Annotated in this window: 61 protein-coding genes (2 of these 61 only partly in view); 30 read left to right on the top strand and 31 right to left on the bottom strand. The window is 68.2% G+C overall.

The annotated features are described in order from the left end of the window. The 3 genes from LC039_RS15375 to LC039_RS15365 all read left to right on the top strand — a co-directional run. A protein-coding gene (locus LC039_RS15375) for a GlsB/YeaQ/YmgE family stress response membrane protein (protein ID WP_226625971.1) crosses the window boundary here: on the top strand, positions 1–228 show its 3' portion. 15 nt of this gene lie to the left of the window's left edge; only the last 228 of its 243 coding nucleotides appear in the window; its start codon lies beyond the left edge, outside the window; the stop codon is at positions 226–228. Positions 229–232: 4 nt separating this feature from the next. After that, on the top strand, positions 233–1,264 hold the full coding sequence (locus LC039_RS15370) for a sodium:calcium antiporter (RefSeq protein WP_226625969.1): 1,032 nt from the start codon (positions 233–235) through the stop codon (positions 1,262–1,264). Positions 1,265–1,332: 68 nt separating this feature from the next. Then, positions 1,333–1,677, top strand: a complete 345-nt coding sequence (locus LC039_RS15365; protein WP_226625966.1) for a hypothetical protein — start codon at positions 1,333–1,335, stop codon at positions 1,675–1,677. 6 nt (positions 1,678–1,683) lie between these two features. Here the strand turns inward: LC039_RS15365 and ade are convergent, their stop codons facing one another. Continuing rightward, positions 1,684–3,381 carry an adenine deaminase gene (ade, locus tag LC039_RS15360; RefSeq protein WP_226625964.1) on the bottom strand — a complete coding sequence of 566 codons (1,698 nt, stop codon included), beginning with the start codon at positions 3,379–3,381 and terminating at the stop codon, positions 1,684–1,686. A gap of 164 nt (positions 3,382–3,545) precedes the next feature. Between ade and choX the strand changes: the two genes are divergently transcribed. Together choX and LC039_RS15350 are read left to right on the top strand one after the other, a co-directional pair. Then, positions 3,546–4,475 (top strand): choline ABC transporter substrate-binding protein, encoded by a 930-nt coding sequence (gene choX, locus LC039_RS15355; RefSeq protein WP_226625961.1) that lies wholly within the window; start codon positions 3,546–3,548, stop codon positions 4,473–4,475. Between the two features lie 155 nt (positions 4,476–4,630). After that, positions 4,631–6,760, top strand: a complete 2,130-nt coding sequence (locus tag LC039_RS15350; protein WP_319003722.1) for a methyl-accepting chemotaxis protein — start codon at positions 4,631–4,633, stop codon at positions 6,758–6,760. A gap of 323 nt (positions 6,761–7,083) precedes the next feature. On the opposite strand, the gene LC039_RS15345 is transcribed toward LC039_RS15350, so the two are convergent. Then, positions 7,084–7,692 carry an enoyl-CoA hydratase/isomerase family protein gene (locus tag LC039_RS15345; protein WP_226625959.1) on the bottom strand — a complete coding sequence of 203 codons (609 nt, stop codon included), beginning with the start codon at positions 7,690–7,692 and terminating at the stop codon, positions 7,084–7,086. Then, positions 7,689–8,438: an SDR family oxidoreductase gene (locus LC039_RS15340; RefSeq protein WP_226625958.1), complete on the bottom strand. Its 750-nt coding sequence runs from the start codon at positions 8,436–8,438 to the stop codon at positions 7,689–7,691. Before LC039_RS15340 ends, LC039_RS15345 begins: the two co-directional genes overlap by 4 nt. A 133-nt stretch (positions 8,439–8,571) precedes the next feature. Between LC039_RS15340 and LC039_RS15335 the strand changes: the two genes are divergently transcribed. Next, complete coding sequence (locus LC039_RS15335) at positions 8,572–10,113, top strand: DUF2125 domain-containing protein (RefSeq protein WP_226625956.1); 1,542 nt, start codon at positions 8,572–8,574, stop codon at positions 10,111–10,113. 103 nt (positions 10,114–10,216) lie between these two features. Here the strand turns inward: LC039_RS15335 and LC039_RS15330 are convergent, their stop codons facing one another. Continuing rightward, entirely contained in the window at positions 10,217–11,434 is a 1,218-nt protein-coding gene (locus LC039_RS15330; RefSeq protein WP_226625954.1) for a UbiH/UbiF/VisC/COQ6 family ubiquinone biosynthesis hydroxylase, read from the bottom strand. A gap of 120 nt (positions 11,435–11,554) precedes the next feature. Here LC039_RS15330 and LC039_RS15325 point away from each other — a divergent pair, with 120 nt between their 5' ends. After that, on the top strand, positions 11,555–12,883 hold the full coding sequence (locus tag LC039_RS15325; RefSeq protein ID WP_226625953.1) for an amidase: 1,329 nt from the start codon (positions 11,555–11,557) through the stop codon (positions 12,881–12,883). A gap of 63 nt (positions 12,884–12,946) precedes the next feature. Here LC039_RS15325 and LC039_RS15320 read toward each other — a convergent pair whose 3' ends face one another. Next, the gene (locus tag LC039_RS15320) at positions 12,947–14,122 is read right to left on the bottom strand and encodes a lytic murein transglycosylase (RefSeq protein ID WP_226625951.1); all 1,176 of its coding nucleotides are present in this window, start codon (positions 14,120–14,122) and stop codon (positions 12,947–12,949) included. 244 nt (positions 14,123–14,366) lie between these two features. Between LC039_RS15320 and LC039_RS15315 the strand changes: the two genes are divergently transcribed. Beyond that, a complete protein-coding gene (locus LC039_RS15315) occupies positions 14,367–14,735 on the top strand; it encodes a response regulator (protein ID WP_226625949.1) in 369 nt (122 codons plus the stop codon). Positions 14,736–14,741: 6 nt separating this feature from the next. Here LC039_RS15315 and LC039_RS15310 read toward each other — a convergent pair whose 3' ends face one another. From LC039_RS15310 to def (LC039_RS15285), 6 genes are all read right to left on the bottom strand, one after another. Beyond that, a complete protein-coding gene (locus tag LC039_RS15310; protein ID WP_226625946.1) occupies positions 14,742–15,734 on the bottom strand; it encodes a glutathione S-transferase family protein in 993 nt (330 codons plus the stop codon). Between the two features lie 124 nt (positions 15,735–15,858). Then, positions 15,859–16,095, bottom strand: a complete 237-nt coding sequence (locus tag LC039_RS15305) for a GlsB/YeaQ/YmgE family stress response membrane protein (protein WP_092427781.1) — start codon at positions 16,093–16,095, stop codon at positions 15,859–15,861. A gap of 14 nt (positions 16,096–16,109) precedes the next feature. Beyond that, entirely contained in the window at positions 16,110–17,024 is a 915-nt protein-coding gene (gene fmt / locus LC039_RS15300) for a methionyl-tRNA formyltransferase (protein ID WP_226625943.1), read from the bottom strand. Between the two features lie 131 nt (positions 17,025–17,155). Then, on the bottom strand, positions 17,156–17,650 hold the full coding sequence (def, locus tag LC039_RS15295; RefSeq protein ID WP_226625941.1) for a peptide deformylase: 495 nt from the start codon (positions 17,648–17,650) through the stop codon (positions 17,156–17,158). A gap of 2 nt (positions 17,651–17,652) precedes the next feature. Beyond that, the gene (def, locus tag LC039_RS15290; protein ID WP_226625940.1) at positions 17,653–18,159 is read right to left on the bottom strand and encodes a peptide deformylase; all 507 of its coding nucleotides are present in this window, start codon (positions 18,157–18,159) and stop codon (positions 17,653–17,655) included. Beyond that, positions 18,156–18,677 carry a peptide deformylase gene (gene def / locus LC039_RS15285; protein WP_226625938.1) on the bottom strand — a complete coding sequence of 174 codons (522 nt, stop codon included), beginning with the start codon at positions 18,675–18,677 and terminating at the stop codon, positions 18,156–18,158. The genes def (LC039_RS15290) and def (LC039_RS15285) overlap by 4 nt, the downstream gene beginning before the upstream one ends. A 131-nt stretch (positions 18,678–18,808) precedes the next feature. On the opposite strand from def (LC039_RS15285), the gene LC039_RS15280 reads away from it, so the two are divergent. Next, complete coding sequence (locus tag LC039_RS15280; RefSeq protein ID WP_226625937.1) at positions 18,809–19,987, top strand: MalY/PatB family protein; 1,179 nt, start codon at positions 18,809–18,811, stop codon at positions 19,985–19,987. A gap of 154 nt (positions 19,988–20,141) precedes the next feature. On the opposite strand, the gene LC039_RS15275 is transcribed toward LC039_RS15280, so the two are convergent. The 7 genes from LC039_RS15275 to LC039_RS15245 form a co-directional block, all read right to left on the bottom strand. Next, positions 20,142–20,765: a trimeric intracellular cation channel family protein gene (locus LC039_RS15275; protein ID WP_226625935.1), complete on the bottom strand. Its 624-nt coding sequence runs from the start codon at positions 20,763–20,765 to the stop codon at positions 20,142–20,144. 4 nt (positions 20,766–20,769) lie between these two features. Further along, on the bottom strand, positions 20,770–21,222 hold the full coding sequence (rnhA, locus tag LC039_RS15270) for a ribonuclease HI (RefSeq protein WP_226625933.1): 453 nt from the start codon (positions 21,220–21,222) through the stop codon (positions 20,770–20,772). Between the two features lie 111 nt (positions 21,223–21,333). After that, complete coding sequence (locus LC039_RS15265; protein WP_226625932.1) at positions 21,334–21,786, bottom strand: DUF3429 domain-containing protein; 453 nt, start codon at positions 21,784–21,786, stop codon at positions 21,334–21,336. 114 nt (positions 21,787–21,900) lie between these two features. Further along, positions 21,901–22,293 carry an ACT domain-containing protein gene (locus LC039_RS15260; RefSeq protein WP_226625928.1) on the bottom strand — a complete coding sequence of 131 codons (393 nt, stop codon included), beginning with the start codon at positions 22,291–22,293 and terminating at the stop codon, positions 21,901–21,903. Beyond that, a complete protein-coding gene (gene ispH / locus LC039_RS15255) occupies positions 22,290–23,240 on the bottom strand; it encodes a 4-hydroxy-3-methylbut-2-enyl diphosphate reductase (protein ID WP_226625926.1) in 951 nt (316 codons plus the stop codon). Before ispH ends, LC039_RS15260 begins: the two co-directional genes overlap by 4 nt. A gap of 115 nt (positions 23,241–23,355) precedes the next feature. After that, positions 23,356–23,796, bottom strand: coding sequence for a YqaA family protein (locus tag LC039_RS15250; protein ID WP_226625923.1), 441 nt, complete (start codon positions 23,794–23,796; stop codon positions 23,356–23,358). A gap of 54 nt (positions 23,797–23,850) precedes the next feature. Continuing rightward, entirely contained in the window at positions 23,851–24,423 is a 573-nt protein-coding gene (locus LC039_RS15245; protein WP_092427755.1) for an NYN domain-containing protein, read from the bottom strand. Between the two features lie 113 nt (positions 24,424–24,536). On the opposite strand from LC039_RS15245, the gene folK reads away from it, so the two are divergent. From folK to LC039_RS15190, 11 genes are all read left to right on the top strand, one after another. After that, on the top strand, positions 24,537–25,124 hold the full coding sequence (folK, locus tag LC039_RS15240; protein WP_319003721.1) for a 2-amino-4-hydroxy-6-hydroxymethyldihydropteridine diphosphokinase: 588 nt from the start codon (positions 24,537–24,539) through the stop codon (positions 25,122–25,124). A gap of 98 nt (positions 25,125–25,222) precedes the next feature. Beyond that, entirely contained in the window at positions 25,223–25,576 is a 354-nt protein-coding gene (rpoZ, locus tag LC039_RS15235; protein ID WP_226625919.1) for a DNA-directed RNA polymerase subunit omega, read from the top strand. 40 nt (positions 25,577–25,616) lie between these two features. After that, the gene (locus LC039_RS15230) at positions 25,617–27,755 is read left to right on the top strand and encodes a RelA/SpoT family protein (protein WP_226625918.1); all 2,139 of its coding nucleotides are present in this window, start codon (positions 25,617–25,619) and stop codon (positions 27,753–27,755) included. A 21-nt stretch (positions 27,756–27,776) separates the two neighbouring features. Then, a complete protein-coding gene (locus tag LC039_RS15225) occupies positions 27,777–28,430 on the top strand; it encodes a DUF2062 domain-containing protein (protein ID WP_226625916.1) in 654 nt (217 codons plus the stop codon). A gap of 45 nt (positions 28,431–28,475) precedes the next feature. Continuing rightward, positions 28,476–29,228 (top strand): pyridoxine 5'-phosphate synthase, encoded by a 753-nt coding sequence (locus LC039_RS15220; protein ID WP_226625914.1) that lies wholly within the window; start codon positions 28,476–28,478, stop codon positions 29,226–29,228. Between the two features lie 25 nt (positions 29,229–29,253). Continuing rightward, positions 29,254–29,673, top strand: coding sequence for a holo-ACP synthase (acpS, locus tag LC039_RS15215; RefSeq protein WP_226625913.1), 420 nt, complete (start codon positions 29,254–29,256; stop codon positions 29,671–29,673). Between the two features lie 141 nt (positions 29,674–29,814). Further along, a complete protein-coding gene (gene lepB / locus LC039_RS15210) occupies positions 29,815–30,648 on the top strand; it encodes a signal peptidase I (protein ID WP_226625911.1) in 834 nt (277 codons plus the stop codon). Then, positions 30,645–31,331, top strand: coding sequence for a ribonuclease III (gene rnc / locus LC039_RS15205; protein WP_226625908.1), 687 nt, complete (start codon positions 30,645–30,647; stop codon positions 31,329–31,331). Before lepB ends, rnc begins: the two co-directional genes overlap by 4 nt. Beyond that, entirely contained in the window at positions 31,324–32,250 is a 927-nt protein-coding gene (locus LC039_RS15200) for a DMT family transporter (RefSeq protein WP_226625907.1), read from the top strand. Before rnc ends, LC039_RS15200 begins: the two co-directional genes overlap by 8 nt. A gap of 13 nt (positions 32,251–32,263) precedes the next feature. Further along, on the top strand, positions 32,264–33,172 hold the full coding sequence (gene era, locus LC039_RS15195) for a GTPase Era (protein ID WP_226625905.1): 909 nt from the start codon (positions 32,264–32,266) through the stop codon (positions 33,170–33,172). After that, positions 33,165–33,497 (top strand): DUF1491 family protein, encoded by a 333-nt coding sequence (locus LC039_RS15190; RefSeq protein WP_226625904.1) that lies wholly within the window; start codon positions 33,165–33,167, stop codon positions 33,495–33,497. The genes era and LC039_RS15190 overlap by 8 nt, the downstream gene beginning before the upstream one ends. On the opposite strand, the gene LC039_RS15185 is transcribed toward LC039_RS15190, so the two are convergent. Then, the gene (locus LC039_RS15185) at positions 33,442–34,089 is read right to left on the bottom strand and encodes a Pr6Pr family membrane protein (protein ID WP_226625902.1); all 648 of its coding nucleotides are present in this window, start codon (positions 34,087–34,089) and stop codon (positions 33,442–33,444) included. The two genes, LC039_RS15190 and LC039_RS15185, sit on opposite strands and share 56 nt — an antisense overlap. 280 nt (positions 34,090–34,369) lie before the next feature. Between LC039_RS15185 and recO the strand changes: the two genes are divergently transcribed. The 5 genes from recO (at position 34,370) to LC039_RS15160 (ending at position 37,383) form a co-directional block, all read left to right on the top strand. Beyond that, the gene (gene recO / locus LC039_RS15180; protein WP_226625900.1) at positions 34,370–35,098 is read left to right on the top strand and encodes a DNA repair protein RecO; all 729 of its coding nucleotides are present in this window, start codon (positions 34,370–34,372) and stop codon (positions 35,096–35,098) included. Between the two features lie 55 nt (positions 35,099–35,153). Next, positions 35,154–35,819, top strand: a complete 666-nt coding sequence (gene pgsA, locus LC039_RS15175; protein WP_226625898.1) for a CDP-diacylglycerol--glycerol-3-phosphate 3-phosphatidyltransferase — start codon at positions 35,154–35,156, stop codon at positions 35,817–35,819. Next, positions 35,819–36,064, top strand: a complete 246-nt coding sequence (moaD, locus tag LC039_RS15170) for a molybdopterin converting factor subunit 1 (protein WP_226625896.1) — start codon at positions 35,819–35,821, stop codon at positions 36,062–36,064. The genes pgsA and moaD overlap by 1 nt, the downstream gene beginning before the upstream one ends. A 4-nt stretch (positions 36,065–36,068) precedes the next feature. Further along, the gene (locus LC039_RS15165; RefSeq protein ID WP_226625893.1) at positions 36,069–36,515 is read left to right on the top strand and encodes a molybdenum cofactor biosynthesis protein MoaE; all 447 of its coding nucleotides are present in this window, start codon (positions 36,069–36,071) and stop codon (positions 36,513–36,515) included. A gap of 97 nt (positions 36,516–36,612) precedes the next feature. Continuing rightward, positions 36,613–37,383 carry a FadR/GntR family transcriptional regulator gene (locus tag LC039_RS15160; RefSeq protein WP_226625891.1) on the top strand — a complete coding sequence of 257 codons (771 nt, stop codon included), beginning with the start codon at positions 36,613–36,615 and terminating at the stop codon, positions 37,381–37,383. A 360-nt stretch (positions 37,384–37,743) separates the two neighbouring features. Here LC039_RS15160 and amt read toward each other — a convergent pair whose 3' ends face one another. Next, positions 37,744–39,081, bottom strand: coding sequence for an ammonium transporter (gene amt / locus LC039_RS15155; RefSeq protein ID WP_226625889.1), 1,338 nt, complete (start codon positions 39,079–39,081; stop codon positions 37,744–37,746). Positions 39,082–39,116: 35 nt separating this feature from the next. Next, positions 39,117–39,455, bottom strand: a complete 339-nt coding sequence (locus LC039_RS15150) for a P-II family nitrogen regulator (RefSeq protein WP_066103691.1) — start codon at positions 39,453–39,455, stop codon at positions 39,117–39,119. Between the two features lie 274 nt (positions 39,456–39,729). On the opposite strand from LC039_RS15150, the gene LC039_RS15145 reads away from it, so the two are divergent. The 3 genes from LC039_RS15145 (at position 39,730) to trpS (ending at position 44,103) form a co-directional block, all read left to right on the top strand. Continuing rightward, positions 39,730–41,976 (top strand): transglycosylase domain-containing protein, encoded by a 2,247-nt coding sequence (locus LC039_RS15145; protein WP_226625887.1) that lies wholly within the window; start codon positions 39,730–39,732, stop codon positions 41,974–41,976. A 122-nt stretch (positions 41,977–42,098) separates the two neighbouring features. Beyond that, complete coding sequence (gene pyrF, locus LC039_RS15140) at positions 42,099–42,830, top strand: orotidine-5'-phosphate decarboxylase (protein ID WP_226625886.1); 732 nt, start codon at positions 42,099–42,101, stop codon at positions 42,828–42,830. 226 nt (positions 42,831–43,056) lie between these two features. Beyond that, the gene (gene trpS / locus LC039_RS15135; protein ID WP_226625884.1) at positions 43,057–44,103 is read left to right on the top strand and encodes a tryptophan--tRNA ligase; all 1,047 of its coding nucleotides are present in this window, start codon (positions 43,057–43,059) and stop codon (positions 44,101–44,103) included. A gap of 98 nt (positions 44,104–44,201) precedes the next feature. On the opposite strand, the gene LC039_RS15130 is transcribed toward trpS, so the two are convergent. The 3 genes from LC039_RS15130 to LC039_RS15120 form a co-directional block, all read right to left on the bottom strand. After that, on the bottom strand, positions 44,202–44,714 hold the full coding sequence (locus tag LC039_RS15130) for a hypothetical protein (RefSeq protein ID WP_226625882.1): 513 nt from the start codon (positions 44,712–44,714) through the stop codon (positions 44,202–44,204). Between the two features lie 128 nt (positions 44,715–44,842). Beyond that, complete coding sequence (locus LC039_RS15125; RefSeq protein ID WP_226625881.1) at positions 44,843–45,109, bottom strand: hypothetical protein; 267 nt, start codon at positions 45,107–45,109, stop codon at positions 44,843–44,845. Next, positions 45,106–46,002, bottom strand: a complete 897-nt coding sequence (locus LC039_RS15120) for an SPFH domain-containing protein (protein WP_226625879.1) — start codon at positions 46,000–46,002, stop codon at positions 45,106–45,108. The genes LC039_RS15125 and LC039_RS15120 overlap by 4 nt, the downstream gene beginning before the upstream one ends. Before the next feature lie 298 nt (positions 46,003–46,300). On the opposite strand from LC039_RS15120, the gene LC039_RS15115 reads away from it, so the two are divergent. Further along, positions 46,301–46,609 (top strand): hypothetical protein, encoded by a 309-nt coding sequence (locus tag LC039_RS15115; protein WP_226625877.1) that lies wholly within the window; start codon positions 46,301–46,303, stop codon positions 46,607–46,609. Positions 46,610–46,635: 26 nt separating this feature from the next. Here the strand turns inward: LC039_RS15115 and LC039_RS15110 are convergent, their stop codons facing one another. Next, positions 46,636–47,034: an NUDIX domain-containing protein gene (locus LC039_RS15110; RefSeq protein WP_226625876.1), complete on the bottom strand. Its 399-nt coding sequence runs from the start codon at positions 47,032–47,034 to the stop codon at positions 46,636–46,638. 79 nt (positions 47,035–47,113) lie between these two features. On the opposite strand from LC039_RS15110, the gene LC039_RS15105 reads away from it, so the two are divergent. Further along, a complete protein-coding gene (locus LC039_RS15105; protein ID WP_226625874.1) occupies positions 47,114–48,367 on the top strand; it encodes a DNA polymerase IV in 1,254 nt (417 codons plus the stop codon). Between the two features lie 2 nt (positions 48,368–48,369). On the opposite strand, the gene LC039_RS15100 is transcribed toward LC039_RS15105, so the two are convergent. The 6 genes from LC039_RS15100 to LC039_RS15075 all read right to left on the bottom strand — a co-directional run. Next, entirely contained in the window at positions 48,370–48,699 is a 330-nt protein-coding gene (locus tag LC039_RS15100) for a DUF3775 domain-containing protein (protein WP_226625872.1), read from the bottom strand. 90 nt (positions 48,700–48,789) lie between these two features. Beyond that, positions 48,790–49,806 carry an alpha/beta hydrolase family protein gene (locus tag LC039_RS15095; RefSeq protein WP_226625870.1) on the bottom strand — a complete coding sequence of 339 codons (1,017 nt, stop codon included), beginning with the start codon at positions 49,804–49,806 and terminating at the stop codon, positions 48,790–48,792. A gap of 30 nt (positions 49,807–49,836) precedes the next feature. Then, positions 49,837–50,976: a DNA recombination protein RmuC gene (locus tag LC039_RS15090; RefSeq protein ID WP_226625869.1), complete on the bottom strand. Its 1,140-nt coding sequence runs from the start codon at positions 50,974–50,976 to the stop codon at positions 49,837–49,839. Next, complete coding sequence (gene mutL / locus LC039_RS15085; RefSeq protein ID WP_226625866.1) at positions 50,973–52,958, bottom strand: DNA mismatch repair endonuclease MutL; 1,986 nt, start codon at positions 52,956–52,958, stop codon at positions 50,973–50,975. The genes LC039_RS15090 and mutL overlap by 4 nt, the downstream gene beginning before the upstream one ends. 86 nt (positions 52,959–53,044) lie before the next feature. Beyond that, complete coding sequence (locus tag LC039_RS15080; RefSeq protein WP_226625864.1) at positions 53,045–53,521, bottom strand: aminoacyl-tRNA deacylase; 477 nt, start codon at positions 53,519–53,521, stop codon at positions 53,045–53,047. 10 nt (positions 53,522–53,531) lie between these two features. After that, positions 53,532–53,743, bottom strand: partial view of a DUF4186 domain-containing protein gene (locus LC039_RS15075; RefSeq protein ID WP_226625863.1) — the 3' portion only. It continues 151 nt past the right edge of the window; 212 of the gene's 363 nt are visible here — the last part of the coding sequence; the start codon falls outside the window, past its right edge — the gene reads right to left on this strand; its stop codon occupies positions 53,532–53,534.

The raw sequence follows: 53,743 nt of genomic DNA, 5'->3' as shown, positions 1-53,743 counted from the left end.
CTTGCTTCCATCATCGTCGGCGGGCTCGCCGGCTGGATCGCCTCGATGATCATGAAGGCCGACACCGGCATTCTGACCAACATCATCCTCGGCATCATCGGCGCTGTCGTGCTGAACCTGATCCTCTCGCTGGTCGGCATCTACGCCGCCAACACCTGGATCCCGCAGCTCATCGTCGGCATCATCGGGGCCAGCCTGCTGATCTGGGGCTACCGCAAGCTGCGCTGACCCCTTGATCTCCTCCCTCTCCCTCCCGCTGCTGCTGGCCGTCTTCGCGGTGGCCGGCGCCATCGTTGTGGCCGTCTCGGTGCGCGCGACCTCTCTGGCCGATCTCATCGCCGACCGCACGCGGATGGGCGAGGCGCTGGCCGGGGGCGTGCTGCTGGGCGGCGCGACCTCGCTTTCGGGCGTCGTGGTTTCGGTCACCGGCGCGGCGGGCGGCGATGCCAGCTTTGCCGTGTCGAACGCCGTCGGCGGCATTGCCGCGCAGACGCTTTTCCTTGCCATCGCCGACCTCCTGCACCGCCGCGCCAACCTCGAGCACGCCGCCGCCGAGCCCGCCAACCTGTTCCAGGCGGTGATGCTCATGCTGCTGCTCTCGCTGCCGCTGGCCGCCATGGCCGGCCCCGAGATCACCCTGCTCGGCATCCACCCGATCTCGCCTCTGATGCTCATCGCCTATATCGCCGGGGTGAAGCTCTCGGCCTCGGTGCGGGAGCAGCCCATGTGGGAGCCGGTGGAAACCTCCGACACCCGCCACGATGAGCCCGATGACGAAAACGACCCCCACGCGCCGGTGCTCAAGCCCGCGCTCCTCTTCGCCGCTCTGGTGGCGATAATGGGCCTCTGCGGCTGGGTGATCTCCCAGGTCGGTGGCACCTTCATCACCCGCTTCGGACTCGGATCCAGCCTCGTCGGCGCGCTGATCACCGCCACCGTCACTTCGCTGCCCGAGCTGATCACCACGCTGGTCGCCGTGCGCCGCGGCGCGCTGCAACTGGCCGTGGGCGGGATCATCGGCGGCAACACCTTCGACACCCTGTTCCTCGTCTTCTCCGACGTCGCCTACCGCGAGGGCTCGCTGTTCCACAACATGACCCAGACCGACGTCTACTGGCTGGCCACCGGCCTCATCATGACCGCCATCCTGCTCGGCGGGCTGATCCTGCGCCAGCGCGAGGGCCCGGCCCGGATCGGCATCGAGAGCGTGCTGATGATGGCGGTCTACGCCTGTGCCGTTGCGGTTGCGGTGATCGCCCCCTGACGCCGCTTGCTTGACATGTCCCTGCCGCTTGCGCATTGCGGGCGGCAGGCATCGCGGAGCGAGAGAACATGGGCAAGAAACCGTCGAAACAGCAGGTCTACACGCTTCTGGTCGAGGTCGGCCGCAAGGACGGCGACGGGCTTCCCAAGGCTGCGACCGGCGCCGGGCTGCTCTGCTACGCCTCCGGCGTGGACGAGGCCGAGGCGGTGCGCGAGACCGTGGCGATCCTCAAGCAGGCCGAGATGAACCCGCTCGACGTGACCGGTTACGGCACCGAGGACGAGCGCAAGGCGCAGGGCATGGAGATCGACGCGGGCGAGCGCGAGCTGATGGCCCGCGCGCTCGAGGAAAACTCGGTGATCGTCGCCCAGGTCACGCCGTTCTACGACGATGACGAGGACGACGAAGACTGATCCCGCTCAGCCGGGGATGATCTCGAACTTGGTGACATCCACCATGCCGCGGTCGGTGATCTTCAGCGCGGGGATCACCGGCAGCGCAAGAAAGGCAAGCTGCAGGAAGGGCTCCTCCAGCGTCACGCCCAGACTGCGCGCCGCGGCGCGCAGCTCGACCAGCCGGTCGCGCACCGCCTCGAAGGGCAGCAGGCTCATCAGCCCCGCCACCGGCAGCGCCAGCTCGGCGAGGATTTCTCCCTCCGCCGCCACCACGAACCCGCCCTCGATCTCCGCCAGACGGTTCGACGCCAGCGCCATGTCCGCGTAATCCGCGCCGACGCAGGCGATGTTGTGGTGGTCGTGGCAGACTGTCGAGGCGATCGCCCCCTTCTTCAGCCCAAACCCCCGCACGAAGCCCGTGGCGATATTGCCGTTCTTGCCGTGCCGCTCGACCACCGCGATGCGGATGAGATCACGCGCCACGTCGGGGGCCTTGTCGCCGTTCTCGATCACGACGGTCTCGTGCAGGTGGTCGGTGAGGATCTGCCCCTCGCGGATGCCGATCACGTCGGTCTCCTCGCGGTTGGCGGTGGCACGGAAGCTCTGCGCCGTGAGCCTTGGCGCATGCACGGAGTCGCGCCCGACCTCGGGGATCGTCTCGCGCGCGGCGAAGGCGGCGTCATCCACCACCACGCCGCCCGCCATCACCATCTGCGCGTGACACCCCTCAAGGCTGTCGATGGCCACGATATCCGCCCGCTTGCCCGGGGCGATCATGCCGCGATCCTTCAGCCCAAACGCCTCCGCCGCAGACAGCGACGCCGCGCGATAGGCGGCCAGCGGCGGGGTGCCCAGCGAGATCAGCGTGCGGATCATGTAGTCGAGGTGACCGTGTTCGCCGATATCCAGCGGGTTCCGGTCGTCGGTGCAAAGGCACATGTAGGGCGAGGTCCGCTCGCTCAGCAGCGGCTGCAGCGCGTGCAGGTCCTTGGACACCGACCCCTCGCGGATCAGCACCCGCATGCCCTTGCGCAGCTTCTCCAGCGCCTCCTCGGCGCTTGTCGCCTCGTGCTCGGTGCGGATGCCCGCTGCCACATAGGCATTGAGATCGCGGCCCGAGAGCAGCGGGCAATGGCCGTCGATATGCCCGCCCTCGAAGAGCTTCAGCTTCTTCATCGCCTCGGGGTCGCGGAAGATCACGCCGGGGTAGTTCATGAACTCCGCCAGCCCGATGCCTGAAGGATGGCCCATCAGCTCGGCGATGTCCTCGGCCAGCAGCTCGGCCCCGGCGGTCTCCATATGGGTCGAGGGGACGCACGACGAGAGCTGCACGCGGATGTCCATCAGCGTATGCGCGCTCGCCTCCTGGAAGTACCGGATGCCCGCCGCGCCGATCACATTGGCGATCTCATGCGGGTCGCAGATCGCCGTCGTCACCCCGCGCGGCGTCACGCAGCGGTCGAACTCGAAGGGCGTCACCAGCGAGCTCTCGATGTGCAGATGCGTGTCGATGAACCCGGGCACCAGGATCGCGCCCGCCACGTCGATCTCCTCGCGCCCCTCGTAGCTCTCGTAGACGCCGACGATGGTATCGCCGCAGATCGCCACGTCGCCCGCGATCAGCTCGCCGGTGATCAGGTCGAGGATGCGCCCGCCCTTCAGCACCAGATCCGCCGCCTCGTCGCCGCGCCCCTGCGCGATCCTCGTCTCGAGCTGTCCCATGCCTGTCTCCGTCTGCCGGCCTTGCCGTTATGTCGTGCTCTCGTGTTTGCCGCAGCCTGCCACAGCCCGCGCCCGAAAGGCGAGAGGTCTTGCGCCCGGCTCTGTTGCAAAGCCTTGGCGAAAGGCGCTTACTTGCGCCCACAAAAACAACAGGGGACCAGACCATGACCATTTCCCGCCTCGCGCTGCTCGCCGCGCTGGCCACGGCCGGCGCCACCGGAATCGCCCGGGCCGACTGCGACAGCGTCACCTTCTCCGATGTCGGCTGGACCGACATCACCGCCACCACCGCCGCGACCACCGTATTGCTGCAGGCGCTCGGCTATGACACCGACATCAAGGTGCTCTCGGTGCCGGTGACCTACACCTCGATGGACCGCGGCGACGTCGACGTTTTCTTGGGCAACTGGATGCCCACGATGGAGGGCGACATCGCCCCCTACCGCGAGAAGGGCTCGGTCGACACCCTCCGTGCCAACCTCGAAGGCGCAAAGTACACGCTGGCCACCAATGCCGCCGGCGCCGCGCTCGGCATCACCGATTTCGCCGACATCGTCGCGCACGCCGATGCGTTGGACGAGACCATCTACGGCATCGAGCCGGGCAACGACGGCAACCGGCTGATCCTCGACATGATCGAGGCCGATGCCTTCGGGCTCACCGAGTTCGACGTCAAGGAAAGCTCCGAGCAGGGCATGCTGGCGCAGGTCGACCGCGCCAGCAAGCGCGACGAGCCGATCGTCTTCCTCGGCTGGGAGCCGCACCCGATGAACGCTAACTTCGACCTGACCTACCTGTCGGGCGGCGACGACTGGTTCGGCCCGGACTTCGGCGGCGCCACGGTATACACCAACACCCGCGCCGGCTACGTCGAGGAATGTCCGAACGTCGGCAAGCTGCTCGAGAACCTCGAGTTCTCGCTGCAGATGGAAAACGAGATCATGGGCGCGATCCTCAACGACGGCACCGATCCCGATGAGGCCGCCACCGCCTGGCTGAAGGCCAACATGGGCGTTCTGGACGGCTGGCTCGAGGGCGTCACCACGCTCGATGGTGGTGACGCCAAAGAGGCGGTGACCGCGGCGCTGAACTGACGCTGTCCCCTCGCCCCGCCCCAGATCAGGCGGGGCGAGGGAATACCATTCAACTGCAATCTATTTTCCTGCCAGCAGCCCGGCTCCGTTCAGCAACCCTTCACCTCTCCCCGCCCAGAGTGTCCGCGGTTGCCCCTCTGGACGGGACTTTGTGAATGAGCCTGCGACTGATGCTCCTCGGCGCGCTCGGCCCGCTTCTTGCGCTGGTGCTCTATTTCTCGGGGCAGGAGCTTCTGCGCCTGAAACGCAACGCCGAGGCCCTCGAACAGGTCGCGAGGATCGCCACCGAGGCCGAGGTGCTTTCCGATCTCGTGCACGAATTGCAGAAGGAACGCGGCTATTCCGCGGGCTTCACCTCGTCCCGCGGCAAGAATTTCGCCGCCGAACTGATGGCGCAGCGCCAGGCCACGGATGCCGTGCTCTCCGGCTTCTTCGAGGCGGTGCCCGAAACGGAGCACGCCGCCACCGCAACCATCGCCACGGCACGCGAAAAGCTCGCGGACCTGCCGGAGCTGCGCGGAGGAATCGACCGGTTTGCCCTGACAGTGCCCGAACTGGCCGCCACCTACACAGGGCTGGTGAACCTGCTGCTCACAGCCGGACGCGAGATGCGCGATATCGCGCGCTCCCCGGCGACCGGCGCCCTGATGGAAGCGCACGAGGAAATCGGTCTGGCCAAGGAAAGCGCCGGGCTGGCCCGAGCCATGGGAGCCACCGGGCTCGGCACCGATGTCTTCCCGCCGCAGGTCCATCGCCGCTTCATGGACCTCACCGCGCGGGAAACCGCCTTCCTCGCCCGCGCCGCCGAGGTTCTTCACCGCCCCGCCCTGCTCGACGAGTTGCACGGCACGCCCGCCGCCCAGGCGCTGGTGCCCATGGTCGAAACCATCTCGTCCCTGCCCTACGGTGGCGCGCGCGGCGCGCTGACAGCGCCGGCCTGGTTCGCGGCGTCGACGGCCTGGATCGACGCGCTGCGCGAGCTGGAGACACGGCTCAGCCGGCAAACCTCGGCGCTGGCGCTCACCACGGCACAGAAGGCGCGCAGCAGCCTGTTGATCACCGGTGCGCTGACCCTGCTGGCCGCCCTCGCCATGACCGGCCTCGCGGTGCTGATCGCCGAGTTCGTCACCCGGCGGCTCGGGCGGCTCACCTCTGTGATGATGGAGTTCGTCGAGGGGCGGTTCGAGGCCTGGGTGCCCTACATCCAGTCCCGCGGCGAGATCGGCCAGATGGCGCAGTCGATCTACCGCTTCAAGCAGCTCTCGCGCGCCGCCATCGAGAAGCGCGCGCAGGACGAGGCGCAGCTCAACGCCCGCCACCAGCAGGTGGTCGACCTGGTGACCGAGGGGCTCAACGCCCTGGCGCGGGCCGACCTCACGCTGCGTTTCGACACGCCGCTCGCCGAGGAGTACGACGCGATCCGGAACGACTTCAACACCGCCTCCGCCCGGCTGGCCGAGGTGATGCGCGCGGTCGCGGGCACGGTTGGCGAAATCGAGGAACGTTCGCGCGGATTGCGTGGCTCCGCGGTCGATCTCGCCGAGCGCACCACCACGCAGGTCGAAACCATCAGCAGGACCGCCGAGACGGTCTCGGGGCTGACCGGCTCGCTGGCCGAGACCAATGGCGCCCTGAAAGACGTGAAGGATCTCGCCGATGAGGCGAAGGGCCGGGCCGACCGCTCCGGCGAGGTGGTCCGCAACGCCGTAGCCGCCATGGACCGCATCGCGGCAAGCTCGGGCCGTATCGCGCAGATCACCGCGGTCATCGAGGATATCTCCTTCCAGACCAACCTTCTGGCGCTCAACGCCGGGGTCGAGGCGGCGCGCGCCGGCCAGGCCGGCAAAGGTTTTGCAGTCGTCGCCATGGAAGTGCAGGGGCTCGCCAGCCGCTCCGCCAACGCCGCGCTCGAGATCAAGGAGCTGATCGAGGAAAGCGCGCGGGAGGTCAGCGGCGGCGTCAACCTCGTGGGCGAAACCGGCGAGGCGCTGCAGGCCATTCTCGAGCAGATCCTGCGGGTCGACGCGGTGCTTTCGAATATCAGCGCGACGGCAGAGGCGCAGAACCGCGAGCTGCAAGGGGTGGACAGCGCCATGATGCGGATGCGTGATCTCACCTCGCAGAACACCGAGGTTGCCGACGCCAGCCGCGACGCCTCGACCGAGCTGGCCGAGGGCGCCCAGCGCCTGTCCGCATTGGTCAGCGAGTTCGACCTGCGCGCCCCACGCGGCGCAGATTCGCCAAAGCCAGGTGAGGCTTCGATGGCGCAAGGGCGCGCCGCCTGAGCGTGGCGCCATGGTTCGCAATGCCAGACATCACTGGGTTTTCAAGCCTTGCCGAGTTTTCAAGCCTTGCCAAGCGCATCTGCTCCGGACTGTCCTGGCCGCAGGCGTCAGCCCGGGATACGCAGCCTCCGCGCCAGCCTATGGCAGGCCGCTGAAATAGGTTTTTGAGAACGGACTTCTCATCCTGCTCGTCGGCCCCCGACGCGATCCATTTTTGTCAGCTAAGCGAGAGAGCCCGAAAAGTGGCTCTCCTTCGCGTCGAAACGCCTTCGCCTAGAGTTATTCAGCACCCCGATAGAGGGCGCCGCCCCTCCGCCGGTGCCCTAACGGATCAGCGCCTTGATCGCGGCAGCATGCGCCGAATCCGCGGTCAGCGTGTCTTCGGCCAGCGCACGCGCGGCGGGCAGGAGCTCCTCCGGCGGCACGATTCGGTCGATCAGCCCCCAGCTCTGCGCCTCCTCCACCGGCACCTTTTGCCCGGCCATGAGGATCATCTTCGCCCGCGCCGGGCCGACCAGCGCCGCCAGCCGCCGCGGGTCCGACGGCTGCGGCAGGAAGCCAAGCTTCATCACAGGGTAGAAGACTTTGGCTCCCGGCACCGCGATGCGCAGATCGCAGGCCAGTGCCATGCCCATGGCGCCACCCGCCAGGGTGCCGTTCAATGCGCAGATGCTCAGCCCCGGCAGCGCCGCGATGGCGCCCGACAGCCGCTCCCAGAGCGGCGAGGTCGCGAGCCCCGCCCGCGCCGCCTCGAGATCGGCCCCGGCCGAGAAAACCCTGCCGGTGCCCGTGATCACCAGCACCTGCGCCTCGCGTGCCGCCTCGACGATCTCGCAGAGGCGCTGCAGCATCTCCGGAGTCAGCGAATTGGCCTTCTCGGGGCGGTCGATCACCGCCAGCCAATAGCCCCCCTCCCGCGCGAGCGAGATCATGCGACGCCGATCGCCTGGCGCACCGTCTCGTCACGCAGCGAGACCTCGTCGCCGAGGTACCCGTCGGTCTCGGGCCCGCACATCCACAGCAGCGCCTTGGCCACCCACTCCGGCGGAATGTGGTCCTCCCACTCGAGCGTGCTGACCGGGTTCACCCCCGAGGCCTTGATCGTGCGCTGCATCTGCGTCGCCACCGTGCCGGGCGAAAGCGAGATCGCGCGGATGCCGCGTTCGCGGTACTCGGCGTCGGCCATGCGGGTCAGCATCAGCGCCCCAGCCTTAGAGGCGCAATAGGCCGACCAGCCCTCGAGCGGGTGATGCGCCGCCCCCGACCCAATGGTCAGCACCGTGCCGCCGCCCGCCGCCAGCATCAGCGGCAGCGCCGCGTGCATGCCGTGGTAGACGCCCTTGAGGTTGACGTCGATCACCTGCCCCCAGGCCCCCGGATCGGCCCCGGCCAGCGGCGCGATCGGCTCGATCACCCCGGCGTTGTTCACCAGCACGTCGATCTGGCCAAAGGCCGAGATGCAGGCCTGCACCGCCTGGTCCATCTCCCAGTAGCGCGAAATGTCGCAGGGGATCGCCATGGCCTTCGGCCCGATCTCGCCGGCCAGCTCGGTCACCGCCTCGCGGCCCCGCGCCACAAGCGCCACATTCGCCCCCGCCTCGGCAAAGAGACGCGCCGTCGCGGCCCCGATCCCCCGGCTCGCGCCAGTGATCAGCGCGGTTTTTCCTGTCAGATCCATGGATTGCCCCATCGCTAGCAGATTCCCCTCTTTGGTAAACACTGGCTTACCCACGGTCCAGCCTCTTGACCCCGCCGCGCATGGAGGCGAACTCTAGGCCATTGTTTACGGCCCACGGCGGAAAGGATTGAATATGCGGTTTCTCACTGGGGGTCTTGCGGCCGGCGCGACGGCCCTGGGGCTTGCGCTGCCCACCCATGCCGATGTCACCCCCGCCCAGGTCTGGGACGATCTGTCGGATCTGCTCGAAGGCGTCGGATACGAAGTCTCGGTCACCGAAAGCGAGACCGGCGGCAACCTGATGCTTGGCGATCTGACCCTGCGCATGGCGATTCCCGAAAGCGAGGGCCAGCCGGAGGGCGATGTCACCGTGAGCCTCGCGGATATCACGCTGGAGGATCTCGGCGACGGCACGGTGGCCCTGCGCTTCCCGAGCCCGATGCCGATCGAGGTGCGGGTGTCCGAAGAGGGCAGCGATCCGGTCGAGATGACGCTGGAGCTGGCACAGGAGGCGCTCAGCCTCGTCGCCTCGGGCGATCCGGACGCGCTGAGCTACGCGTATAGCGCCGAGGCCACCAATCTCGAGCTGGTCCGCCTGCTGGCCGAGGGCGAAGAGCTCTCGCGCGACGTCTTCAGCGCCAGCCTTGCCACCGGGCCGCTCAGCGGCACCTCCGAGGTTGCCACCGCGGACGGCACCCGGCGCTACAGCCACAGCTACCAGACCGACGAGCTGCGCTACGATCTCTCGGGCAGCGATCCCGAGCAGCCGGACTCCACCGGGCAGGTCTCGGGCCGGATGACCGGCCTGTCGAGCCGCGGCGAGTCGGTGATCCCGGAAATCACGGACGAGGCCGATGCCTCGGCGATCATGAGCTCCGGCTTCGAGGGCAGTGGCACCTTCACCTTCGAGAGCGGCCAGACGAGCTTCGCCTTCACCGACGACGGCGAGACCACCACCGGCAGCAGCAGCTCGCAGGGCGGTCGGCTCGAGGGGGCGATCGACGGCACCCGGATGAGCTACGCGCTGAACCTCGACACGCTGACCTACGAGGCCGAGGGCGGCGAGCTGCCCTTCCCGGTGAGCGCCGCCATCGAGCAGGTCGGGCTGAACCTGTCGCTGCCGCTGGCGGAAGCCGACGCGCCGCAGGACATGGCCTTCGGGCTCACCCTGGGCGGGCTGACCCTGTCGGAGGCGATCTGGGGCATCTTCGACCCGGGCGCCACGCTGCCGCGCGATCCGGCGACCCTGGCCTTCGACATCACCGGCAAGGTGACACCTCTAGTGTCGGTCTTCGACCCGGCCGATCTGACGCGGCTGGAAACGGATGAGGCCGCACCGGCGGAACTGAACGCCCTGACCCTGAACAGCCTGACGATTTCCGCCGCCGGCGCCGAGATCACCGGACAGGGCGACTTCACCTTCAACCAGGACGACACCCAGAGCTTCGGCGGCATGCCGGCGCCCGAGGGCGCGGTGACCTTCAACCTAAGCGGCGCGAACGGGCTGATCGACAAGCTGATCGCCATGGGCCTGCTGAGCGAGCAGGACGCCATGGGCGCCCGGATGATGCTTGGGATGTTCACGGTGCCCGGCTCCGAGCCCGACACGCAGACCTCGACCATCGAGGTCAACGGCCAGGGGCAGGTCCTCGCCAACGGCCAGCGGATCAAGTAACGCTTCGGCAACGAGAGGGGGGCGGATGCATGCATCCGCCCCCTTTTTCTGTCCCGGGTCTTGCACGGCCCAACTCTCTTCGAAGGAGCTTGGCCACCCCGCCCTATTTCGCCATGAGGTCCGGCAACTCGCCGGTCAGCCCCGCCGCCTCGCGCACGAAGTTGCGGCGCAGGCCGGGCATGCCTTGCACCAGCGCCATTCCGAGGTCGCGGCCGGCGCGCAGGATCGGGTTGTCGTTCGAAAAGAGCCGGTTGAACAGATCCGTCGCCGCCGCCAGCGCCGCCGTGTCGAAGCGACGCCAGCTCTGGTAGCGCGCCAGCACCAGCGGCGAGGCCACGTCCTCGCCGCGCCGCTGCGCATGGCTCAGCACATGCGCCAGCGCCGCCACGTCGCGCAGCCCGGCGTTGAGCCCCTGCCCGGCGATCGGATGCATGCCATGCGCCGCATCGCCCACCAGCGCCAGCCGGTCGGCGATGAAGGCATTGGCCAGCGTCAGACCCAGCGGGTAGGTGTAGCGCGGCCCTGCCAGGGAAATCTCGCCCAGAAAATCGCCGAAGCGCGGGCGCAGCACCTGCAGGTACTCGTCATCGGGCAGCGCGTGGATGGTGCGGGCCAGCGCGTCCTTCTCGCTCCAGACGATGGAGCTGCGGCCCTTGGTCAGCGGCAGGATCGCCAGCGGCCCGCTCGGCATGAAGAACTGGTGCGCCACGCCCTCGTGCGGCAGCTCATGGGCGATGGCGCAGACCAGAGCGGTCTGCCCGTAGGTCCAGCCGGTGCGCTTGATCCCGGCGCGCGCGGCGGTGCCGCTGCTGCGCCCGTCCGCACCAACCAGCAGCCGCCCGCGCAGGGTGCCCCCATCGGCCAGCGTCACGGTCACGCCCGAGACGTCCACCGCCTGCCCGATCACCGTCGCCGAGGCGCGGTGGGTGATCCGCGGCTCGGCGGCCATGGCCTCGAGCAGCGCGCGGCGCAGGAAGCGGTCCTCGACCATATGGCCCATCGGGCCTTCCTCGATCTCCGCGGAGGCGAAATCGAGCCCGAGGAAGACCTCGGCCTCGCCGACACGCCCATCGGTGACGCGGATCGCGCTCATCGGCTGGGCGTTGGGCGCAAGCTGCTCCCAGAGCCCGAGATTGGCCAGCAGCCGCACCGAGGCGAGCGCCAGCGCATAGGCGCGGCCGTCGAATTCCGGCTCGGCCCGCAGCTCGGCAGGCAGGGCGTCGATGACGGTGGCGCTGAGCCCGGCCTTGGCCGCCGCCAGCGCGAGGGCGGGCCCGTTGAGGCCGCCGCCGATGATGAGCAGATCGCTGTCCTGTGTCATGGGGCGTACTATGGTCCTGCGGGTGGGATTGTCCATGCGCCTGCGTGCCGCTACCGTCGCGCCGATCGAAAAAAGCAAAGCCGCCCAGGATGGAAGGCGGCCTCCAAGAAGGAAAGCGGCATGACGGACTGGACAGGCAAGAGCGCGGCAGAGCTGGGGCGGGCGATCGGTGCGGGCGAGGTCGACCCGGTCGATCTGGCGCAGGCCTATCTCGACAAGATCGCGGCGCACCCGCTCAAGGATCGCATCTACGCCCGGCTCACCCCCGAGCGCGCGCTGGCCGAGGCGAAGGCCGCCAGCGAGCGCGCCAAGGCGGGCATGCGCCTCTCGCCGCTCGACGGCGTGCCGGTGAGCTGGAAGGACCTGTTCGACACCGCCGGCGTGGCGACCGAGGCGGGCTCGAAACTGCTCGAGGGCCGCGTGCCGGACGCGGACGCCAGGGTGCTGCAGACCGCCACCGCCATGGGGCTCGTCTGCCTCGGCAAGACCCACCTGTCCGAGCTGGCCTTCTCCGGTCTCGGGCTGAACCCGGTCACCGCCACCCCGCCCTCGGTCAACGATGCCGAGGCGGTCGCGGGGGGCTCCTCCTCCGGCGCCGCGGCTTCGGTCGCCTTCGGCCTCGCCGCCGCGGCTGTGGGCTCGGACACCGGCGGCTCGGTGCGCATCCCCTCGGCCTGGAACGATCTGGTGGGTCTGAAGACCACCGCGGGCCGGCTGTCGCTGGTCGGCGCGGTGCCGCTTGCGGCGCGCTTCGACACGGTGGGCCCGCTGTGCCGAACGGTCGAGGACGCGGCGCTGATGCTTGCCGCGCTCGAAGGCCGCCGCGCACCCGACCTGACCGGGGCCTCGCTCGAGGGCGTGCGCCTCGCTGCGCTGACTACCATCGTCATGGATGACCTGCGCCCCGAACCCGCGGCCGCCTACCAGTCGGCGCTGCAGCGGCTGGAAGCCGCGGGCGCCGAGATTGTGCCGCTGGAGGTGCCCGAGGTCGCCATCCCCATGGGTGATGCCGCGGTGCTCTACACCGCCGAGGCCTGGGCCACCTGGGGGGACGACATCACCGCCCGCGGCGAACTGATGTTCGGCCCGATCCGCGAGCGCTTCGAGGGCGGCAAGGCCTTCACCGCCGCCGAGTACATCCGCGCCTGGGACCGCATGATGCAGGCCCGCGCCGCCTGGGCCGAGGCCACCGCGCGCTTCGACGCGGTGCTCTGCCCCACCGCCCCCAACCTGCCGCCCAAGGTCGACCGGCTGCTCAGCGAAGATGACTACTACGTCACCGAGAACCTGCTCACCCTGCGCAACACGCGGGTCGGCAACGTCATGGGGCTCTGCGTCACCACGCTGCCCACCGGCACGCCGAGCTGCGGCATCTCGCTGATGGGCAAGCCGATGGAGGAAGACCGCCTGCTGCGCCTCTCCGCCGCCGCCGAGGCCGCGCTCGGCTGAGCCGAGACGAGCAAGGCCGGGCATCTGCTGCCCGGCCTTCAGATCACGCGCAGGGGTCTCCGCTCAGAACGCCTGCAACAGCTCCGCCGTTGGCCAGCCATCCACCGGCAGACCCAGCTCCGCCTGCACCGCCCGCACCGCGCTCCGCGTGCCGGCGCCGAGGATGCCATCCACCTCGCCCACGTCGAAGCCCCGCGCCTGCAGCTTGCGCTGGAGCTGCTGCATCTGCGGCCCGGCCAGGCCCGGCGCCGGATTGCCCGCGTCATAGACCGGCGCGCCCTCGAGCCGCGTGGCGAAATAGGCGGCGGTCAGCACGTAGGTGAAGCTCTGGTTCCACTCGAAGAAGACCCGAAAGTTCGGATAGGCGATGAAGGCCGGCCCGCCCCGGCCCTGCGGCAGGATGATCGAGGCCGGAAGCCTCCCATCGTCCAGCGCCCCGGTGCGGCCGGAAACCCCGAGCCGCTCCCATTCGGCAACGCTCATCGTCGTCTCCAACCCGCTCAGCGACCAGTCGAACTCCGCCGGCAGGGTGATCTCCTGCAACCAGGGCTCGTTCGGCCGCCAGCCGAGCGACGAGAGCATCCGCCCCCCCGACATCAGCGCGTCCGGCACCGATGTCTTGAGCATCACGTGGCCGTCACCGTCGCCATCGACGCCGTTTTCGATGATGTCCTTAGGAAGCATCTGCACCATGCCGATCTCGCCCGCCCAGGCGCCGGTGGTGGTCGCCGGGTCGAAATCGCCGTGCTCGTAGAGCTCCAGCGCCGCGATGAGTTGCGGCCGGAACAGCTCGGGGCGGCGGCAGTCGTGCGCCAGCGTCGCCAGCGCATTGGCGGTGTTGAAGTTGCCCTGGTAGCCGCCGTAGTCGGTCTCGAAGGCCCAGAAGGCCAGCAGCACCCCGCGCGAAATCCCGTACTCGCGCTCGATCCGGTCGAAGACCGCATCCCACTCCTCGGCCTTGCGGCGCCCCTTGTCGAGCCGGTCCTGCGAGATCAGCTTGCGCGAGAACTCGATGAAGGGCGCCTGGAAGATGCCCTGCGCCCGGTCCGCCTTCAGCACCTTGGGATCCTGCCGCAGCCCGGCAAAGAAACGCGCCGCCGCATCGGGGTTCGCCCCCTGCGCAACCGCGTCTTCAGAGACCCCGCGCAAGAAGGCCCGGAAGTCGCCGCCGCAGGGCGCGGTCTGCGCCTGCGCCACAACGGGCAGCAGCATCGCGGTCAGAACGGACAGGGTACGCATGAACACCTCGCAGGAAAACTGCGTCCACCCTATCAGCCCGCAGCGGGCTGGCAAGCAGAGCAAATTCCGGGCCGCTCACGCGCGTCCCTCGGTGGCGTGAACGAAAACGCGCGCCGTCAGAGCGATATTAATCATTTGTTTAGGAAGCCGCCCGACAACGGAGGAGAAGGGTAAAATCCAGCTAAAATGGATCAGGATCACAGTCAGGTGCGGACAGGGGGAGATGTCTGTCGGGAGAACATGGATGAAAGTGCTCATCGTTCAAGGTGACTCGGATCTGGCCGGCGCATGGAGTTGCCAGCTCCGGAGCAACGGCGCCGAGGTCATCGTCGCGGACAGCCAGGAGAGCGCAACCCGCCTTCTGCATGACGCGGCGGTTGACGTGATCGTGCTCGACCTGATGCTAACCGAAGGCAGCGCGCTGGCGGTGGCGGATTTTGCTTCCTACCGGCGACCGGGATGCCGCGTGGTCTTCGTCACCGACTCCCCGGTCTTCTCGGACGGCTCGATCTTCCGTCACTGCGCAAATGCCTGCGCCTTCCTGCCCACCGCGACGGCCCCGGCCGACCTCGCGGCGATGGTCGAGCACTACGGCGCGCGCTGCGCCGTCTGACCGCGCTCAGGCGGCCTTGGGCAGCGCCTCGCGTCCGTGCGGGGCCTCCAGGTCCAGTTCGGGCCCGATCGGCACAATGCGGTGCGGATTGATGGTGTCATGACTGTAGTGGTAGTGCTGCGAGATGTGGTCGAGCCGCACCGTCCCGGCAACGCCCGGCCACTGGTAGAGCTCGCGCACGTAGGCCCAGAGCGCCGGGTAGTCGACGATGCGCCGCCGGTTGCACTTGAAGTGACCGTGGTAGACCGTGTCGAAGCGGATCAGCGTGGTGAAGAGCCGCCAGTCGGCCTCGGTGATCCGCTCCCCCATCAGGTAGCGCTGTCCGGTCAGACGCTGCTCCAGCCAGTCCAGCGTGTCGAAGAGCGGCCGTACCGCCTCCTCGTAGGCCTGCTGCGAGGTCGCGAAGCCCGCCTTGTAGACGCCGTTGTTGACCGTGTCGTAGATCCGCGCGTTCACCGGCTCGATCGCCTCGCGCAGCGCCTCGGGCCAATAGTCATCGGTGTTGCCGGTGAGCCCGTCGAAGGCCGCGTTGAACATGCGGATGATCTCGGCGCTCTCGTTCGACACGATGGTCTCGCGCTGGCGGTCCCAGAGCACCGGCACGGTCACCCGGCCCGAGATCGTCGGATCGGTCTTCAGGTAGATGTCGCGCAGGAAGGGCAGGTCATGCAGCCGATCGCCGGTGGCCCCGTCGAAATCGGTGCGGAACTCCCAGCCCTCCGAGAGCATCTCGGGATGCACGACGCTCACCGGGATGAGATCCTCGAGCCCCTTCAGGGCCCGGAAGATCAGCGCGCGATGCGCCCAGGGGCAGGCATAGCTGACATAGAGATGGTAGCGGTCCGGCTCGGCCTTGAAGCCGCCCTCGCCCGAGGGGCCGGCGCTGCCGTCCGCGGTGATCCAGTTGCGGAACTTTGCGGTCGACCGGACGAACTTGCCGCCGGTCTTGTCGGTGTCATACCACGTGTCCTGCCATTCGCCGTCGACCAGTTGGCCCATGTCGCGCGCTCCCTGTGTCTGCGTTCCCAGAACAGGTAGGGGAGACGCCCCCCGGAGCAAACGGGCACCCGCGCGCAGCCCCTCCGACATGAGCGCACAGACGGGGGCCAAAGGGTCGGCGGGATCAGCGCGGGCCGAACCGCTGCAGGATCCAGATCAGCAGCATCGCCCCCAGCACCGCGCCGACCAGACCCGCCAGAGCGCCCGTCACCGCGATCAGCCCGCGCAGCACCAGCCCGCCGATCAGCGCGCCGCCCATGCCGAGCGCCACCGTCTGCACCACGCCGGTCTGCACATTCATGAAGCGCGTTGCGAAAAAGCCCGCCGCCGCGCCGATGATCAGAAGCCAGAGAATGCCCATTCCGCCTCCTTGCGCTATGCCCCGCCCAGCACCGTGCCGGCGGGAACCTTCATCCCGCGCAGGAAGGTCTCGACGTCCTGCGCCCCCTTGCCGGCGCGCTGCGCCCGCGTCACCTGCACCGCGCCCGCGCCGCAGGCGATGACGAAGCCGTCGTCAAGCGCCTCGCCCGGTGCCCCCTCGCCCGGCACCACGCGCGCGCCCAGCAGCTTGATCCGCTGGTCGCCGACCATGGTCCAGGCCCCCGGGAAGGGCGCCAGCCCCCGCACCTTGCGCGACACCTCCTCGGCGGGAAGGCTCCAGTCGAGCACCGCCTCGGCCTTGTCGATCTTCTGGGCGTAGGTGACCCCGGCCTCTGGCTGCGGTTCCGGGGCCAGAATGTCCAACCGCTCCAGCGCGGTGACGATCAGCCGCGCCCCCATCTCCGACAGCCGGTCATGCAGGGCGCCGGTGGTCTCCTCGGCGCCGATCGGCGTCGCCTCGCGCAGCAGCACCGGCCCGGTGTCGAGCCCCGCCTCCATCTGCATGATGCACACGCCGGTCTCCGGGTCGCCCGAGAGAATCGCCCGGTGGATCGGCGCGGCGCCGCGCCAGCGCGGCAGCAAGGACGCGTGGATGTTGAGACAGCCGCGCGCGGGCGCATCTAGGATCGCCTGCGGCAGGATCAGCCCGTAGGCCACCACCACGGCCACATCGGCGTTCAGAGCCGCGAACTCGGCCTGCGCTTCGGCCCCCTTGAGGCTCACCGGGTGGCGCACCTCCAGCCCCAGCGCCTCGGCGCGGGCCTGCACCGGCGAGGGACGGTCCTTCTTGCCGCGCCCGGCGGGGCGCGGCGGCTGGCTGTAGACCGCGGCGATCTCGTGCCCCGCCCCGACCAGCGCCTCGAGCACCGGCACCGAAAACTCCGGGGTTCCCATGAAGACCACGCGCATCCGCCGCCCCTTTCCTCTTTCCACAAACACTCAAGGCCGCGGCCCGCCCGAAAGCGCCCGCCCCTTCTTCTCTTTGACAAATACGCAAATCCCGCCGGCGCCGCCAGCGCGGCTTCCGGCAACGGCGGGCCTCAGCCGCGCTTCTTCGAGCGGCGGATCAGCATGTCGCGCTTCACCTTGCCGAGATGGTCGAAGTACATCTTGCCGTTCAGGTGATCGACCTGGTGCTGCACCGAGGTTGCCCAGAGCCCGACGAAGTCCTGCTCCTGCATCTCTCCCTCGGCGTTGATAAAGCGCACCGTCACGCCGCGCGGGCGCTCGATCTTCGCCCAGACGCCAGGCAGGTTCGGGCTGGCCTCGTCATGGGTGTTCATCTTCACCGAAGCGTGCAGGATCTCGGGGTTGGCCATGCGGATCGCCTTGCCGCGCTCCTCCGAGGCATCGACCACGGCAAGCCGCAGCATCACGCCGATCTGCGGCGCCGCAAGGCCGACACCGGGCATCGCCTCCATGGTGTCGATCATGTCATCCCAGATCGTGCGGATCTCGTCGGTGATGGTCTCGACCGGGCCTGCGGGCGTGCGCAGCCGCTTGTCCGGCCAGGGAATGCAGGGGCGTGCGGTCATTGTCAGGCTCCTTGCGCCAGCGCCTCGTAGTCGGCAATCAGCGCCGCGCGCGCCTCTGCCTCGAGCCGGTCGAAATGCACCAGCCCGTCGAGATGATCATATTCGTGCTGCGCGACGATCGCCTCGGCGCCCGAGAGCTCGACCTCCTGCACCTCGCCGGCGAGGTCGGTATAGGCCAGGCGGATGCGCGCGTGGCGCGCGACCTGCGCGGTGACCCCGGGGATCGAGAGGCACCCCTCGCCGCCGGTCGCCCGTTCTTCCGAGGCCCAGGTGATCTCGGGGTTGATGCAGGCGCGCGGCGTCATCTCGCCGTCCTTCCAGCCCGCATCCATCACGAAGACCCGGACCATGGCGCCGACCTGCGGCGCGGCGAGGCCGCGGCCGGGGGCGTCGTACATGGTCTCGAAGAGATCGGTGACCAGATCGGCCACCTCCGCCGCAGACCCCACCTCGGCGCAACCCTGCGACAGCCGCGGGTCGGGCCAGCGCAGGATCGGCAGCAGGCTCAAATCCTTGCCCTCTCGCGCTTCAGCTTGACCATCTTGCGGGTGATCATCTGGCGCTTGAGCGGCTTGAGGTAGTCGATGAAGAGCTTGCCGTCGAGGTGGTCGATCTCGTGCTGAACGCAGGTCGCCCAGAGCCCGTCGAACTCTTCCTTGTGCAGCTTGCCGTCGCGGTCGAGCCATTCGACCTCGACCATCTTCGGCCGCTCGACCTCGGCGTATTGCTCGGGGATCGACAGGCAGCCTTCCTCGTAGACGTTGCGCTCGTCCGAGCTGGCGATGACCTTCGGGTTGAACATCACCAGTGGGCGCGGCGTCTCGCCGTCGTCGGGACGGGCGCAGTCGAGCACGATCAGCCGCTCCAGCACGCCGATCTGCGGCGCCGCCAGCCCGATGCCCGGCGCGTCATACATAGTTTCGAGCATGTCGTCGGCCAGCACGCGCAGCTCGTCCGACAGGTCGGGCACCGGCGCGCAGAGCTTCTTCAGCCGCGGATCGGGGTGGATGAGGATGGGGCGTTTCATGCGCTTCACTTAGGCAAATGCGCGTGAGCGCGCAAGGTGTCCGCGGCTGCAGCCCTTGCGCTCGGGCGCCAAGCCGCTAGCGTCCGCAGCAGCATTCCGGCAGTTCCAGAGCAGAAAGTGACAGTGACACCATGAAAGACCTCTTCGACCAACCGATCGACCGCCGCGGCACCGGCTCGGCCAAGTGGGACCTCATGGAGAAACTGTTCGGCGTGCCGCAGGAAGACGGTCTGGCGATGTGGACCGCCGATTCCGACTACCCCACCGCGCCCTGCGTGCGCGACGCGCTGCAGGCGCAGGTCGATCTCGGGATCTTCGGCTATTTCTCGGCCATGGGCCTCTACACGAGCGCGGTGCAATGGTGGATGAAGGAACGCCATGACTGGCACATCGAGCAGGAGTGGATCGTGCCGGTGCACGGGCTGGGCAACGGCGTGGCCATGTGCCTCGACGTCTACACCGCGCCGGGCGACAACGTGGCGATCTTCTCGCCGGTCTACCACGAGTTCGCCGCGAAGATCCGCCGCGCCGGCCGCGTGGTCACCGAATGCCCGCTGAAGCGCGACGGCGACCGCTACGAGCTCGACCTCGAGGACGCGCAATCGCGGCTCACCGGCAAGGAGACCATGCTGATCTGGTGCTCGCCGCAGAACCCCTCGGGCCGGGTCTGGACCGCCGAGGAACTGCGCGCCGTCGCCGCGTTCGCCAAGCGCAACGGCCTGATGCTGCTGTCGGACGAGGTGCACCACGATCTGGTCTACCCGGGCGAGACCTTCGTGCCCATGGCGATCGCCGCCCCCGAGAGCGAGGAGCGCCTGATCACCCTGACCGCCGCGTCCAAGACCTTCAACATCGCGGGCCAGCGGGTCGGCGCGCTGACCATCAGCGATGCCGGGCTGCGCAAGCAGATGGAGGACCGGCTGACCGCGCTGGACAGCAAGCCCAATGCGCTGGGACTGATCATGACCGCCGCCGCCTACTCGCCCGAGGGCGCGGAATGGGTGGACGCGCAGATCGCCCACCTGCAGGGCAACCGCGCGATCTTCGACGAGATGGTCAACGCCATCCCCGGGCTGCGCTCGATCCCGCTGCAGGCAACCTACCTTGCCTGGGTGGATTTCTCGGGCACCGGCATGAGCTTCGACGAGGCCAACGCCCGGGTGCGCGACATCGCCAAGATCGCCGTCAGCCCCGGCCCCTCCTTCGGCACCGGCGGCGAGACCTTCATGCGGGTCAATCTCGCCGCGCCCCGCGCCATCATCGAAGAAGCCGGCACGCGGCTGCAGAAGGCCTTCGCCGACCTGCAGTGAGCCGCAACCGCCCGTTCTTCTAGGCGAAAATATCCCGGGGTGAATTGCCGCGCAGCGGCAAGAGGGGCAGCGCCCCTGCCCTCACTTCAAAAGCGAGGGGCGCTGCCCCTCGCGCTCCCCGGCGTATTTGGAAAGAGAAGAAGAGGGGCGGCCTTCAGGCCCGCGGCGGGCGCGACTTGTAGACCGGGATGCCCCAGCCGAAGGCCAGGGCCGAGGCGCGCAGGGCAAAGGTCACCCCGGCGCAGACCAGCGCGGCGGAGAAGGGCGGCAGGCCGAGCCAGCCGGCCACCAGCAGCGCGAGCGCGCCGCAGAGCGCGCAGGTGGCGTAGGGTTCGCCCTGTTTCAGCAGCAGCGGCACCTCGTTGGCGACCACATCGCGCATCAGCCCCCCGAGACAGCCGGTCATCACCCCCATCACCAGGATCACCCCCCAGGCCGCGCCCTCGGCCTGAGCGATGCTGCTGCCCGCGGCCACGGCCACCGACAGCGCCGCGGCGTCGAGCCAGAGGATCGCCTTGGCCCGGCTCTCCAGCCGGTGCGCGGTGAAGAAGACCAGCAGCGCGGCGGCGCAGGCGATGGCAAGATAGGTCGGCTGCGCAATCCAGAACACCGGGTGGCGGTCGAGCAGCAGATCGCGGGTCGTGCCGCCACCGACCGCGGTCAGGCAGGCGAGGAAGGCAAAACCCACCACGTCGAGCTGCGCCCGGCTGGCGACCAGCGCCCCGGTCAGCGCAAAGATCAGGACGGAGGCGTAGTCGAGAAGGACGAGCGGGCTCACCGCCTCAGCCCTTGAACGGGGCCATGCCCGCCCGCGCCAACTCGTCGGCGCGCTCGTTCTCCGGGTGGCCAGCGTGGCCCTTGACCCATTCCCAGGTGACGTCGTGGCGCTTCTGCGCCTCGTCGAGCCGCTGCCACAGCTCGGCGTTCTTCACCGGTTTCTTGGCGGCGGTCTTCCAGCCGTTGCGCTTCCAGCCGTGGATCCAGCCGGTGACGCCGTTCTTCACGTAGGCGCTGTCGGTGACGACGGTGATCCGCGACGGGCGCGACAGCGCCTCGAGCGCGCTGATCGCCGCCATCAGCTCCATGCGGTTGTTGGTGGTCTCCGCCTCGCCGCCGCTGAGTTCGCGCTCCTTGGCGACGGTCTCGCCCTCCATCGCGCGCATGAGAACGCCCCAGCCCCCCGGGCCGGGATTTCCGGAGCAGGCTCCGTCGGTATATGCATAAAGGTCAGCCATAAGCGCGCACGCTAAGCCATGGCGCGGAGGTGCCGTCAAGCCCGGTTCCCGCGCCGCGGGACAGCGAAGTGGCGCTCCCCCTGCCGCGGACGGCCGTCCGGCCCGCGCCCCTCACAGGAAGGCCTCGACCGACAGGCAGGCGACCACGGCGGCGGTCAGCGGCACGCGCAGCGCCAGCCACCAGCGCGGGGTCAGCCCCCAGAGCTGGAAGAAAGCGTCGAGCAGCAGCAGGCCGAGGAAGCCGAAGACGAGGTTCGTCGCCGCCGCCACCGGCCCGCCGCCGACCATGAAGAAGGCCCAGAGCGCGGGCAGCACCGACAGCAAGTATGCCGTCGCGGCCTTGGCCCCGCCGGCCTTGGTGGCAAAGCCCCAGAGCACGCCGGACATGAAGCCGAGGATCACCGTGCCGTAGGAGAGCTGCAGGTAGGGCGCGACGAAACGGCTGCCGAGATTGGCGAGCGACCAGTCGTAGAGCGCGCCGTTGAAATGGGTCGCCACCGACCACAGGAAGGGCAGCAGGCCGGCGAGCGCGAGGATCAGCGGGGCGCGGGGCACGGAGCTCATGCGCGGCTCCGCGAAGGGGTTGGGCGGGGCATGGTCTCTCCTTCGGCACGTGTTTGGGCCGCAAGGTTTCCGATCGCCTCGCCCCTGTCAACGGAGACGCGCTCGGATCGGCTGTCAGACGGGGGTGATCTGGTGCCCCTCCGCCTCCAGCAGCTCCCGCGCCGCATCGAGCCGCGCGCCGTTCACCAGAAGATAGTCGCGCAGGAAGGTCGAGATCACGAAGACGCCCAGCCCCGCCTCGGAGAGCGGCTTCACCGCCGCCAGCACAACCCCCGGCTCGTCGAGCCCCGCCAGCGTATCGACCCGGAAGGCGCGCCAGCCAAAGCTCGCCTCGGTGCCCTCGGGCACGGCGGCGGCGGGGCAAACCACCGACAGCTCGTCCGGCGCACGGGTGAGGCTGACGCAGCCCTCGTCGCCGGTCCAGTCCGGAAAGGCGACATCCGCGGGCAGCTGCACTATGGCGTGCTCCTGCGGCAGCAGGGCGAGCGAGAGCCTGGGAAGGCTCACGCGGGCACGCGCAGCACGCGCGGCACCTTGAACTCGACGTTTTCCTGCGCGGTCTCGACCTTCTCGACGGTCATCTCGAAGCGGTCTCCGAAGGCCGCCACGACCTCGTCGATCAGCACCTCGGGCGCCGAGGCGCCGGCGGTCACGCCGACCGCGCGGATGCCCTCGAGCGCGCGCCAGTCGATGTCCTCGGCGCGCTGCACCAGCTGGGCGTAGGAGCAGCCCGCCTTGCGCGCCACCTCGACCAGCCGCTTGGAGTTCGAGGAATTCGGCGCCCCCACCACCAGCAGCGCGTCGCAATCGGGAGCGATGGCCTTCACCGCCTCCTGGCGGTTGGTCGTGGCGTAGCAGATGTCTTCCTTGTGCGGGCCGACGATGGCCGGGAAGCGCGCGCGCAGCGCCGCGACGATATCCACCGTGTCATCGACCGAGAGCGTGGTCTGGGTTACGAAGGCAAGCTTGTCGGGATCGCGCACCTCGACCTCGGCGACGTCGGCGACGGTCTCGACCAGCAGCACCTCGCCCTCGGGGAGCTGGCCCATGGTGCCGATCGTCTCGGGATGGCCCTCGTGGCCGATCATGATCATCTGCAGCCCGTTCTCGTGGTGGCGGGCAGCCTCGATATGCACCTTCGACACCAGCGGACAGGTCGCATCGACGTAGACCATCTCGCGCCGCGCCGCCTCGGCGGGCACCGCCTTGGGCACGCCATGCGCCGAGAAGATCACCGGCCGATCGAGCGGGCACTCCTCCAGCTCCTCGACGAAGACCGCTCCCTTGTCGCGCAGCCCGTCGACGACGAACTTGTTGTGCACGATCTCGTGCCGCACGTAGACCGGCGCGCCCCATTTCTCGAGCGCCATCTCGACGATCTTGATTGCCCGGTCGACACCGGCGCAGAACCCGCGCGGCGCGGCGAGATAGAGGGTGAGAGGGGCTTTGGTCATGGCTTGGGTCACCGGTGCGTCTCCTGTTGTCCCAGACCTAGTGGCTCTGCGAGCGCGGGTCCAGAGGGGCGGGCGCGCTTGTCTTCAGCCCGGCGTATCCGATCCCCGTATCTCCTCAGCCCAGCGTCGCCGCGGTCAGCCAGGCGAGGATGATGTAGCGCCCGGTCTTGGCCAGCGCGACGAGCAGCACGAAGAGCCAGAGCGGCGTGCGCATGATCCCTGCGACCACGGTGAACCCGTCGCCCAGCGGCGCCCAGCTCAACAGCAGCGACCAGATGCCCCATTTCGCGTACCAGCGCTGCGCGCGGTCGAGCTGCGCCTCGGTGACGGGAAACCAACGGCGGTGGCGGAAGTGCTCGAGACCGGCGCCGAGCGCGTAGTTGACCACCGAGCCGAGCGTGTTGCCGACGCTCGCCACGACCACCAGCGCCCAGATCGGCAGGTTTGAGCCGAGTTGTAACCCGACGAAGATGAGTTCGGATTGAAACGGCAGGATTGTCGCGGCCCCGAAGGCCGCGACGAAGAGGCCGCCGTAACTGGCAGCCTCAGTCAGCATGGGCGGCGGACCTCATCCCCATAAACTCCGCCGACCTTTGGCTTCGCCAAGGGCTCAGTTCCCGTTGGCAACCTCGAAGTTGCGCTCCGCCTGCTGCTCACGCGGAGGGCGGCCGATCACTTCGCGCAGCTCGTCGAGCTCGATGAAGTTGTCGGCCTGGCGGCGCAGCTCGTCCGCGATCATCGGCGGCTGGCTGCGGATCGTCGAGACGACCGAAACGCGCACACCCTGACGCTGTAGGCTCTCGATCAGCGGCCGGAAGTCTCCATCCCCAGAGAACAGCACGATGTGATCGACGCGCGGCGCCAGTTCCATGGCATCGACAGTCAGCTCGATGTCCATGTTTCCCTTCACTTTACGGCGGCCCTGCGCGTCGGTGTATTCCTTCGCGGGCTTGGTCACCATGGTGAAGCCGTTGTAGTGCAGCCAGTCCACCAGCGGGCGGATCGGCGAGTATTCGTCGTTTTCGAGGAGTGCGGTGTAATAGAATGCGCGCACCATCTTGCCGCGACGCACGAATTCTTGTCTGAGCAGCTTGTAGTCGATGTCGAAGCCGAGGGCTTTGGCGGCTGCGTACAGGTTAGACCCGTCAATGAACAGCGCCAACCGTTCGTCCTTGTAAAACATCAAATGTCCTTTCGAGCAATCGGGGCGTCAGATCCGTGAGTGGAAAAATGGAATAATGGGACGCCCATTTCTGAGAGTAAGGCTTTCATGGAGCTTTTCAAGCAGCGCAATATATGCAGAAGGATAGTGTAAGAATGGGTTTACCTTGCGGAATACTTATCGCCCTGGGGGCCAACATGCCCTCCGAGGCAGGTACCCCCCTCCAGACCCTGCACTCCGCTCTCTCCGCGCTCGCGCGCGAGGACTACGTGGTCGAGAAGGTCAGCACCTTCTACGCAACGCCCTGTTTTCCTGCCGGATTTGGTCCGGATTACTGCAATGCCTGCGCCCTGTTGAGCGGCCCGTCGGATCCCGCCGCGATCCTCGCTGCGCTGCACCGCGTCGAAGCGCAGTTCGGACGCGAAAGAGAGCGCCGCTGGGGCAGCCGGACGCTCGACCTCGATCTGCTCGCCGTTGGCGAAATCGTGATGCCAAATGAGGCAACCCAGACGCGATGGCGGGAAATCGCTGTGGAGGAGCAGACGCAGGTGACTCCGGACGAGCTGATTCTTCCGCATCCGCGACTTCAGGACCGTGCATTCGTCCTCGTACCGCTTTGCGACATTGCCGCTAATTGGCGTCACCCAATTCTCGATCTCACCGCGCAAGAGCTCTGCGACGCGCTCCCCGAAGCGGCCCGCGCAGAGGTCGTTCCAATGTGATCCATCCGCCCCTCGACGCCGCCGCGTTTGCGCTTGTCAATCCTGAAGCATCGCGGTAGGAGTCTCATTTCTTACGGTCAACCGAAGGTGAAACGCTCATGGCCCGCGTCACGGTAGAAGACTGCGTCGACAAGGTACCCAACCGCTTCGAGCTGGTGATGCTCGCGTCCCATCGGGCGCGCGAAGTGGCTTCCGGTGCGCCGATCACCGTCGATCGCGACAACGACAAGAACCCGGTGGTCGCGCTGCGCGAAATCGCCGAGGAAACCCAGTCGGCTGACGAGCTGCGCGAGCGCCTGATCGAGTCGCACCAGAGCCAGATCGAGGTCGACGAGCCCGAAGAAGACAGCATGGCGCTTCTCATGGGTGCCGAGCAGGACAAGCCCGCCGACGACGACATGTCGGAAGAGAAACTCCTGCGCGCCCTGATGGAAGCGCAAGGAGAGAGCTGAGAGGCTCGCTTTTAGCGGGCCAGGGTAAGGATAGGCGCCCATGATCGCGGCGGAAGACCTTGTTGCACTGGTCCGCAACTACAATCCGAAGACCAACGAGGCGCTGATCCGCGAGGCCTATGATTACGGCCTGCGGATGCACGAGGGGCAGTACCGCCACTCCGGCGAGCTCTACTTCACCCATCCCGTCGCGGTTGCCGCCATCCTCACCGAGCAGCAGCTTGACGACGCGACCATCATCACCGCCCTGCTGCACGACACGATCGAGGACACCCGTGCCTCGTATCAGGATGTCGCGGACCGCTTCGGCACCGAGGTGGCGGATCTGGTCGACGGGGTCACCAAGCTGACCAACCTGCAGCTCTCTTCGTCGGAGACCAAGCAGGCCGAGAATTTTCGCAAGCTCTTCATGGCCATGTCCCGCGACCTGCGGGTGATTCTGGTGAAGCTCGCCGACCGGCTGCACAACATGCGGACGATCAAGGCGATGCGCCCCGAGAAGCAGGTGCAGAAGGCGCGCGAGACCATGGACATCTATGCGCCGCTGGCCGGCCGCATGGGTATGCAGTGGATGCGCGAGGAACTCGAGGATCTGGCGTTCCGGGTGCTCAACCCCGAGGGGCGCGCCTCGATCATCCGCCGCTTCATCAACCTGCAGAAGGAAGCCGGCGACGTGATCCACCGGATCACCGGCGACATGCGCCACGAGCTGGAAGAGGCGCAGATCGAGGCCGAGGTCTTCGGTCGCGCCAAGAAGCCCTACTCGATCTGGCGCAAGATGCAGGAAAAGGGCATGGGGTTCTCGCGCCTTTCGGACATCTACGGCTTCCGCGTCATCACCCGCAGCGAGATGGACACCTACCGCGCGCTCGGCGTGATCCACCAGCGCTGGCGCGCCGTGCCGGGCCGCTTCAAGGACTACGTCAGCCAGCCGAAATCCAACGGTTACCGCTCGATACACACCACCGTCTCGGGCCGCGACGGCAAACGCGTCGAGGTGCAGATCCGCACCCGCCAGATGCACGACGTGGCCGAGACCGGCGTTGCCGCGCATTGGTCCTATCGTGACGGCGTGCGCTCCGAGAACCCCTTTGCCGTCGACCCTGCTAAGTGGATCTCCTCGCTCACCGAGCAGTTCGACGCCGAGGAGGATCACGACGAATTCCTCGAGGCGGTGAAGCTCGAGATGTACTCGGACAAGGTGTTCTGCTTCACGCCCAAGGGCGACGTTGTGAAGCTGCCGCGCGGCGCGACACCGCTCGACTACGCCTACGCAATCCACACCCGCATCGGTTCGGCCTGCGTCGGCGCCAAGGTCGACGGCATCCGCGTGCCGCTCTGGACCCGCCTGAAGAACGGCCAGTCGGTCGAGATCATCACCGCCGAGGGGCAGACCCCGCAGGCCACCTGGCTCGACATCGCCACCACCGGCAAGGCGCGCAGCGCCATCCGCCGCGCCCTGCGCGAGGCCGGCCGCGGGCGGTTCATCAAGCTCGGGCAGGAACTGGCGCGCTCGGCCTTCGAGCACGTCGGCAAGAAATCCACCGACAAGGTGCTCGAGAAGGCCGCCAAGACGCTGCGCCTCGAAGACGCGGACGAGCTGCTCGCCCGCCTCGGCAGCGCCGAGCTGACCACCCGCGAGGTGGTGCACGCAGTCTATCCCGACCTCACCCCCTCGGACGAACACGAGGTGGAGATGCAGCGCGCGGTCATCGGCCTCGAGCCGGGCACCGGTTTCACCCGGGCACGCTGCTGCCAGCCGCTGCCGGGCGAGCGCATCGTCGGCATCACCAAGCGCGGCAAGGGTGTCTTCGTGCATGCGATCGATTGCGAATCCCTCGCCAAGTACGAGGACCAGCCCGAGCGCTGGGTCGACCTGCACTGGGCCGACGGTACGCACCCCGCGGCCTACGACATGAGCCTTGACCTCACGGTCGGCAACGATGCCGGCGTACTCGGGCGCATTTGCACCTTGATCGGCGAGCGCGGGGCCAATATCTCGGACCTGCACTTCATCGACCGGAAACCGGATTTCTTCAGACTCCAGATCGACGTGGAACTGAGGGATGCCGAACACCTCCACTCGGTGATGTCCGCACTCGAAGCCGAAAGCGACGTGGCCTCCGTCAGCCGCCATCGCGACACCTCCCTGGCGGCCGTGCCTGCCGCCGCGGAGTAATGAAAGAGGGGAAGGGCGCCATTGGTTTTCAAGCGGCGCGACAAACGGCCAGTCTGGAGGGCCGTGCTAGAGTTCTTCTGGCCGCGTGGCGGCTGGGGGCGCGCCGCCCGTTATGTCCAGTACCGCCTGCACCGGCTTCCCGATTCGCCTGAAAAGATCGCCCGCGGCATCTTTGCCGGGGTGTTCACCACCTTCACCCCGCTCTACGGGCTGCATTTTGTCGTCGCCGCCGCCGTCGCCTGGCTGGTCCGGGGCAATATCCTCGCGGCGCTGCTCGGCACCTTCTTCGGCAACCCGCTGACCTACGTGCCGATCGGCATCGTCTCGCTGGAGCTGGGGTACTTCCTTCTGGGCATCGACCGGCGCTCGCCGCATCACGCCTCGCTGCTCGACAAGTTCACCTACGCGGGCCACGACCTCTGGCACAACGTCTGCGCCGTCTTCACCGGGGATGCGGCCGACTGGACCAACCTGAGGATCTTCTTCCACGAGGTCTTCTACCCCTACCTGATCGGCGGCATCCTTCCCGGCATCATCGCGGGTCTCGTGGCCTACTACCTGTCGGTACCGGTCATCCGCGCCTATCAGAACCGCCGCCGCGGCGCGCTGAAGAAAAAGCTCGCGGCCCTGAAAAAGAAGCAGAAAGCGGCTGACGAGGGCGGCGCGGCGGACTAGGGTCCGGCGCGAAGAGACCCTCTATCGTCCCCCGGAGGACACGCGATGACTTCCTATGCCGGCCGCCTGAGACTGGGCGTCAACATCGACCACGTCGCCACCGTGCGCAACGCCCGCGGCAGCGCCTATCCCTGCCCGCTGCGCGCCGCGAAACTCGCCGAGGAGGCCGGGGCCGACGGCATCACCGCGCACCTGCGCGAAGACCGCCGCCACATCTCGGACGCCGACATCGACGGGCTGATGGAGACGCTCTCGGTGCCGCTCAACTTCGAGATGGCCGCCACCGACGAGATGCAGGCCATCGCCCTGCGCCACAAGCCGCACGCGGTCTGCGTCGTCCCCGAGAAGCGCGAGGAGCGCACCACCGAGGGTGGGCTCGAGGTGGCGCGCGAGGAAAACCGGCTGGCGCATTTCATCGCGCCGCTGCGCGAGGCGGGCTGCCGGGTGTCGATCTTCATTGCCCCCGACAAGCCGCAGATCGAAGCCGCGCACCGCATCGGCGCGCAGGTGATCGAACTGCACACCGGCGCCTATTGTGACCTCCACGCCGAGGGCAAGCTCGCCGAGCGCGACGCCGAGCTCGAGCGCCTGCGCGACATGTCCGCCTTTGCCCATTCGCTGGGGCTCGAGGTGCACGCGGGTCACGGGCTGACCTACGACACGGTGAAACCCATCGCCGCCTTCCCGGAGGTGATGGAGCTCAACATCGGGCATTTCCTGATCGGCGAGGCGATCTTCCGCGGCCTCGGCCCGGCGATCGCCGAGATGCGCCGCCTGATGGACGAGGCGCGGGCGTAACCGCCCGCGGCCCCGGAGACCACGGATGATCCTCGGCATCGGCACGGACCTTGCGAACATCGAGCGCATCGAGGCGACGCTGGCCCGCTTCGGGGACCGGTTCCGCAACCGCGTCTTCACCGAGACCGAACAGCGCAAGGCCGAACGCCGCAGGGACGTGGCCGGCACCTACGCCAAGCGGTGGGCCGCCAAGGAAGCCTGCTCCAAGGCGCTCGGCACCGGGCTGCGCATGGGCATCGCCTGGAAGGACATGGCGGTGACCAACCTGCCGACCGGCCAACCGGTGATGCAGGTGACCGGCTGGGCGAAGGAGCGGCTCGACGCGATGACCCCGCCCGGCCACGAGGCGATCATTCACGTGACGCTGACCGACGACCATCCCTGGGCGCAGGCCTTCGTGGTGATCGAGGCCCGGCCGACCGACGGCGCGATCACGACACGGTAACGCCCGCGCAAAACCCTTCGAAGGGTTTTGCAAATCTCTTCGAAGAGATTTGCACGGCCTTTGCGCCGCCTTGACACTCTCCCCGCCCCCGCCCATGAAGCCAAGGAACCAAGGCACATCGAGGCACAAGGGCGGGATTCCATGGCAAAAGAAGAGAAATCGGGCGGGATCTGGGAAACCGTCAAGACGGTATTCTGGGCGCTGGTGATCGCGGGCGTCTTCCGGACGCTGTTCTTCCAGCCGTTCTGGATTCCCTCCGGCTCGATGAAGGATACGCTGCTGATCGGCGACTTCCTCTTCGTCAACAAGATGACCTACGGCTATTCCTATGCCTCCTGCCCGTCGATCCGCCTGAACTCCTTCGGCATCAACGTCGACGCCAAGGACATCTGCGGCTTCCTCGATGGCGACAACACCCGGCTGTTCGGCTCCGAGCCCGAGCGCGGCGACGTGGTGGTCTTCCGCCACCCGGTCAACGGCACCGACTTCATCAAGCGGGTGATCGGCCTGCCGGGCGACCAGATCCAGGTCAAGCAGGGGCTGCTCTACATCAACGGCACCCCGGTCGAGATCGAGGCCAATGGCACCTTCACCGAAACCGCCGAGCCGCAGGGCCCGCAGGGCCTGCGTCCGCGCTGCGAGAACGGCCCGGTCGGCACCGGCGGTGTCTGCGAGAAATCGCGCTGGACCGAAACGCTGCCCAATGGCGTGAAGCATGATATCCTCAACATCGGAATGCAGGGATCGGACAACACCCCGATCTACACCGTGCCCGAGGGTCATTTCTTCATGATGGGTGACAACCGCGACAACTCCGCAGACAGCCGCGTGCCGAACGCCGCGGGCGGCGTCGGCTTCGTGCCGTTCGAGAACATCATCGGCAAGGCGACGCGCGTCATGTTCTCCTCGTCTGGCCGCTCGATGCTGTTCTTCTGGACCTGGCGCGGCGACCGGTTCTTCCACAAGATCACATGAAGCGTTCGGCCGAGATAGAAGCGCTGGAGCAGCGGCTGGGGCATCGGTTCGAGCGACCCGAGCTGCTGCGCCGCGCGCTGACCCATTCGTCGATGTCCGGTCCCGGCCGCGAGGACAACCAGCGGCTCGAGTTCCTCGGCGACCGCGTGCTCGGCCTCGTCATGGCCGAAGCGCTTCTGGGCGAGGACCGCAAGGCCAGCGAGGGCCAACTCGCGCCGCGCTTCAACGCGCTGGTCCGCAAGGAGGCCTGCGCCGAGGTGGCGCGCGAGGTCGACATCGGCGCCGCGCTGAAGCTCGGCCGCTCCGAGATGATGTCGGGCGGGCGTCGCAAGCAGGCGCTGCTCGGCGACGCCATGGAGGCGGTGATCGCCGCGGTCTATCTCGACGGCGGCTTCGAGGTGGCGCAAGACATGATCCTGCGGCTCTGGGGCAACCGGGTCTCGACCGTGCAGCAGGACGCGCGCGATCCCAAGACCTCTCTGCAGGAATGGGCGCAGGCACGCGGCATGACCCCGCCCGCCTACGTGGAAACCGCCCGCTCCGGCCCCGATCACGCGCCGGTCTTCACCATCGAAGTGCGGCTCGCCTCGGGCCAGAAGGCCGACGCCACCGCCGGCTCGAAGCGCAAGGCCGAACAGGAAGCCGCCGCCGCGCTGCTGGCGCAAGTCACCGCGGATGGCTGACGCCGCCGCGCCGCGGATGAGCGCGAATGCCACCGGCGCCGGTTTCATGGTGCTGGCGATGACGCTCTTCGCGGTCGAGGACGCGCTTTTCAAATCCGTCGCCCCCGGCCTGCCGCCGGGCGAGGCGACGGTGATCTTCGGCCTCACCGGCGTCACGCTCTACACCCTGATGACCCTGCGCGCGGGCGAGGCCGTGCTGCACCCGGCGATGCTGCGCCCCAGCCTGCTGCTGCGCACGGTCTTCGAGATCATGGGGCGGCTCTTCTTCGCGCTGTCGCTGGCCTACACGCCGCTGTCGGTCACCTCCTCGATCCTGCAGGCGGCGCCGCTGGTGGTCACCGCCGGGGCGGCGCTGCTGCTCGGCGAGACGGTCGGTCCGCGCCGCTGGGCCGCCATGGCGGTGGGCTTTGTCGGCGTGCTGCTGATCGTGCGCCCCACGCCCGAAGCCTTCCGGCTCGACGCGCTGCTGTCGATCGCGGCGATGTTCGGCTTCGCCATGCGCGATCTCTACACCCGCGCGGCACCGCCCGCGGTCTCGGCGAAACAGCTCGGTATCCTCGGTTTCGCGGTGGTCACGGTGGCGGGGCTCTTGCTGCTGCCTTTCGATCCCGCGCCGCCGCGCCTGCCGCAGAGCTCCGAGCTGCTGCGCCTGCTGGCCACGGGTCTCGTCGGCGTCACCGCCTATACCGCGCTCACCCGCGCCATGCGCACGGGCGAGGTCTCGGTGGTCGCCCCCTTCCGCTACTCGCGGCTGCTGGTGGCGCTGGTCTTCGCCTACCTGCTCTTCGGCGAGCGCCCGGATCTCTGGACGCTTGCAGGAGCGCTGCTGATTGTCGTCTCGGGATGCTATACCCTGATCCGCAGCGGCCGCTCTGGCCCCGCGCCGCAAAAGCCTGTAAGGGCCACGGATCGTCAGTAACGGGAACGCCCCAATGACCACACGTGCCGGATTCATCGCCCTCATCGGCGAGCCCAACGCGGGCAAGTCGACTCTCACCAACCGCATGGTGGGGGCCAAGGTGTCGATCGTCACCCACAAGGTGCAGACAACGCGCACGCGTATCCGCGGCGTGGCCATGGAAGGCGAGAGCCAGCTGGTCTTCGTCGACACGCCCGGCCTGTTCCAGCCGCGCCGCCGGCTCGATCGCGCCATGGTGGCGGCGGCCTGGGGCGGCGCTTCGGATGCCGACGTGATCGTGCTGCTGATCGAGGCGCATCGCGGCATGACCGATGGCGTGAAGCGCATCCTCGACGGGCTGCAGGACCTGCCGCGCGGCCGCAAGGTGGCGCTGGCGATCAACAAGATCGACCGGGTGAAGGCCGAGGACCTGCTGGCGCTGACGCAGAAGATGAACGAGGCCTATGCCTTCGCCGAGACCTTCATGATCTCGGCCGAGCGCGGCCACGGCGTCGACGCGCTGCGCAAGTGGCTGGCTGCGGAACTGCCCGAGAGCCCCTGGCTCTACCCCGAAGACCAGATCGCCGACCTGCCGATGCGCATGATCGCCGCCGAGATGACCCGCGAGAAACTGACCCTGCGCCTGCACCAGGAGCTGCCCTACCAGCTGACGGTGGAGACCGAGCAGTGGGAAGAGCGCAAGGATGGCTCGGCCCGCATCGACCAGATCATCTACGTCACCCGCGACGGCCACAAGGGCATCGTTCTGGGCAAGAAGGGCGAGACGATCAAGGCGGTCAGCCAGGCCGCCCGCGCCGAGCTCGAGGAATTCCTCGGCCGCAAGGTGCACCTCTTCCTGCAGGTGAAGGTCCGCGAGAACTGGCTGGAAGAGGCCGAGCGCTATTCCGAGATGGGTCTCGAGTTCAAGGACGGCAATGCCTGAGCCGCGGCTCGCCACCCATGTCTGGGTCGGCGCCTACCTGCGGCGGCTGTCGCTGCAGGACATCCCCGCCTATGTGACTGCCCATGGCGACGACACCGCCGGGGCGGTGATCGTCAAGCTCGCCACGCTCGACGGCAATGCCGTGGCCTTCAGCCGCGAATGGGACCTGATGACCGGCGCGCGCCGCTGGGCCACGCTGGCCGAGGGGCCGGAATACGAGGTCGACGCGCGGGTCTCGAAGCAGCGCGCCTTCGATCCCGACCTCTGGGTCATCGAACTTGAGGACCGTCAGGGGCGCCATCTGCTGGAGGAGATGGACGGCTGAGCAGCCGCCCCAGCGCCACCATCCCCAGCCCGCCGAGCCAGAAGCTCACCCCCAGCGCCACGCACCACAGGCCAACCCCGCCCCAGCCGACCTCATGCGGGTCGATGAAGAAATACGGGTGCCGACCGTCGACCTCGCCGCGGATCAGCGCGTAGCCGACGTAGACCAGCGGCCAGAGCAGCCACCACAGCGCGTGCCGCGGCACCAGCCCCTTCTTCGGTGCCAGCGTCAGCCACCAGAGCACCACGGCGATCGGCACGAAGGTGTGCACCCCCATGTCGGACCACCAGCGGATGCCCTCCAGCGGCCGCGCCAGCAGCCCGTGGTAGACGATGGCGACGATGAGGATCCACAGGGTCACGGCGGTGGTCCACCAGCTTGCCGGGCGGTGCCCTCCGGCGATCGCCGCAAAGGTGATGCCGACCATGAGGTTCGTGAGGATGGTGAAGTAGCGCCCCAGCCGCCAGAGCTCTTCCCAGATCTCGCGGTCCGGCCGCCGCGCCAGCCCCACGTGCACCTGCAGCCACAAGGCGCCGAGCGCAAGCACGGCAATGAGCAGGGCGGTGAGGCGGTGAGTCTGGGTCAATGGCATCTCCCGGGGCCGACCATGCTACTGCAACGCGGAGTTTATTGCGAGATCAAGCGACGGGGCGTCACGTCGTGGTGAAAGTCGGCGAGGCCCCTCGCCCCAGCCTAAGGCAGGATCCCGAGGCTTTCATGACAGGCCGCGCACGGCCGCCCCACGCGCCGCGTTTCACCCAATCAGCGGGGTGATGCCGGGAGCGCACGCAGCGCCACAGGGCGTCGAATGGGCCGCGGGCACGCCTCGGACACCCCTTGCCCCCAACCCGGCAAACTCCGACAGTGCGCGCATGGAATGGCGCGACACCGGCATCCTTCTGACCTCGCGCAGGCACGGCGAAAGCTCGGCGATCCTCGAGGTCTTCACCCCGCATCACGGGCGGCACATGGGCGTGCTGCGCGGCGGTGCCTCGCGGCGTGTCGCCCCGCTGCTGCAGCCCGGTGCGCAGCTTGACCTGACGTGGAAGGCCCGGCTCGAGGGGCACATGGGCAGCTTCACCGCCGAGCCGCAGCGCTCGCGCGCCGCCAATGCGCTGGCGGACCGGCTGTCGCTGGCCGGACTCAACGCGGTCTGCGCGCTGCTGGCCTTTGCGCTGCCCGAGCGCGAGCCGCACCCGCGGCTCTACGCCCGCACCGAGCAGTTGCTCGACCTGCTGCCTCAGCGCGAGGTCTGGCCACTGGCCTACCTGCGCTGGGAAATGGCGCTGCTCGACGAGATGGGCTTCGGGCTCGATCTTTCGGCCTGCGCAGTACGGGGCACCAACGAGGAGCTGTGTTTCGTCTCGCCCCGCACCGGCCGCGCCGTCTCGCGGCAGGCGGCGGGAGAGTGGGCCGACCGGCTGCTGCCCCTGCCCGACATCCTCAAGGGCGAGGGCCCCGGCGGCGACGGCGAGATCCTCGACGCCCTGCGCACGACTGGACACTTTCTCGAGCGCCACATGGCCCCCGCGCTGCGTGATCGCCCTCTGCCGCAGGCCCGCGCCGCCTATGTCGAGCGGTTTCGCCGCGGCGCCGTCTGACCTCCGGGCGTCGAGGCGTCTTTCCCCTCCCGAAAAAGCGCGCTACGTAAGTCGCATGCGCTGGAACCTGCCAAATATCCTCACCGCCCTCCGCCTGATCGCCGCCCCCGGCGTGGCGGTGATGTTCCTGTATTTCTCGCGGCCGCTTGCCGACTGGTTCGCGCTGCTGCTGTTCATCAGTGCCGCCGTGACCGACTGGTTCGACGGCTACCTTGCCCGGCTCTGGGGACAGGAAAGCAAGATCGGCGCCATGCTCGATCCCATCGCCGACAAGGCCATGGTGGTGATCGCGCTGATGGTGATCGTCGGCTATTCCTCGATGTCGCCCTGGCTGGTGCTGCCCGCGACGATGATCCTCTTCCGCGAGGTCTTCGTCTCGGGGCTGCGCGAGTATCTCGGCGACACCGCCGGCACGCTGAAGGTGACCAAGCTGGCCAAGTGGAAGACCACGTTCCAGATGATTGCCATCGCCACGCTCTTTTCACAGGGGGTCTTCGAGCATTATCTTGCTCTCAGCGTCGAGGCGCTGGACGACCAGGTGGTGACCCGGGCGCTCGACGCGGGCGGCGCCGATCCGCACGGGCTGCGCTGGCAGGAGGCCGGGATGATCTGGACCGGCCACCTCGGCCTGACGCTGCTGTGGATCGCCGCGACGCTGACGCTGATCACCGGCTGGGACTACTTCGTGAAGGCCCTGCCGTTCCTGAAGGACGAGACGTGATGGACCTGCTCTACTTTGCATGGGTGCGCGAGCGCATCGGCCTGCCCAAGGAGCGCTACGAGACCGAGGCCGCCACGGTCAACGATCTCATCGAGGAGTTGCGCGACCGCGAAGAGCGCTACGCAATGGCCTTCTCCGACCTCTCCGCCCTGCGCGTGGCGCTGGACCAGGAGCTGTCGGAGTTCGACGCGCCGCTCGCCGGCGTGCGCGAGGTCGCCTTCTTCCCGCCGATGACCGGGGGCTGAGCCCATGGCGATCCGGGTTATCGTGCAGGAAGAGCCCTTCGATTTCGGCGCCGAGGCCGAGGGCTTCGCCGCGGGCCGCACCGACATGGGCGCCGTGGTGACCTTCACCGGCGTGGTGCGCGACGTGTCTGGCACGCTGGAGACCATGGAGATCGAGCACTACCCCGGCATGACCCAGAAGGCGCTGGAAAAGATCGCCGCCGAGGCCGAGGCGCGCTGGGATCTCGGCGAGGTTCTGGTGATCCACCGCTACGGCCGCATGGGGCCGGGCGAACGCATCATGATGGTCGCCACCGCATCGAAGCACCGCGGCCATGCCTTCGAGGCCGCCGAGTACCTGATGGACTACCTCAAGTCGCGCGCGCCCTTCTGGAAAAAGGAAAGCGGCGCCGCCGGAACCTCCTGGGTCGCCGCCAAGGACGAGGACGAGGACGCCCTGTCACGCTGGTGAGCGCTCCGTGGAGAGCGCCACTGTCCTTTCGTCGCGCTTGAGCCGCGGTGCGCGTGGTCATATGATCTGACCAATTCCCGCCTCTCAGGACCGTCTCATGCCCTTCCGCCCCGTCCAGTCCGAGAAACTTTCCAATGCCGTTGTACGGCAGATCGAGGAGCTGATCCTGCGCGGCATCCTGCGCCCCGGCGAGCGCCTGCCCGCCGAGCGCGAGCTGTCGGAGCGACTCGGGGTGTCGCGCCCGAGCCTGCGCGAGGCGGTGGCCGACCTGCAGGACCGCGGTCTTCTGGAAACCCGCGCGGGCGCCGGCATCTTCGTCACCGAAGTGCTCGGCTCGGCCTTCTCCGACGCGCTGATCCAGCTCTTCTCCAAGCATGACGAGGCGGTCTTCGACTACCTCAGCTTCCGCCGCGACATGGAGGGGCTGGCCGCCGAGCGCGCCGCGCTGCACGGGACGCCCTCGGACCTGAAGGTGATCGAGGCGCTCTTCGCGAAGATGGAAGCGGCGCACATGAAGCGCAATCCGGCCGAGGAGGCGCGGCTCGACGCCGACTTCCACCTGGCGATCATCGAGGCCAGCCACAACGTCATAATGCTGCACATGATGCGCTCGATGTACCAGCTTCTGCGCGAGGGGGTCTTCTACAACCGCTCGATCATGTTCAAGCAGCGCACCACCCGCGAGGCGCTGCTCGAGCAGCACCGGGCGATCAACGCGGCGCTGCAGGCGCGCGACGCGGAAGGCGCCAAGGCGGCGGTGCAGGCGCACCTCGGCTACGTCGAGGCGGCGCTCGTCGCCGACCGCAAGGCCGAGCGCGACGAGGACGTGGCGCGGCAGCGCTTCGACCGGGTGACCGGGCGGGGGTGATCGATGTGGCAGGGGGCGCTGCCCCCTCGCCCTCCGGGCTCCCCACGGGATATTTCGATCTGGACGAAGGCCGGACGCGCGCAGCGTGCCGGCCTTCTTGCTGCCTGGCCGCGTGCCGTTGCCGCCTGAGCTCCGTCTAGACGAAAATATCCCGGGGGAGGCCGCGCCTGCGCGGCCGAGGGCAGAGCCCCCATCCGCCCGTCCCCTCCGGCCGACCCAGGCGCCAGGGCGCGCCGGGGCGGGGTCCGTTTCGGTCCAGATGCCGCAGGAAGGGGGGCACGACTACCTTTAGCTGGGCAACAAAAAACCCGGGCGCGAACGCCCGGGCCAGTTGGTCAAAAGCTGAAAGGAAGGAGAAAATCAGCCCTTGGAGAACTCGGGGTAGGCTTCCATGCCCAGCTCGGCCATGTCGAGACCGTTGATCTCGTCTTCTTCCGAGACCCGGATGCCGAAGATCATCTTGAGGATGAACCAGAGCACGATCGAGACCACGAAGGTGAAGATGCCGACCACGACGATGCCGTAGATCTGGGTGCCGAAGGAGGCGTCACCGTTGGTGAAGGCCACGGCGATGGTGCCCCAGATGCCGCAGACCAGGTGGACCGGGATCGCGCCGACGACGTCGTCGATCTTGATCTTGTCCAGGAAGGGCACTGCGAAGACCACGAGGATGCCGCCGATGGCGCCGATGATGGTGGCCGCGCCCAGCGAGGGGGTCAGCGGTTCCGCGGTGATCGACACGAGGCCGGCCAGCGCGCCGTTGAGCACCATGGTGAGGTCCGGCTTCTTGTAGAGAAGCTGGGTCAGGATCATCGCGGCGACAGCACCACCAGCCGCTGCGGCGTTGGTGTTGGCGAAGATGCGCGAAATGTCTGCAACGTCACCCACGGTGCCCATGGCCAGCTGCGATGCGCCGTTGAAGCCGAACCAGCCGAGCCACAGGATGAACGTGCCGAGCGTGGCGAGGGCAAGGTTGGAGCCGGGGAACGGGGTCACGCGGCCGTCCTTGTACTTGCCGATCCGCGGTCCGAGCAGGAGCGCGCCGGCCAGAGCGGCCCAGCCACCCACCGAGTGCACGACGGTCGAGCCGGCGAAGTCGAGGAAGCCAGCCGCGTCGAGGAAGCCGCCGCCCCATTTCCAGGAGGCCTGCAGCGGGTAGATGATCGCGGTCAGCACGATGATGAAGACCATGAAGGGCCACAGCTTGATGCGCTCGGCGAGGGTGCCGGAAACGATCGAGGCGGTGGTGGCGCAGAACATCAGCTGGAAGAAGAAGTCCGAACCGGTCGAGGCGTAGGAATAGTCGTCGGCCGCGTCGGCGGTCACGCCCACGGCTTCGAGAACCGCGGTGCCCCAGACGCCCGAGAGCACGCCGTCAACCGACCAGGTGCCGAGCGGGTACATCAGGTTGTAGCCGATCAGGTAGTAGAAGATCGCGGCGAAGGAGAAGAGCGCAACGTTCTTCATCAGCTGCATGGTGACGTTCTTGGAGCGCACCAGGCCGGCCTCGAGCATGGCAAAGCCCGCTGCCATCCAGAACACGAGGAAGCCGCCGATGAGGAACAGCAGCGAGTTGAAGATGAACACGGTGTCGGTCGAGGCGTTCACCCCGGCCGCGGGGCCCTCATCCTGGGCGAGGCCGAGGCTCGGCAGCGCGATCAGCGCAGCGACCGGAGCCAGCGTCTTGAGAAGTTTCATGTCTTTCTTGTCCCTATCTGTCGTTCCGCGACTCTTCAGAGCGCGTCCGCGTTGGTCTCGCCGGTGCGCACGCGAACGGCCTGCTGCACGTCGAGCACGAAAATCTTGCCGTCACCGATCTTGCCGGTCTGTGCGGTGCTGGTGATCGTCTCGACAACCTGGTCAGCCATGGAGCCAGCGACCACGATCTCGAGCTTGATCTTCGGCACGAAGTTCACCGCGTATTCTGCGCCGCGATAGATTTCGGTGTGACCGGACTGCGAGCCGAAGCCCTTGATTTCCGTGACCATCATGCCGCGCACGCCGATTGCGGTGAGCGCCTCGCGCACCTCCTCGAGCTTGAACGGCTTGATCGTTGCAATGATCAGTTTCACCTTGGTCCCTTTCGGTTCTTGCGGCGCGCAGCTGCGCCCCGCATCTCCTCGTTTGTGCATGGGCAGAAAGCCGCTGCCCGCTCACCATGGGAAGGGACAGCCCCTTGTGCCCATCCGCATGCGCTCCTAAGGAGATCACAAAATGAGCGGAAAAGCTGCATTTGATTAAAATATGAGCCATCTAAAAAGACAAATATGTGACCGTTTCCCGGTCAACATCAGACCTCAAACCCGTTATTCTCCCGCGAAAGACAGATAGGCCGGGCAGGGCGACATGAGTGATTCAGGGCGTGGCAAGGGCCGTTTGGTGGCCGATCGCCGCTATCCCAACGGCGGCGCAAAGGGCAGCCGCAAACCGACAGGCAGCAAGCCGAAGGGCAGCAAACCGACAGGCAATGGTCAGGGCAAGGGCAGACCCGCGTCGGGCGGAGGCGCGTCCGGCGGCGGCAACGGTGGCCGGCGCACGGCGCCGCGCAAGCCTGCGCGCCGGACCGCGAAGAAGCGGAACTTTCTCGTCGCCTTCGTGTTTAGCATCGTGTCTTTCGTGCTGAGCCTCATCTGGCGCATCACTTGGCGGGTGACCGCCGTGGTGGCGCTGCTCCTCGCCCTCGGGGTGGGTTATTTCTATACCAAGCTGCCGCCGGTCACCGAATTGCTGGACGGGCGGGCGCGTGGCTCGGTCACGCTGATCGACCGCAACGGCGCCATCTTTGCTTGGCGCGGCGACCAGTTCGGCGGCGCGGTGACCGCGACCAGCGTGTCCAAGCACCTCAGGAACGCGGTGATCGCCACCGAGGACAAGCGCTTCTACAAGCATTTCGGTGTCTCGCCGCGCGGCGTGGCCAGCGCGATCCGCATCAACCTTGCCGAAGGGCGCGGCCCGCTTTCCGGTCATGGCGGTTCGACCATCACCCAGCAGACCGCGAAGCTGCTCTGCATCGGTGTCGAATACGATGCGAGCGTTTGGGATTCGGAAGCCGATTACGTGGCGGATTGCCGCGAGTCCTCGCTGGCCCGGAAGGGCAAGGAAGCGCTCTACGCCATGGCGATGGAGCTGAAGTACACCAAGGACGAGATCCTCTCGATCTACCTCAACCGCGCCTACATGGGCGGCGGCGCCTATGGCGCAGAGGCCGCGGCGGAGCGCTATTTCGGCAAGCATGCCGCCACGCTCAACCCGCAGGAATCGGCGATGCTGGCCGGGCTGCTCACCGCGCCCTCGACGCTGGCGCCGACCAGTGATCTCGAGCGCTCGCAGAACCGCGCGGCGACGGTGCTGCGGCTGATGGAGGACCAGGGCTACCTGAGCGCCGCCGAAGAGCAGCAGGCGCAGGCCAATCCGGCGACCCTCTCGGAAGAGGCGCAGAGCAAGACCGGCGGATATTTCGCAGACTGGGTGATGTCGACCGGCCCCGAGTTCTTCACCCGCGACACGATGGAGGACGTGGTGATCCGCACCACGCTCGATCCCAAGCTGCAGCGGGCGGCCGAGGACGCGATGAACTCGGTCTACGAGAGCAAGGTCAAGGAAGGCTCCAAGGCACAGGCGGCGATCGTCGTCATGTCGTCCGACGGCGCGGTGCGGGCCATGGTGGGCGGCCGCAAGACCGGCGTGTCGGGCGTGTTCAACCGCGCCACCCAGGCCAAGCGCCAGACCGGTTCGGCCTTCAAGCCGTTCGTCTATGCCACCGCGCTCGAGCTGGGGCATTCGCCCTATGACACGGTGGTCGACGAGCCGTTCTGCATGAACGTGCCGGGCTCCGGCGAGTGGTGCCCGCAGAACTACTCCAGGAACTACAAGGGCAAGGTCACGCTGACCGATGCCCTGGCGCATTCGCTGAACATCCCGGCGGTGAAGATCTCGGAATCCGTCGGGCGCGACCTCGTCGCCAAGGTGGCCACGGGCTTCGGCATCAAGTCCGAAGTGAACAGCTCTCCGGCCATGGCGCTCGGCACCTCCGAGGCTTCGCTGCTGGAAATGACCGGCGCCTATGCCGGCATCCTCAACGGCGGCTCTGCGGTGACGCCCTACGGCCTCGTCGACCTGCGCCTGAAGGGGGACGACGAGGTGCTCATGGGCACCGGCGGCGGCATCCGTGAGCGGGTGATCCAGCCCGAGGCGGCGGGACAGCTGATCTGGATGATGGAGCACGTGGTGGATGGCGGCACCGGCGGGCGGGCAAAGCTGCCCGACCGCGAGGTGGCGGGCAAGACCGGCACCTCGAACGACGCGCGCGACGCCTGGTTCATCGGCTTCACCGCCGATTACGTGGTCGGCGTCTGGATGGGCAACGATGACAACTCGCCGCTGACCGGGGTGACCGGCGGCGGTCTGCCGGCGGAGATCTGGCGCGAGACCATGCTGCGCGTCACCGACGGCACCGAGGCCAAGCCGCTGCCTGCCATCGCGCCGGAGCCGCCGCAGCAGGTGGCGCAGCCGCAACCGCAGCGCCAGCCCGAGCGCCAGCGCCGCGACAACATCATCCAGCAGGTCATCCGCGATCTGCTCGGCGGCGGCTGATGCTTTGGGCGGCAGGTTCCTTCGAAGGAACCTGCAAAAGCCTTCGAAGGCTTTTGGCGTGGGCTTGACCTGAACGCCCGGCGCGGACATGAGAGGCGAAATCCCGCAAAAGGAGCCGCCCCATGTCCGCAGCCGTGTCCGATGACCGCCTGATCGTCGCCCTCGACGTGCCCAACGCCCTCGAGGGGCTCAAAGTCGCCGAAGAGATCGGTGATGCCGTCTCCTTCTACAAGATCGGCCTCGGCATGCTCACCGGAGGCGGACTGGCGCTCGCCAACGAGCTCAAGCAGGAGCACGGCAAGCGCATCTTCCTAGACATGAAGTTCTTCGACATCGGCCAGACCGTCGAAAACGCGGTGCGCGGCATCGCGCAGTTCGACCTCGACTTCCTGACGGTGCATGGCGATCCGCACGTGGTGCGCGCCGCCAAGCAGGGCGCCGCGGGCTCGAACCTGAAGATCCTCGCGGTGACCATCCTGACCTCGCTGGACCGGGCCGACCTCGACGACGGTCTGATGCAGGCGGGCGACGTGGCCGATCTGGTGGTGGAACGTGCCGCCCGCGCCTTCGAGGCCGGGGCCGACGGCATCATCGCCTCGCCGATGGAGGCCGCCCGCATCCGCGCGCTGCCAGAGTCCGAGGGCCGTCTGATCGTCACCCCCGGCGTGCGCCCGGCAGGCAGCGCCGATGACGACCAGAAGCGCATCGCGACGCCCGCCAGCGCCATCGCCGCCGGGGCCGACCACATCGTCGTGGGCCGCCCGGTCTGGCGCGCGCCCTCGCCGCGTGACGCGGCGCTGGCGATCAATGCCGAGCTGGCCTCGCCACAGGCGCAGCGCCCCAACAGGGCATGAGGAACAAGACTTGATCCGACGCGCGCGGGGGGCTAACCAGACGTCATGACACGTCCGATGCCCCTTGCGACTCTCTGGTGGCCCGCCTGACATAGGCGGCCCGACGTATCATGTTTTCAAAAAGGCCGCCGCATCGGGCGGCCTTTTTGATGTACGACACCCCATCAAGTCCCCCATGCGGCGACCTCCCTGACCCGACAGACCCTGTCCAGACACGGAGACCCCCATGGACCAGACCACGCTCACCCGCCCCGAGACCGACGCCGCCACCGCGGCCAAGCCGGTCATCCTCACCGGCGACCGCACCACCGGCCCGCTGCACATCGGCCACTACGCGGGCTCGCTGAAGAACCGGCTGGCGCTGCAGGACACGCATTGCCAGTTCCTGCTGCTCGCCGACACGCAGGCGCTGACCGACAACGCCCATGACATCGGCAAGGTGCGCCGCAACGTGCTGGAGGTAGCCTGCGACTACCTTGCCGTCGGCATCGACCCCAGGAAGACGACGATCTGCCTGCAGTCGCACCTGCCCGCGCTCGCCGAGCTGTCGATGCTCTACCTGAACTTCGTCACCGTCGCGCGGCTCGAGCGCAACCCGACGATCAAGGACGAGATCCGCGCCCGCGGCTTCGGCCGAGACATCCCCGCCGGGTTCCTCTGCTACCCGGCCGCGCAGGCCGCGGACATCACCGCCTTCAAGGCCACCGTGGTGCCGGTGGGCGAGGACCAGGCGCCGCTGATCGAGCAGTGCAACGAGGTGGTGCGGCGGGTGAACGCCACCGCCGGGCGCGAGGTGCTGCCCGAGGCGCAGGCGCTGATTCCCGAGGCGGGCCGCCTGCCGGGCATCGACGGGCGCGCCAAGATGAGCAAGTCCGGGGGCAACGCGATCACCCTCTCGGCTTCCGAAGACGAGATCAGCCGGGCGGTGCGGGCGATGTTCACCGACCCCGACCACCTGCGGGTGCAGGATCCGGGCCGGGTCGAAGGCAACGTGGTCTTCACCTATCTCGACGCGTTCGACGAGGCGAAGGACGAGGTGGCGGCGCTCAAAGATCACTACCGCCGCGGCGGGCTTGGCGACACGGTGCTGAAGCGGCGGCTCGAGGACATCCTGCAGGCGCTGCTGGCGCCAATCCGGGCGCGGCGGGCCGAGGTCGCCTCGGATCCCGCGCAGGTGCACCGGATCATCGCCGAGGGCACGCAGGTCGCGCGCGAGGTGACCGAGGCCACGAAGCGCGAGGTGATGGACGCGCTGGGACTGTTCCGGCTCTGAGCCAGACGCGGAAGGCAGGTCGCACGCAAAGCCCCCCGCGGCAGGACCGCAGGGGGCAATTTTCCGGGCTCTCAGAGCCCGACCGCAAAGGGGCGAGGTCAGCCCTCGGCGTCGACACGCACCTTGACGGCGTCGTTGAGCGCCGCGGCGAACTGCGCCTTGGTCATGTCGAGCTGCAGTTCTTGCTCGGCGTTGAGCGACAGCCGCGATGCGCGCACGGCGGCGTTTTCGATGGCGCGCGTGTCGGCGCCCTCCATCTCGCCGTCGAGGTCGATGACCACGAGGCCGCGCTCCATCTCGGACTTGTGCACCGTGCCGACGATCTCGCCATCGCTCGAACGGACCACGGCATCATTGGTGATCGCCGCGTCGAGCTGTGCCGAGACATCCGCGGCATCGCTGTAGATCTCGTCGGCGCCGACCGCTTCCACACCGGCCTGTGCCGTGTCGGTCGCGGTTTCGCCGATGGCATAGGCGGTGTCGCCGATCGCGTCGACGGCCTGGCTCGCCTGTTCGGTGACGCTGGCCTCGTTCTCGGCCTGGGCGCCGATCGCGCCGGCAACAATCATGGTAAGTGCAGCAGTGGTGGTGGTCAGGAAACGCTTGGGCATGTCCGATCTCCTCCGTCTTGGTTGGGTTCACCCACTTGGGCATTCTGAGTCCCCAATGAGATCCCCCCCGGGTAAGGTTCCAAGATTTCTCGCGAGGGCGGCCACCGCGGCCGCAGGCCCTGCGTCGGCTAGTCCTCGTTGATGTCGCGCGTCCAGATTTTCGTCTGCCCCTTGCGCACGCCCATGAAGCGCCGGAGCAAGGCCCATCCGATCGCCGCCACCACCGCAAAGATCAGCAGCAGCACGGGCCAGCCGGTGGACAGGCCGAGCAGCAGCAGGAGCCCGACCACCGCGGCACCTATGGCGAAACCGAGGAAGACATAGGCCGGGCTCAGCACCTCGAGCACCAGCAGCACCACGGCGGCCGCCAGCCAGACCCACCAGAGCTGGATCATGGCTTGCGTCCCGTGAGCAGGGTGAAGGCATCGGCAAAGGCGTCGAGCGCGTTCGCGGGCAGCACGATGGTCTGCTTGCCGTCGCCCTTGCCGAGCGCCACCAGCGCCTCGACCTGTTTCAGCGCCACCTGGTACTGGGCTGCCTCGAGCCCGTTCTTGGCGATCGCCTCGGCCACCACCTGCGTGGCATAGGCCTCGGCCTCGGCCGAGATGCGGCGCGCCTTGGCGGTCTGCTCGGCGGCGTAGAGATCGGCGTCGGCGGCCAGTTCGACCGCGCGCTTGCGGCCCTCTGCCTCGGTCACCTGCGCGCGGCGCGCGCGCTCGGCGTTGAGCTGCTGCAGCATGGCGTCGCGGGTCTGCTGGTCGAGGTTCACGTCGAGGATCTCGGCCCGCGTCACCTCGATGCCCCAGTTGTCCACCGCATCCTCGACGTTGCCCTTGATGGTGGAGATCAGCGCCGCGCGGTTCGACTGCACCTCGTCGAGCTCCATCTTGCCGATCTCGGCGCGGACGATCCCTGCGACGGTGGTGGCGATGGCGGCATCGACGTCACGGATCCGGTAGACGGTCTTCTCCGGCTCGAGGATGCGGTAGAACACCGAGGTTTCGACCTCCACCAGCACGTTGTCGGCGGTGATCGCGTCCTGGCTGGCGTTGGGCAGCTGCCGCTCGAGGATCGACACCTTGTGCCGCACCCGGTCGAGGAAGGGCACGATGAAGTTGATCCCCGGCCCGAGCACCGCGCGCAGGCGCCCGAAGCGCTCGACCACGTGCTTCTCGGACTGCGGCACGATGCGCACCCCGAGCAGCACGCAGAGGATCACGAATGCCGCGAGCAGCAGCACCACGAGGTTGCCGCCTATGAGGTCCAGTATCAACTCGTCCGCACCCATCACCTTATCTCCATCCCCCGCCGCGCACGCCTGCGGCACCTGTGGTTGCATGAGGGGGCGCTTTTCCCCTCGGCACTTCGGCGCCTCGCCTCCGGCGTATTTTGCAGGAGAAGAAGCGGTTTACGTGGACTATGCCCTGCGGAATGCCGCAAGGGAAAGAGGTTTTGGCCTTGGGCTTTCATGGTGTGTCCGGAGACGGGTACCGCGCTGCTCGCGCGCTGCGCACGCGGCCGTGCAGGACGGTGAGAGGAACCTGCCGCGCCGTCGCCGCGTTCTTTCCGCAATCAGGAGAAACGCCATGACCGAGATGCGCACACAGATCGGCGATATGCGCTACAATGCCGCCGAAGAACAATTCGAGGCCCTCGTGACCTTTCACGGTGACGCCGGACGAGTCCGGGTCGCCAGCACCTTCAGGGCCCCGGTGACCACCCAGCCCGACGCCGCGGAGCGGGTTCTGATCTCGCGCGCGCTGGCGCTGCTCGACCGCGAGGGCACCCTGCAGGCGCGCACCGCGCCGCTGCCTTCCGAACGGGTGAGACGGCCGCGCGATGCAAAGCCGCGCAGTGCCGGACTTGGCTGGCTGTCGATCTTCCGCGCCGCCTGAGCCGCAGCGGGACCGTCAGCGAACCGTCAGCCGGCCTCACGCAGTTCCATGTAGTCGCGCAGCACGGTGCGGAAGTGCGGGATGGCATCCTCGCGGGCGATGAACTCACCCGGGGACATCATCATCCAGCCCTCGCCCTCGCCGCCCCAGACCACGTCGCCGACTCGTTCGGCGGGCAGATGCGCGGCATAGTACCACAGCCCGTCGTGGAGCCTTTCCCAGCTCAGGGTCTCGGGAGGCAGGTCGAGACCGACTTCCTCGATCGTTTCGCGCAGGGCGCATTCGACGCCGGTCTCACCGGGCTCGCGCGCGCCGCCGGGGAAGTCGAGATAACCGGGCCAGGGGATGCCCTCGGTATGGTCGCGGCGCAGGATCAGCAGATCGTCACCGAGAAACAGGATGAGCTTGGCGCCTCTGAACTCCATCATGCCTCCGGGCAATGGCACTGGTACGGGGGAATGGCTTATACTGGAGAGGTAACACCTGTTGCCGGAAATGCCACCCATGCCCGCGCTCTGCCGTGACTGCCTTGCCGAATTCGACCACGGATCGCGCTGCCCGAGCTGCGGGCGCCCGCGGATCGTGCGTCACGACGAACTGTGGGACCTGTCGATCGCGCACATGGATTGCGATGCCTTCTATGCCACGGTGGAAAAACGCGAAAACCCGGAGCTCGCCGACAAGCCGGTGATCGTCGGCGGCGGCAAGCGCGGGGTGGTTTCGACCGCCTGCTACGTCGCCCGCATCCGCGGCGTGCGCTCCGCCATGCCGATGTTCCAAGCGCTGAAGCTCTGTCCCGACGCGGTGGTGGTGAAGCCGCGGATGGACCTCTACGTGCAGGTCTCGCGGCAGATCCGCGCGCTGATGGAAGAGCTGACCCCCTCGATCGAGCCGCTGTCGCTGGACGAGGCGTTTCTCGATCTCACCGGCACCGCGCGGCTGCATGGCCATCCTCCCGCGGTGATGATGGCGCGGCTGGTCAAGCGCATGCGCGAGGAACTTGGGGTGACCGGTTCGGTCGGGCTGTCGCACAACAAGTTCCTCGCCAAGATCGCCTCGGACCTCGACAAGCCACATGGCTTCTCGGTGATCGGCAAGGCAGAGACCGCCGAGTTCCTGCGGCCGAAGTCCGTGCGGATGATCTGGGGTGTGGGCATGGCCTCGCAGGAGGCGCTCGAGCGCGCCGGGATCCGCACCTTCGAGGACCTGCTGCGCTGGGAGCAGCGTGACCTCATCGCCCGCTTCGGGTCGATGGGACAGCGGCTCTGGCATCTCGCGCGCGGCGAGGACACGCGGCGGGTCATGCGCAACGCGCCGGTGAAGTCGATCTCCAACGAGACCACCTTCAATGAGGACACCGGCGATCACGACCTTCTGGACGGGCACCTCTGGCGCATGAGCGAGAAGGTCGCGGACCGCGCCAAGGCCAAGGGGCTGGCGGGGCGGGTGGTGACGCTGAAGGTCAAGCGCGCCGACTTCAAGCTGATCACCAGGCGGCAGTCGCTGGGCGATGCGACGCAGATGGCCGACCGCATCTACCGCGTGGCGCGCGGCATGCTCGACGGGCTGGAGCGGCAGGGGCCGTGGCGGCTGCTGGGGGCCGGGATCTCGGATCTGGTATGCGCCGAGCAGGCCGACCGCGGCGGCGATCTTCTCGACCCGGATGCGGGCAGGCGCGCGGCGGCGGAACGGGCGACGGATGCGATCCGCGCCCGCTTCGGCGATACGGCGATCATGAAGGGGCGCGGGCTGCGCTGAGTTCAGCGGCCGCGGTTCAGCAGCTCGTCTTCCTCGTCCTCGGGATCGTAGCCAAGCGCGGCGAGCCCGGCCTCGAGGTTGTCGGCCAGATGCGGCGTGCCGATCAGGTAGTCGGCGGTTGGCGTGGAGGCTTCGGAGAGGGCGGTGCCATAGGCCTCGGCCCATTCGTCGGCGTCGAAGGCATCTCGGCCGATCCACATCACCGCGACAAGCGCGGCCTGCTCCTCTTCGCTCATGCGGTCGATGAAGCCGCGCAGCTCGCCCTCGGCCCGTTCGATCTCGCGGGCCATCAGGATCACGGCGGCAACCGTGCGGACGCTGATTTCTTCCATGGCGCGTCTCCTTTCTTCCCGCACACCATGGAGAAAAGCGTACACCCTCACCTTGATCTGCGACAAGCGGTGCGTCGCGATGGCGGCGGATCAGTTCGTCTGCGGAAGCGCCCGGTTCAGGAAGTCGAGCGCCCCTTCGGCCAGCTGGTCGTGCACCGCGGCGCGCGCCTCGGCGGTGCTGCCGCAGAGCGCCGGGTCGCCACCCTCCTCTTCCAGCAGCTTGGCGCCGCCGGGGGTGCAGAGCGCGAAGAGGTCGTAAAGCGCGGCGCCTTCCAGCGGCTGCACCTCGATGCCGGTCTGCGCCGCGAGCCGCAGCTCGCCGGAGGCCGGCTGGTCGAGACCGAAGATGCGCATCTCGGCGCTGCGTTCGCTCAGGCTTTCGGGGCGGAACTCGGCGAGATACTCGGGGGCGATGGCCAGCACCGCGCGCACCCGCGCATCGCGGCGCGGCAGCGTCAGCGCCTGCGGGTCGACGTCGGCCGGGTCGATGCCGCCCTCGGAGAACCAGAGGCAGTCGGGCGAGGGATGGGCGGTCCAACAGTTGAGCATGTAGGCGCCCTGGTCCAGCGCCCCGCCCGCGAGCATCATCGCCGCCGTGCCGCCAAGCGCGGCCCCGGCCACCGCGACGCGGGTCTCGTCGATGCGCATCTGCCAGTCGGGGTCGTTCAGCAGCAGGTCGAGCGCCTGTCCCAGCTCCGCCGGGCGGCGCCAGATCTCACCGAGCGCCGAGGCCGGGTCGCGCGGGCGCTGGCCGCTGACCTCGGCGACGATGTAGCCACCTTCGGCCAGGCGCGCCGCCAGCCAGGCGCCGCTCTGCTCGGCCGAGCGCCGTCCGCCGTGCGACAGCAGCACCAGCGGCAGCTTGCCGGGCACGGGCGAGGCTTCGCGCTGTGCGGGGGTGCCTTCGAAGACCGCGTTGCGGCCGACCAGTTCCGAAGCGCCGCCGCCGGTCTGCGCCGGGTACCAGATGGTCATCGACACGCCGCGGCCAAAGTTCGCCTCGGGGCGGATCATGCTGCTGACCCCGACACCGGTCTTGTCGCCCGCGGCGTAGCCGGGAACAGCAAGCAGGGCCGCAAGCGCGAGGCCGGTCAGGCGGGCAAGCATCCGATTTTCCTTGGCGAGTCGGTCGAAAAGTCAGGTCTGACGTGGCAATGGCACGATACGCCCCTCGGGCGCCAGATCCTCGAAATCAAAATTGTCGAGTTTTTGGGCACGACGGCCCGCTTTCTCGGCGCTGATGCGGATTTCCGAGAGATCCTTGGCCGCCATGCCGAAGTGGCGGTCGAGATTTTCCACCCGCGCGCCGAGCCGCTCGACGTCCTGGTGCAGCAGCCCCAGCTCGCGGCGGATGGCCCCGGCCTGCTCGCGCATGCGGGCGTCCTTGAGCACCGCGCGCAGGGTGTTCAGCGTCGCCATGCATGTGGTTGGCGAGACGATCCAGACGCGCAGGCCGAAACCTTCACGGACCACCTCGGGGAAGGTCGCGTGCAGCTCGGCGTAGACCGCCTCGGAGGGCAGGAACATCAGCGCGCTGTCGGCGGTCTCGCCGTCGAGGATGTAGCGGTCAGAGATGTCGCGCAGGTGCTTGCGCACCGACATCCGGAAGGCCTGCCCGGCGCGCTGCTTTGCCTCCGGCGTCTCGGCGCGGCGCAGCATCTCGTAGGCCTCGAGCGGGAACTTGGCGTCGATGACGATATGGCCCGGCGGCTCCGGCAGCTTGATCAGGCAATCGGCGCGGCGCCCGTTCGAGAGCGTCGCCTGCATCGCGTAGCTGTCCGGGGGCAGCGCCTTGGAGACGATGTCGTTGAGCTGGATTTCTCCGAACGCGCCGCGGGTCTGCTTGTTCGACAGGATGTCCTGCAGCGACAGCACGTCGCCCGAAAGCCGGGTGATGTTCTCCTGCGCCTCGTCGATGGTCTTCAGCCGCTCCTGCAACTGGCCCAGCGAATGCGCGGTGCGGCGGGCGGTGCCATGCAGGTTCTCGGACATGTTCTGCTGCACCTGCGCCAGCCGTTTCTCCATCAGCTGCAGCATGGCGTTCTGACTCTTCACCTGCGCTTCGCTGACGTGGTGCAGCCCGCCGGCGAGCCGCTCCTGCCCCTCGGACAGCGCCTGCACCCGCTGCGACAGCTGGCTGAGCGGGTAGCCGAGCCGCGCAGCGCGGTTCGAGGCACGGATCGCCATGATCATCAGCAGCGCGAGGACCACCGCGCCCAAGGCGGCCCAGAGGCGCGGGTCGTCGAAGCCGATGGTCTGCCCGGCGATCTCGATCATGTGCGGCCGAAGAGCCTCTCGATATCCGACAGCTTCAGCTCCACGTAGGTGGGGCGGCCGTGGTTGCACTGGCCGGAATGCGGCGTCGCCTCCATCTCGCGCAGCAGGGCGTTCATCTCCTCGGCGCGCATGCGGCGGCCCGAGCGGATCGAGCCGTGGCAGGCAACGCGGCTGAGGATCGCCTCGAGCTTCTCCTGCACCAGCTGCGAGCTGCCGTAGTCCGACAGCTCGTCGAGAATATCCTTGATCAGCGCCTCGGCGTTGACCTCGCCGAGGATCGCCGGGGTCTCGCGCACCGCCAGAGCCGAGCCGCCGAAGGGCTCCACCGAGAGGCCCATGCGCCCCAGGTCCTCGGCAATCTCGAGGAGGCGGGACAGGTCATCCTGCGACAGCTCGACGATCTCGGGGATCAGCAGCGCCTGCGCCGCGACGCCACGCTCGGCCATCTGGCGCTTCAGCTTTTCGTAGACCAGCCGCTCGTGCGCCGCGTGCTGGTCGACGATGACGATGCCGCTCTCGGTCTGGGCGATGATGTAGTTCTCGTGCACCTGCCCGCGCGCCGCGCCGAGCGGCAGGTGCGCGGCCTCGGGCTCGACCGGAGCGTCCTCGACCACGCGGCCCGACCAGCTGCCCTGCATCTCGGCAAAGCCCTGCGTCTGCGCCGGGGGCACGCGCGGCGGGGCCGGGACGAAGTTCGGATCAGGCGCCTGCGCGGCATAGGCGGCGCTGCGCGCGCCTGCCGAGGGGCGGTCCATCTGGTAGACGCGGGCGTGGGGCGCGGCCGCCGGGGCCGCGCCGAGCGGCGCGCCGCCGCCGTAGGCGCCGAAGGTGCTGTCGCGCGACGGCCGCTGGTGCAGCGGCATCTGCCCTTCCGAAGAGACTTGCGGTCGCGTCTCGGGGCGAAGTGCCGCCAGCGTGTCGGCCGCCACGGTGCTCGAGGCCCGATGCCCCGCATCCGCCAGCGCGTGGCGCAGCGCCGAGACGATCAGCCCGCGCACCAGCCCCGGCTCGCGGAAGCGCACCTCGGATTTTGCTGGGTGGACGTTCACGTCCACCAGGTGCGGGTCGCAATCGACGAACAGCGCCACCGCCGGGTGCCGGTCGCGGCTGAGGTAATCTGCATAGGCGCCGCGCAGCGCGCCGAACAGCAGCTTGTCCTGCACCGGGCGGCCGTTGACGAAGAGATGCTGCGCCACCGAAGAGCCGCGCGAATAGGTTGGCAGGGCGGCATAGCCGGTCAGTCGGAAGCCCTCGCGCTCGGCGTCGATGGCCAGCGCGTTGTCGGTGAACTCGGCGCCCAGCACCTGCGCCAGACGCCCGCGCAGCGCATCGAAGAGATCGCCCGAGACCGCGTCGGCGCGGAAGGTCACCCGGTCCTTGCCCTGCGAGACGTCGCGCAGGGTGAAGCCCACCGAGGGCTCGGCCATGGCGAGCCGCTTCATCACGTCCGAGATCGACATCATCTCGGCGCGGTCGGTGCGCAGGAACTTCAGCCGCGCCGGGGTGGCGAAGAAGAGATCGCGCAGGGCAACCACGGTGCCGGGGTTCAGCGCCGCCGGTTTCACAGCGCCCACCTGCCCGCCGGAGACCGAGACCTCGGCACCGTCCTGCCCGGCGACCCGGCTCTGGATGGTCAGCCGACCCACCGCGCCCAGCGAGGGCAGCGCCTCGCCGCGGAAGCCGAAGCTGTGGATGTTCAGCAGGTCCGAGCCGTCGATCTTCGAGGTGGCATGGCGCGACAGCGCCAGCGGCAGCTCGTCCGGCCCCATGCCGCAGCCGTCGTCGCTGACCCGGATCAGCGTCTTGCCGCCGTCGGCGATCTCCACCGTGACTCGGGTCGCCCCGGCGTCGATGGCGTTCTCCACCAGCTCCTTGACCGCAGAGGCCGGGCGCTCGACCACCTCGCCGGCGGCGATGCGGTTGATGGCGGCCTCGTCGAGCTGTCGGATGACGGGACGCATATTGGGGCTGTGGGTGTTCATGCCACCATACCTAGCAGGGATTTCGCGATTCTGGAACGGTTAGCGCGGCCGGCTCCAGGCACCGGGAGCGGGCGGGGTCACCCCGGTCAATCCGCTGCCAGAGCCGCCGCCTTGCCGCCGGTAACCCCTAGCGCATCGCCGGGGGTGACCACCACCATCAATCCGCGCTTGCCGCCGTTGAGCACGATCCGCTCGGCGGCCATCGCCGCGGCCTCGAAGGCCGTGGGCACGCGTTTTTTCTGCCCGAAGGGGCTGATGCCGCCGGTGTGCATGCCGGTGAGCCGCTCGGCCTTGGCCGGATCCATCATCTGCGCCGACTTGCCGCCGAAGGCGCTGGCCACCCGCTTCATCGACAGCGTGGCGCCCGAGGGCACCACGGCGCAGCAGGGCGTGCCATCCACCTCGACCATCAGCGTCTTCAGCACCCTCGAAGGATCCCAGCCGATCGCTTCGGCCGCGTGCAGCCCGATCTGCGCCTGCCCGGAGACGTAATCATACTCGAGCAGCTCGAAAGCCACCTTGGCGCGGGTCAGCGCCTGCGTGGCGGGTGTGCCCTTGCTCATGCCGAGACCCTCATGCCCGATACCCCATCTGCCGATCGATCCACGCGAGGATGACCGCCACGACCCGCGCCTGCTCTTCTGCGTTCAGCGTTCGCCCCGCCGCCAGCCCGTGCCATTTCGCCAGGCAGCCGCGGCAGCAGGTCGCCGTGGCGTGCTGCGCGACGAAGACCGGGTGGCCGCGCATCGGCGTCTGCTTGCCATCGTTCCTCGGCTGCGCCGGCG

It is taken from the genome of Alloyangia pacifica (assembly GCF_020524285.1).
GTDB lineage: Bacteria > Pseudomonadota > Alphaproteobacteria > Rhodobacterales > Rhodobacteraceae > Salipiger > Salipiger pacificus_B.
Note: the sequence above shows the minus strand (reverse complement) of the source record. Positions and strands in the feature narration are given on the sequence as shown.

Bases quoted from the DNA above. Each gene is read 5' to 3' on its own strand.
- LC039_RS15365 (WP_226625966.1), top strand. From the start codon at position 1,333: ATGGGCAAGAAACCGTCGAAACAGCAGGTCTACACGCTTCTGGTCGAG.
- ade (WP_226625964.1), bottom strand. From the start codon at position 3,381: ATGGGACAGCTCGAGACGAGGATCGCGCAGGGGCGCGGCGACGAGGCG.
- choX (WP_226625961.1), top strand. From the start codon at position 3,546: ATGACCATTTCCCGCCTCGCGCTGCTCGCCGCGCTGGCCACGGCCGGC.
- LC039_RS15350 (WP_319003722.1), top strand. From the start codon at position 4,631: ATGAGCCTGCGACTGATGCTCCTCGGCGCGCTCGGCCCGCTTCTTGCG.
- LC039_RS15345 (WP_226625959.1), bottom strand. From the start codon at position 7,692: ATGATCTCGCTCGCGCGGGAGGGGGGCTATTGGCTGGCGGTGATCGAC.
- LC039_RS15340 (WP_226625958.1), bottom strand. From the start codon at position 8,438: ATGGATCTGACAGGAAAAACCGCGCTGATCACTGGCGCGAGCCGGGGG.
- LC039_RS15335 (WP_226625956.1), top strand. From the start codon at position 8,572: ATGCGGTTTCTCACTGGGGGTCTTGCGGCCGGCGCGACGGCCCTGGGG.
- LC039_RS15330 (WP_226625954.1), bottom strand. From the start codon at position 11,434: ATGACACAGGACAGCGATCTGCTCATCATCGGCGGCGGCCTCAACGGG.
- LC039_RS15325 (WP_226625953.1), top strand. From the start codon at position 11,555: ATGACGGACTGGACAGGCAAGAGCGCGGCAGAGCTGGGGCGGGCGATC.
- LC039_RS15320 (WP_226625951.1), bottom strand. From the start codon at position 14,122: ATGCGTACCCTGTCCGTTCTGACCGCGATGCTGCTGCCCGTTGTGGCG.
- LC039_RS15315 (WP_226625949.1), top strand. From the start codon at position 14,367: ATGAAAGTGCTCATCGTTCAAGGTGACTCGGATCTGGCCGGCGCATGG.
- LC039_RS15310 (WP_226625946.1), bottom strand. From the start codon at position 15,734: ATGGGCCAACTGGTCGACGGCGAATGGCAGGACACGTGGTATGACACC.
- LC039_RS15305 (WP_092427781.1), bottom strand. From the start codon at position 16,095: ATGGGCATTCTCTGGCTTCTGATCATCGGCGCGGCGGCGGGCTTTTTC.
- fmt (WP_226625943.1), bottom strand. From the start codon at position 17,024: ATGCGCGTGGTCTTCATGGGAACCCCGGAGTTTTCGGTGCCGGTGCTC.
- def (WP_226625941.1), bottom strand. From the start codon at position 17,650: ATGACCGCACGCCCCTGCATTCCCTGGCCGGACAAGCGGCTGCGCACG.
- def (WP_226625938.1), bottom strand. From the start codon at position 18,677: ATGAAACGCCCCATCCTCATCCACCCCGATCCGCGGCTGAAGAAGCTC.
- LC039_RS15280 (WP_226625937.1), top strand. From the start codon at position 18,809: ATGAAAGACCTCTTCGACCAACCGATCGACCGCCGCGGCACCGGCTCG.
- rnhA (WP_226625933.1), bottom strand. From the start codon at position 21,222: ATGGCTGACCTTTATGCATATACCGACGGAGCCTGCTCCGGAAATCCC.
- LC039_RS15265 (WP_226625932.1), bottom strand. From the start codon at position 21,786: ATGAGCTCCGTGCCCCGCGCCCCGCTGATCCTCGCGCTCGCCGGCCTG.
- ispH (WP_226625926.1), bottom strand. From the start codon at position 23,240: ATGACCAAAGCCCCTCTCACCCTCTATCTCGCCGCGCCGCGCGGGTTC.
- LC039_RS15250 (WP_226625923.1), bottom strand. From the start codon at position 23,796: ATGCTGACTGAGGCTGCCAGTTACGGCGGCCTCTTCGTCGCGGCCTTC.
- LC039_RS15245 (WP_092427755.1), bottom strand. From the start codon at position 24,423: ATGTTTTACAAGGACGAACGGTTGGCGCTGTTCATTGACGGGTCTAAC.
- folK (WP_319003721.1), top strand. From the start codon at position 24,537: ATGCAGAAGGATAGTGTAAGAATGGGTTTACCTTGCGGAATACTTATC.
- rpoZ (WP_226625919.1), top strand. From the start codon at position 25,223: ATGGCCCGCGTCACGGTAGAAGACTGCGTCGACAAGGTACCCAACCGC.
- LC039_RS15230 (WP_226625918.1), top strand. From the start codon at position 25,617: ATGATCGCGGCGGAAGACCTTGTTGCACTGGTCCGCAACTACAATCCG.
- LC039_RS15220 (WP_226625914.1), top strand. From the start codon at position 28,476: ATGACTTCCTATGCCGGCCGCCTGAGACTGGGCGTCAACATCGACCAC.
- acpS (WP_226625913.1), top strand. From the start codon at position 29,254: ATGATCCTCGGCATCGGCACGGACCTTGCGAACATCGAGCGCATCGAG.
- lepB (WP_226625911.1), top strand. From the start codon at position 29,815: ATGGCAAAAGAAGAGAAATCGGGCGGGATCTGGGAAACCGTCAAGACG.
- rnc (WP_226625908.1), top strand. From the start codon at position 30,645: ATGAAGCGTTCGGCCGAGATAGAAGCGCTGGAGCAGCGGCTGGGGCAT.
- LC039_RS15200 (WP_226625907.1), top strand. From the start codon at position 31,324: ATGGCTGACGCCGCCGCGCCGCGGATGAGCGCGAATGCCACCGGCGCC.
- era (WP_226625905.1), top strand. From the start codon at position 32,264: ATGACCACACGTGCCGGATTCATCGCCCTCATCGGCGAGCCCAACGCG.
- LC039_RS15190 (WP_226625904.1), top strand. From the start codon at position 33,165: ATGCCTGAGCCGCGGCTCGCCACCCATGTCTGGGTCGGCGCCTACCTG.
- LC039_RS15185 (WP_226625902.1), bottom strand. From the start codon at position 34,089: ATGCCATTGACCCAGACTCACCGCCTCACCGCCCTGCTCATTGCCGTG.
- recO (WP_226625900.1), top strand. From the start codon at position 34,370: ATGGAATGGCGCGACACCGGCATCCTTCTGACCTCGCGCAGGCACGGC.
- pgsA (WP_226625898.1), top strand. From the start codon at position 35,154: ATGCGCTGGAACCTGCCAAATATCCTCACCGCCCTCCGCCTGATCGCC.
- moaD (WP_226625896.1), top strand. From the start codon at position 35,819: ATGGACCTGCTCTACTTTGCATGGGTGCGCGAGCGCATCGGCCTGCCC.
- LC039_RS15165 (WP_226625893.1), top strand. From the start codon at position 36,069: ATGGCGATCCGGGTTATCGTGCAGGAAGAGCCCTTCGATTTCGGCGCC.
- LC039_RS15160 (WP_226625891.1), top strand. From the start codon at position 36,613: ATGCCCTTCCGCCCCGTCCAGTCCGAGAAACTTTCCAATGCCGTTGTA.
- amt (WP_226625889.1), bottom strand. From the start codon at position 39,081: ATGAAACTTCTCAAGACGCTGGCTCCGGTCGCTGCGCTGATCGCGCTG.
- LC039_RS15145 (WP_226625887.1), top strand. From the start codon at position 39,730: ATGAGTGATTCAGGGCGTGGCAAGGGCCGTTTGGTGGCCGATCGCCGC.
- pyrF (WP_226625886.1), top strand. From the start codon at position 42,099: ATGTCCGCAGCCGTGTCCGATGACCGCCTGATCGTCGCCCTCGACGTG.
- trpS (WP_226625884.1), top strand. From the start codon at position 43,057: ATGGACCAGACCACGCTCACCCGCCCCGAGACCGACGCCGCCACCGCG.
- LC039_RS15130 (WP_226625882.1), bottom strand. From the start codon at position 44,714: ATGCCCAAGCGTTTCCTGACCACCACCACTGCTGCACTTACCATGATT.
- LC039_RS15125 (WP_226625881.1), bottom strand. From the start codon at position 45,109: ATGATCCAGCTCTGGTGGGTCTGGCTGGCGGCCGCCGTGGTGCTGCTG.
- LC039_RS15120 (WP_226625879.1), bottom strand. From the start codon at position 46,002: ATGGGTGCGGACGAGTTGATACTGGACCTCATAGGCGGCAACCTCGTG.
- LC039_RS15115 (WP_226625877.1), top strand. From the start codon at position 46,301: ATGACCGAGATGCGCACACAGATCGGCGATATGCGCTACAATGCCGCC.
- LC039_RS15110 (WP_226625876.1), bottom strand. From the start codon at position 47,034: ATGGAGTTCAGAGGCGCCAAGCTCATCCTGTTTCTCGGTGACGATCTG.
- LC039_RS15105 (WP_226625874.1), top strand. From the start codon at position 47,114: ATGCCCGCGCTCTGCCGTGACTGCCTTGCCGAATTCGACCACGGATCG.
- LC039_RS15100 (WP_226625872.1), bottom strand. From the start codon at position 48,699: ATGGAAGAAATCAGCGTCCGCACGGTTGCCGCCGTGATCCTGATGGCC.
- LC039_RS15095 (WP_226625870.1), bottom strand. From the start codon at position 49,806: ATGCTTGCCCGCCTGACCGGCCTCGCGCTTGCGGCCCTGCTTGCTGTT.
- LC039_RS15090 (WP_226625869.1), bottom strand. From the start codon at position 50,976: ATGATCGAGATCGCCGGGCAGACCATCGGCTTCGACGACCCGCGCCTC.
- mutL (WP_226625866.1), bottom strand. From the start codon at position 52,958: ATGAACACCCACAGCCCCAATATGCGTCCCGTCATCCGACAGCTCGAC.
- LC039_RS15080 (WP_226625864.1), bottom strand. From the start codon at position 53,521: ATGAGCAAGGGCACACCCGCCACGCAGGCGCTGACCCGCGCCAAGGTG.